Raw genomic sequence first — 57671 nt, 5'->3', positions numbered from 1 at the left:
GCCGACGTCACCGTCGGGTTCAGCGGGGCCGCGACGTCGTACGCGCTCGAGCTGTCCTTCCGCCCCGGCGGGACGCTGACCGGCGCCGAGCCGTCGGCCGACGGCGCCCGGGTGCTCACCGGGCCCGAGCTGCGGTACCGCGTCGCCGGTGACGAGGTGGTCCTCGTCCGCGAGGGCGGGGGTGGCGCGGCCGGTGAGCACCAGCCGGCGCGCTACGACGGCGGGGAGCAGTACGACTACCTGCAGGGCAGCCACGCGGCGGCCGGCGAGCGCGTCTACCTCACGGGCCGGACGCCGGGCGTCGTGCGGCTGCGCCTGCGCGGTGGCAGCCGCTGAGGCGCGCTCGGAGGGATTCGAACCCCCAACCAACCGGGTAGAAGCCGGTCGCTCTGTCCGTTGAGCTACGAGCGCAGGGCACCGGCGGACCGGCGGGTGGAGCAGGTCGCACCGTGGTCGTCAGCCTAGCGACCCGGCGGATGGTGGGCCGCCCGGCGCCTGCGACTAGCCTGGGGACGTGGCGGAATTCATCTACCAGATGCAGAAGGCGCGCAAGGCGCACGGGGACAAGGTCATCCTCGACGACGTCTCGATCTCCTTCTACCCGGGGGCCAAGATCGGGGTCGTCGGACCCAACGGCGCCGGGAAGTCGAGCGTCCTGAAGATCATGGCGGGGCTGGACCAGCCGTCCAACGGCGAGGCCCGCCTCTCGCCCGGCTACAGCGTCGGCATGCTCATGCAGGAGCCGAAGCTGGACGAGAGCAAGACGGTCCTGCAGAACGTCCAGGACGGCCTGGGCGAGCTGAAGCAGAAGATGGACCGCTACAACGAGATCACGGGCCTGTTCGAGGACCCGGACGCCGACTTCGACGCCCTCATGGCCGAGATGGGCACGCTGCAGGAGGAGCTGGACCACGCCAACGCGTGGGACATGGACTCCCAGCTCGAGCAGGCCATGGACGCGCTGCGCTGCCCGCCCGGTGACGCCGACGTGTCGGTCCTGTCCGGTGGGGAGAAGCGCCGCGTGGCGCTGTGCAAGCTCCTGCTCGAGGCGCCCGACCTGCTGCTGCTCGACGAGCCCACCAACCACCTGGACGCCGAGTCCGTGACGTGGCTGGAGCAGCACCTCGCGAAGTACCCCGGTGCCGTCCTGGCCGTCACCCACGACCGGTACTTCCTCGACAACGTCGCGCAGTGGATCCTCGAGCTCGACCGCGGCCGCGCCTACCCCTACGAGGGCAACTACTCCACGTACCTGGAGAAGAAGGCCGCCCGCATGGACGTCCAGGGCAAGAAGGACGCCAAGCTGGCCAAGCGCCTGAAGGACGAGCTGGAGTGGGTCCGCTCGAACGCCAAGGGCCGCCAGACCAAGTCCAAGGCGCGCCTGGCCCGCTACGAGGAGATGGCCGCCGAGGCCGAGCGCACGCGCAAGCTCGACTTCGAGGAGATCCAGATCCCGGCCGGTCCGCGCCTGGGCTCGGTCGTCATCGAGGCCAAGGACCTCAAGAAGTCCTTCGGCGACCGCACGCTCATCGACGGCCTGTCGTTCTCGTTGCCGCGCAACGGCATCGTCGGCGTGATCGGCCCGAACGGCGTCGGCAAGACGACGCTGTTCAAGACGATCGTCGGGCTCGAGGAGCTCGACGGCGGCGACCTGAAGATCGGCGACACCGTCAAGCTGTCCTACGTCGACCAGTCCCGCGGCGGGCTGGACCCGTCCAAGAACCTGTGGGAGACCGTCTCCGACGGCCTGGACTACATCCAGGTCGGCAACCAGGAGATGCCCTCGCGCGCCTACGTCTCGGCGTTCGGGTTCAAGGGCCCGGACCAGCAGAAGCCGACCGGCGTGCTGTCCGGTGGGGAGCGCAACCGCCTCAACCTGGCGCTGACGCTCAAGGAGGGCGGCAACGTCCTGCTGCTGGACGAGCCCACCAACGACCTCGACGTCGAGACCCTCGGGTCGCTGGAGAACGCCCTGCTGGAGTTTCCCGGCTGCGCCGTGGTAGTGAGCCACGACCGGTGGTTCCTCGACCGCGTCGCGACGCACATCCTCGCCTACGAGGGCACCGAGGAGAACCCGGCGAACTGGTACTGGTTCGAGGGCAACTTCGCGGGCTACGAGGAGAACAAGGTCGCGCGCCTCGGCCCCGACGCGGCCCGTCCGCACCGCGTGACGTACCGCAAGCTCACCCGCGACTGAGCGTCACCACTGCGCTCCACGGTTGAGGATCGTTGACGCAGCCGGCTCGACCTGTGAGCCGGCTGCGTCAACGACCCACCTCCGGAGGGCGCCCCGCGGTGACGGTCAGTCGGCCGTCGTGCGCCGGCGGACCGGGCGCGGGTGCAGGGGGGTGCGGGTGGCCAGCCACTCGTCGAACGCGGCCCGCGGCAGCGGCGTCGCGTAGAGGAACCCCTGGGCGTGGTGGGCGCCGGCGGCCGCGAGCAGCTGCGCCTGTGCCACCTCCTCCACGCCCTCGGCCACGACCTCGACGCCGAGGCGTCCGGCCATCTGCACGACGGCCTCGATGATGGCCAGGTCGGCGGGGTTGCTCGTCGCGCCGGCCACGAAGGACCGGTCGACCTTGACCAGCGAGACCGGCAGCCGCCGCAGCGCGGTGAGGCTCGCGTAGCCCGTCCCGAAGTCGTCGACGGCGATGCGCACGCCGGTCGCGGCGAGGTCGTGCACCCGGCGCAGGGCGTCGGGGGCCTCCAGGACCATGCTCTCGGTGATCTCCAGGACGAGCTGCTCGGGCGGCAACCCGCTGCGCCGCAGGCAGGACCGCACCACGGTGAGCAGCCGGTCGTCGGCGAGCTGGGCCACCGAGACGTTGACGTGCACGGTGAGGGGGCGACCCGCGACCGTCCAGGCGGCCGCGTCGCGGCAGGCCTGGTCGAGCACGTGCGCGCCGATCTCGTGGATGGCGCCGGACCGCTCGGCGCGGGCGATGAAGTCCTGCGGGCCCACCAGCCCGCGCTCGGGGTGGTTCCAGCGCACGAGCGCCTCCATCCCGCTGCACGAGACGTCGGCGGCGTCCTCGGCCAGGTCGACGACGGGCTGGTAGTGGACCTCGATCTGGCCCCGGGCCGTGGCGCCGGCCAGTTCGCGCAGCAGCACGGCCTCGGCCTCCGCCGCCGCGGACCGCCGCCCGAAGACCGCCACCCCGCCCCCGCCGGTCTTGGCGGAGTACATGGCCACGTCGGCGCGCTGGACGACCTCGTCGACGCCCCCGGTGGCGCCGGCGCAGCGGGCGACGCCGACGCTGCAGCCGACCTGCACCTCCTCGGCGGCCATCTCCGCGACCCCGGTGACGACGGCGACGGGGACCGTCACCGCGTCGACGACGGCCTGGGCCAGCGCCTCGGCGACGTCCGTGGTCGTCGAGGGCAGCAGGACGGCGAACTCGTCGCCGCCGAGACGGGCGCACAGCCCGGCGGCCCCGACCGTCGCGCGCAGCCGGTCGGCGGTCGCCGTCAGCACGTCGTCGCCGGCGCCGTGCCCGAAGCCGTCGTTGACGTACTTGAAGTCGTCGAGGTCGACGAAGAGGACGAAGGGTCCCGCCTCGCCGTCCGAGCGCTCGTGGTCCAGCAGGGCCAGGTCGACGGCGTCGCGGAAGGCGCCGCGGTTGGCGAGCCCCGTGAGGCTGTCGGTGTCCGCCCGCCGGGTCAGCGCGGCGTGGGCGGCGCACCGGTTGAGCGCCAGCGCGATCCCGTTGTTGAGCAGCGAGGCCGCGTGCAGGCCCTCGGCCGCCAGCTCGTCCCCGCCGGCGACGAGCCAGGTCTGCCCGTCGGGGACCGGGGAGGCGTAGGACGTCCAGCTGCCGGTGGTGCCCGCCGCGGCGTCGAGGGCCGCGTCCGTCGGGAGGGCTGCCGCGCCCGACGCCTCCGCGGGGACGCGGGCGAGGGTGAGGGGGGTCGCCCAGTCGCCGGCGCGCAGGTCGGCGTCGCCGACACCGTCCCGGACCCGCACGAGGGCCAGTCGCAGGCCGGGGGTCGCGGCGGCGATCTCGCGGGCCGCGGCCATCCCCGCCCGCACGACCTCGGCGCGGTCGACGAGCCCGACGACGGCGGCACCCAGGGTGCTGAGGGCGGCCTCGCGGCGCTGGTCCCGGACGATGCGGGCCGCCGCGGAGTGGACGCGACGCGCCACCGCCAGGCCGAGGAAGACGACCGGGAACGCCCCGGCCACCCCCCACACCGTGGAGGTCTCCGTGTTCGCGGGCAGGGCCCACCACACGGCCGCCCCGACGGTCACGGCCGCGACGTGGTGGACGCACCGCAGCAGCGCGGTGCGACCCGAGCCGTACTGCGAGCGGAACCACACGGCCCAGAAGAGGAAGCCGAGGACGGCGGGCGGGTCGGCGACCGCGGCGACGAAGGCCGCGCGCGCGACGGCGTCGGCCGCGTCGAAGAGGTCGGGGCGGGGCCGCGCCGCGGCGCGCAGGTAGCCGTGCGTCCAGGAGGCGATGAGGACGACGACGGCTGCGAGGACGACGAGGCGTCCGGCGCCGGTGTCGACCTCGGCCCCGGCCGCGGTGAGCAGCGTGCTGCCGATCGCGACGAGGAAGAACAACCGCCGGGCGCGGTCCACGACGTCCCCGTGCAGGTACCAGTCCCGCACGGCCGCGACGACAGCCCGGCCGTGGTCTTGACGCACCGCCATCCCCGTTCCCCTTCCAGATGTATCTAGAACTGCCCTGGAGAAGAGGTCGACTCCCGCGCTCGGTCCCTTGACGGGGGCCACTCGTCCGGCGCAGCCGGGGGTGGTCTCAGGGGGCGGACGGGCCGGGCAGCACGAACTCCACGCGCCGGTTCAGCTGCCGTCCCGCGGGGTCGTCGTGGCCGTCGACGGTCTCGGGCGCGATCGGGCGGGTCTCGCCGAACCCCTGCGGCGCCAGCGACGCGGTGACGCCGTGCCCGCCGAGCCAGGACGCGACCGCCGTCGCGCGCCGCACCGACAGGTCCTGGTTGTAGGCGTCGGTGCCGAAGCCGTCGGTGTGCCCGTCGACGCGGACGGGCTGCGCCGGCGGGGAGGCCTGCAGCGCGTCCGCGAGCACCTGCAGGACGGGAGCCGCGTCGGCCCGCACCCGGGCGGAGTCGAAGTCGAACAGCACGTCGCCGGGCAGGCGCACGAGCGTGCCGCACACGTTCCCCAGCGGGGCCAGCGCCTGCACCGGCGGGAACGACCCGGCCCGGCCCACCGGGGGCAGGGGGTCGGCCGCCACCGGCACCCCGTCGACCAGGGCCTGGCCCGTCCCGTCGTTGACGATGGTCAGCGTGCCGTCGGTGTAGGTCCCCGACCCGTCGCCCTCGTTGGTGGTGGTCCGGGTGCCGTCCGTCCACGTGCCGGACCCGTCGGCGTTCACGGTCGTCGTCCTCGACCCGTCGACCGACGTGCCCGCCCCGTCCCCCGAGAGGGTCACGGTGCGGCGGCCGTCGACGTAGCTCCCGGCGCCGCCGCCGTCCAGGCTGATCGAGGTGGTCCCGTCGCTGTAGGACCCCGTGCCGTCGCCGTTGTTGACGATCGTGACGCCGTCGGTCGTGGAGACCCCCGCGCCGTCGCCCTCGACGACGACGGTGCCGCGGCCGTCGCTGACGACGCCGGCGCCCTCGCCGTGGGGCACGAGCGTGCCCGCGCCGTTGACCACGGCGCCCGTGCCGTCGCAGCGGGCCGCCGTCACCTCCAGTCCCGGGGTGGCGCCGGCGATGGCCGACAGGCTCTCGGCGAGCCGGTCGGACGTCGCGCGCTGGGAGGCGGTGAGCGCCGTGACGTCGGGCACGGTGATGAGCGGGACGGGCGGGACCTCCCCGGGGCGCAGGCCCGGCACGACGGGGACCTGCGGTGTCGAGCCGCCGGTCGAGCCGCCGGTCGAGGCGCTGCCGGTCGGGGAGGCGGGGGAGGACGGGGACCCGGTGCCCGACGGCGCCGCCTGGCGCTGCGCGGTGCACGCGCCGAGGCCCGCGGCCAGGGCCAGGGACAGGAGGAGGGCGGGGGTCACGACCGTCGTCGGCAGCGCGCGCACGGTCCGTGATCCTTCCACGCCCGCCGCGCCCGGATCAGCCCTGCGGGACCCGGACCATGCCCTCCTGGGCCACCGTGGCGACGAGCCGCCGCTGGCGGTCGTACATGCGGCCGGTGGACAGCCCCCGGGCGCCGGAGGCGTTGGGGCTCTCGGCCACGTAGAGGATCCAGTCGTCGGCCCGGGCCGGGCGGTGCCACCACATGGCGTGGTCCAGGCTGGCCACGCTGGTGCCCGGGGTCGCCCACGCCATCCCGTTCCGGCGCAGCACGGGTTCGAGGATGCTCAGGTCGCTGGCGTAGGCCAGGGCCCCCCGCTGCACGAGGTCGTCGCCGGGCAGGGGCGCGTCGAGGCGGAACCACACCGACTGCCGGGCCCGGCGCTCGGGGTCGGGGGCCAGGTACAGGGCCGGTTCGACGTGGCGCAGCTCCACGTGCCGCCCGCGACCCATTTGCCGGGCCAGCGGGTGGTCGACGGCGTCCAGGACGGCGTAGTCACTGACGACGTCCTCGGGGTCGGGCACCTCGGGGGCCGGCTCGGCGTGGTCCAGGCCCTCGGCGGGGGCCTGGAAGGAGGCGATGCCCGACAGGATCGGCACGCCGTTCTGCGTGGCCTGCACGCGGCGGGCGGAGAAGGACCGGCCGTCGCGCAGCCGTTCGACGGCGAAGGCCACGGGGACCGCCGGATCGCCGGGACGCAGGAAGTAGGCGTGCAGGGAGTGCAGGCTGCGGTCGGGCGCCACCGTCCGCCCCGCCGCCACCGCCACCTGACCGAGCACCTGCCCACCGAAGAGGCGCTGGCGCCAGTGCGGGAGGTTCGGGCCGGTGAAGACGTCGGCGGCCGCGTCGCCGGGGGAGCCGGCCGGGCGGACGTCGAGGACCTCGAGCAACGGGGACACGTCGTGGTGGTCGGGCACCCGGGCACCGTACCGAGCCGCTGCACCGGGGGTGCGGGGCGGCGGCCGGGGGTAGCGTCGGCGCGTGCTCGCCGCCCGCGCCGTCCGCGCCAGTTCCGACGACCCGCTGTCCGCCCTCGAGGTGGCCGACGCCCCCGCGGCCGAGCCGCCCGCGGGGTGGGTGCGCGTCGACGTCGAGGGCGCCGCGCTCAACCGGCACGACCTGTGGAGCCTGCGCGGAGTCGGACTGCCCGCCGAGCGGCTGCCCATGGTCCTGGGCTGCGACGCGACCGGGACGCTCGAGGACGGTTCGGCGGTCGTCGTGCACGCCGTCGTCTCCGACGAGGACTTCCGCGGGGACGAGACCCTCGACCCGCGGCGGACGCTGCTGTCCGAACTGCACCCGGGGACGATCGCCGAGCACGTCTGGGTGCCCCGGCGCAACGTGCTGCCGCGCCCGGCGGGCTGGACGGCCGAGCGCGCGGCGTCGCTGGGGACGGCGTGGCTGACGGCCTACCGGATGCTCTTCACCCAGGCGCGGGCCGTGCCCGGGCAGACCGTCCTCGTGCAGGGGGCCGCCGGTGGCGTCTCGAACGCGCTCGTCGCGCTCGGGTCGGCGGCGGGCCTGCGGGTGTGGGTGACCGGGCGCTCGCCCGAACGCCTCGAGCGGGCGAGCTCCTGGGGCGCGGCGGCGACGTTCGCGACGGGGGAACGGCTGCCCGGCCGCGTGGACGCGGTGTTCGAGACGGTGGGCAAGGCGACGTGGAAGCACTCGGTGCAGTCGCTGAAACCCGGCGGCTGCGTCGTCGTGGCCGGGGCGACGACGGGTGGGGACGCGCCGGCGATGCTTGAGAACGTGTTCTTCAAGCAGTTGCGCGTCCTCGGCTCGACCATGGGGACGCGCGAGGAGTTCGAGCGGCTGCTGCAGTTCTGCGACACCGCCGGCCTCGCGCCCGAGGTCGACTCGGTGCACGCGCTGACCGACGCCCGCGAGGCGTTCGCCCGGCTGGAGTCCGGCCAGGCCGTCGGCAAGGTCCTCGTCCAGGTCTGAGGACGGAGTTCACCGCCGTCACGTCCTCCCGGCGAGCCCGGTGCCCGGTGGACGTGACGGCGGTGGATCGTGGGGGACGACTCAGTCGGTCGTCCACTCCTCCCAGCGGCGCTGCTCCCAGCGGGCCGCGCGCAGTTCCGCGCGGACGTCCTCGAGGCGGAGTGTCAGGTCGCGGGGCAGCTTGGCGCCGAACTGCGCGAAGTAGCTCTCGAGCTCGTCCAGTTCCGCGGTCCAGGCGGCGGGGTCGACCGCGAACAACTCGGCCAGGTCCTGCGCGGGGACGTCCAGGCCGGCGACGTCGAGGTCACCGGAGGCCGGGACCAGACCCACCGGGGTCGGTACGGCACCGACCCGCCCGGCCAGGCGGGCGCAGATCCACGCGATGACGCGGGAGTTCTCGCCGAACCCCGGCCACAGGAAACGGCCGTCGTCCCCGCGGCGGAACCAGTTCACCCCGAACACCGCCGGCGGCTGCGACAACCGGTCCTCCATGCCCAGCCAGTGCGCGAAGTAGTCGGCCATGTCGTACCCGGCGAAGGGCAGCATCGCGAACGGGTCGTGCCGCAACTGCCCGACCGTCCCCTCGGCCGCCGCGGTCTGCTCGCTGGAGACCGACGCGCCCAGGAACACCCCGGCCTTCCAGTCCGGCGCCTGGGACACCAGCGGCACGTTCGTGCGGCGGCGGCCGCCGAACAGCACCGCGTCCACGACCACGCCCTGCGGGTCGTCCAGCTCCTCGGCGATGGACGGGCACTGCGCCGCCGAGACGGTGAACCGGGCGTTCGGGTGCGCCGCGGGGGTTCCCGACGCCGGGGTCCAGTCCCGGCCCTGCCAGTCGAGGAGGTGCTCGGGGACCTCCTCGGTCATGCCCTCCCACCACACGTCCCCGTCGTCGGTCAGGGCGACGTTGGTGAAGATGACGTCGCGGTCGAGCATCTGCATGGCGGTCGGGTTCGTCGACCAGCCCGTGCCCGGGGCCACGCCGAAGAACCCGGCCTCGGGGTTGATGGCCCGCAACCGGCCCTCGGCGTCGGGGCGCATCCAGGCGATGTCGTCCCCGATCGTCTCGACCGTCCAGCCGGGCAGCGTCGGGCGCAGCATCGCGAGGTTCGTCTTGCCGCACGCCGAGGGGAACGCGGCGGCCAGGTGGAACTGCCGCTGCTGCGGGTCGGTCACCTTGACGAGCAGCATGTGCTCGGCCAGCCAGCCCTCGTCCCGGCCCATGGCCGAGGCGATGCGCAGGGCGAAGCACTTCTTGCCCAGCAACGCGTTCCCGCCGTAGCCGGAACCGAAGGAGAAGATCTCCCGGGTCTCGGGGAAGTGGGCGATGTACTTCAGGTCGTTGCACGGCCAGGCGACGTCCGCGCGGGAACGGCCGACCGCGTCGACGAGCGGGTACCCGACGGAGTGCACGGCGGGCACCCAGGTGGTGTCCGGGCCGATGGCGGCGAGCGCGTCGGCGCCCATCCGGGTCATGGTGCGCATCGAGACGACGGCGTAGGGGGAGTCGGTCACCTGCACGCCGAGCTGGGAGATCGGGCCGCCGACCGGGCCCATCGAGAACGGCACCACGTACATCGTCCGGCCGCGCATCGAGCCGGCGAACACCCCGGCGAGCTCCTCGCGCAGGGCGGTGGGTTCGCGCCAGTTGTTCGTCGGGCCCGCGTCCTCGCGGCGGTGGGAGGCGATGAACGTCCGCGACTCCACGCGCGCCACGTCCGTCGGGGCCGACCGCGCCAGGAACGAACCGGGCCGCAGGTCCTCGTTGAGGCGGACCAGTGTGCCGACCTGCACCATCTGCGTCGTCAGCCGCTCGAACTCCTCCTGGGAGCCGTCGCACCACACCACGGCGTCCGGTTCGGTGAGGGCCGCGACCCGGCGCACCCACGCCACGACGGACGGGTCGGCCGCCGCGTGCTGGACCCGGAGCCGGGAGGGCTGCTGGGGGAGCGGGGCGGGAACGTGTGCCGGGCGCAGGGCCCCCGTCGGCTGGACGGGGACGTCACGCGTCAACTCGATGGTCACGTCGGCGTGCCTCCTTCGGGAGCGGTGGTGGTCTCGTTCGTCGTCTTCCGAGCATGTGGTGCACGCAACCCCCGGACAACGACGGAGAGGGGTGAAGATCCGCCGTTCTTCACCTACCGTGAACCGCATGGCTCCGCTGCGCGTCGCTGCGCTCGAACCGCTGACCGATCCGGCGCTCGCCCCGCCGGTCCCGGAGACGGGTCTGGACGCCCTCACGGTGGGCCGACGGATCCGGCACCACCGGCAGGCCAGGGGGTGGACGCTGGCGCAGCTCGGGGAGGAGGTCGGGGCCGCGCAGAGCCAGCTCTCGCAGGTGGAGAACGGCAAGCGCGAACCCCGGCTGTCCCTCATCACCGCCGTCGCCCGCGCCCTCGGGGTCCCGCCCTCGGACCTGCTCGACCCGGCGCCGCCGCCGAGCCGCCGCGCCGCGCTCGAGATCGAGCTCGACCACGCCCAGCGGTCCCCGCTGGCCCGCACGCTCGGACTGCCGGAGGTCCGGTCGAGCCGGAAGCTGCCGACCGACGCGCTCGAGGCCCTGGTGGAACTGCACCGCGAACTCGCGCGCCGGCACGACGCGTCCAACGCGACACCGGAGGAGGCGCGGCGGGCGAACACCGAGATCCGGCACCTGCTGCGGGCGGTGGACAACCACCTGCCCGAGATCGAGGAACTCGCCGAGGACCTCGTGCGGGCGGCCGGGTACACGGTCGGTGCCCTGACCCACCGGCAGGTCGCGCGGATGGCCGCCGACCTCGGGTTCAGCATCATCCACGTCGAGGACCTGCCGCACTCCACGCGGACCGTCACCGACCTGGCCAACGGTCGCATCTACCTCCCGCCCGCCTCGATCCCGGGCGGGCACGGGCTGCGGTCCCTGGCGCTGCAGGCGATCGCGCACCGCGTGCTGGAGCACGAACGGCCCGCGAGCTACACGCAGTTCCTGCGCCAGCGACTGGAGATCAACTACTTCGCGGCGTGCTGCCTGCTCCCGCGCAGCGCCGCGGTGGAGTTCCTGTCCGCGGCCAAGGCCGACAAGGACCTGGCGGTGGAGGACTTCCGCGACGCGTTCGGTGTGACGCACGAGGCTGCGGCGCACCGGCTCACGAACCTGCTGACGTCGCACCTGGGGATCCCCGTCCACTTCCTGCGCGTCGGCGACGACGGTGCGCTCTACCGCGGGTACGAGAACGACGGGGTCCCGTTCCCCGAGGACTCCTCGGGTGCCATCGAGGGGCAACCCGTGTGCCGGCAGTGGACCGCGCGCACGGTGTTCGACGTGCGGAACCGCACCACGGAGAACTACCAGTACACCGACACGCCCGCGGGGACGTTCTGGTGCTCGAGCCAGACGGGGACGAGCGACGACGGCGGGTTCTCCATCACGGTCGGCGTCCCGTACGCGCACGCGAAGTGGTTCCGCGGCCGGGACACCCGGGTGCGGGCGAAGAGCACGTGCCCGGAGGCGGCGTGCTGCCGCCGTCCGCCGGCGGGGGTGGCCGAACGGTGGGCCGACCACGCCTGGCCGAGCGCCCGGCTGCACGCCCAGACGCTGGCGCCGCTGCCCTCGGGGCGGTTCCCCGGCGTCGACGACCTGGAGGTCTACTCCTTCCTGGACTCCCACGCCCCGCGCACCCCGCCGTCGTGAGCGGCCCGGGGGTGCGACGGCTGGGGCCGCGTGCGAGGGTGACGACGAGGCCAGTAACTGGCCCCACGCCGACCCGCGGTCCCCCAGGACCGGTCCGGACCTGGAAGGGGCTCGCACCACCGTGTCGCTCACCGTCCCCCGCGTCGTCGAGGCGGTCTCGCCGCCCGACGCCCTGCGCGCCCACGTCGCCGCCACCGCCCTGCGCCCCTCGGGGACGGGCACCGTCGGGCTCGAGCTCGAACGGCACGTGGTCGACGTCCGCGCCCCGCGCCGCCGCGTGGACTGGGACCGGCTGACGTCGCTCGTGGCGGGGTTCGTGCCACCCGCGGGCTCGCGCCTCACCCTCGAACCCGGGGGCCAGGTGGAGCTGTCCACCCCGCCGGGCGACCTCGTGGCGACCGTCGCGGGCCTGGAGCAGGACGCGACCGCGGTCGACGCCCTGCTGGCGTCCGACGGGCTCGTCGCGCTCGCCACCGGCCTGGACCCCGTGCGCGCTCCCGTCCGCGTCCACCCGGGGTCGCGGTACCGGGCGATGGAGGCGCACTTCGACGCCGTGGGCCACCACCTCGACGGCGCCACGATGATGGCCTCGACGGCCTCCCTGCAGGTCAACCTCGACGCCGGGCCCACCGCGGGGTGGGCCGACCGGCTGGCGCACGTGCGCCGGCTGACGCCCGTGCTCGTCGCGCTCGCGGCGACGTCGCCGCTGCGCCACGGCGTCCCGACCGGAGCGGTGTGCGGCCGGCAGGAGGTCTGGGGACGGCTGGAACCGGGCCGGTGCCGGGCGTCCGGGGACGGCAGCGACCCGGTCGCGGAGTGGGTGGAGTTCGCGTTCGCGGCGCCCGTCATGTTCGTCCGCGTGCAGGCGAGCGGGGAGTTCGCGCCCGTCCGCGAGCACGTCCCCTTCGCCGACTGGGCCGCGGGCCGGGTCCTGCTCGACGACCGCCGCCCCGGCACCGACGACGTCGACGCGCACCTCACGACGCTCTGGCCGCCCGTGCGGTTGCGGGGCTTCCTCGAGCTGCGGTTCCTCGACGCCGTCCCGGCGGCCCTGCGCCCGGGCCTGGCCGCCGTCGTCACGACCGTCGTCGACGACCCGGTGGCGGCGGGCGCCGCCGCCGAGGCCGCCGAGCCGGTGGCCGACCGCGGGGCCGACGCCGTCCGGTTCGGGCTCGCCGACCCGGCCCTGCGCCGGGCCGCGCTCGGGGTGCTCGCCGCGGCCACGCCCCGGGTCGACCCCTCGCTCGTGGCCGCCGTCCACGCCTGGACGGAGCTGCTCGCGGCGGGACGCAGCCCCGCCGACCTCGTGACCGACCGGTTCCGCGCCGACGGACCGGACGCCTGCCTGACCGCGGAGGACCTCCGGTGACCACGCTCGACGACCACTCGACCGTCCACCCGCTCGAGGGCGCGGTCGCGGCCCTGCAGGCCGGCCGCCGCACGACGGCCCGCCTCACCGAGGCCGCCGACGCCGAGCTGACCGTCCAGCACTCCCCGCTCATGAGTCCGCTCGTCTGGGACCTCGCCCACATCGGGCAGCAGGAGGAGCTGTGGCTCCTGCGGCAGGGGGCGGGTGCCGACCGGACGCCCGTCTTCCACCCCACGATCGCCTGCCTCTACGACGCGGCCGAGCACCCGCGCGCGACGCGGACGCAGCTGCCGCTGCTGGACCCGCGCGCGTCCCGGCGGGCGCTCGCCGACGTGCGCAACCGCGTCCTGGACCGCGTCGCGCGCGTCCGCGCGGACGACCCGCGCGAGGCGGCGTTCGCGGTGGCGATGGTCGCCCAGCACGAGCACCAGCACGACGAGACGATGTTCGCGACGCACAACCTGCGCTCGGGCGACCCGCTGCTCGCGGCCGCGCCGACGCCGCCCGGCCGGGTCGTCCCGGCCGAACCGGTGCTCGTCCCGGCGGGGGAGTTCCTCCTCGGCGTCGACCCGGCGCAGGAGCCGTGGGCCCTGGACAACGAGCACCCGCAGCACCGCGTCCACGTCCCGGCGTTCCGCATCGGCCGCGTCCCGGTGACGAACGGTGAGTGGGCGGCCTTCGTCGAGGACGGCGGGTACGAGGACCCCCGGCACTGGACCCGCGCGGGCTGGGCGCACCGGCGGGCGGAGGGCATCACGACCCCGCTCGGCTGGGCCCGCGACGGTGCGGGCGGGTGGACCCAGCGGCGGTTCGCCGTCGAGGTCGCCCTCGACCCCGCGGCGCCCGTGCAGCACGTCGACTGCCACGAGGCGGAGGCCTTCGCGCGGTGGGCCGGCGCCCGGCTGCCCACCGAGGTCGAGTGGGAGAAGGCGTGCGCCTGGGACCCGGCGCTGGGCCGCCGTCGCCGGTGGCCGTGGGGTGATGAGGCCCCGACCGCGGAGCGGGCCAACCTCGGCGGGCACGCGCTCGGGCCCGCGCAGGTCGGGGCGTACCCGGCCGGGGCCAGTGCGTACGGCGTCGAGCAGCTCATGGGCGACGTGTGGGAGTGGACGTCCTCGGACTTCGCGCCGTGGCCGGGGTTCTCCCCGATGCTCTACGACACCTACTCCGCGCCGTTCTTCGGCGGTGGCTACCGCGTGCTGCGCGGCGGGTCCTGGGCCAGCACGTCCGTGTCGGTGCGACCCTCGTTCCGGAACTGGGACTGGCCCGTGCGACGGCAGATCTTCACGGGTGTCCGCCTGGCCTGGGACGCCTGAGCGTGTGCCGGCACACGGCCTGGCTGGGCGCCGAGCGCAGCCTGGCCGACCTGCTCCTGGAGCGCGAGCACGGGCTGCTGCAGCAGAGCTGGGCTCCGCGGCGGCAGCACCACGGGAGCGTCAACGCCGACGGCTGGGGGGCCGCCTGGTGGACCGCAGCCCGCAGCGCACCGGCCCGGTGGCGCCGGGCCGCGCCGCTGTGGGCGGACGCCTCGCTCGCCTCCGTCGCCCCGCACGTGGCGGCGGGCTGCGTGCTGGGTGCCGTGCGCGACGCCACCGTCGGCATGCCCGCGGACGAGACGGCGTGCGCGCCCTTCGTCCGGGGTGCCTGGGCGCTGTCGCACAACGGCCGGGTCGAGCGGTCCGTGCTGCCCGCGGAGGCCTGGCCCACCGCGGAGTCGGTGTGCGACTCCGCGGTGCTCGCGTCCTGGCTCCTCGCGGCACCCGACGAGATCGGCCCGCGCGTGCGCACCGCGGGGGAGGCCGACCCCACCGCCCGCCTCAACGTCCTGGCCGCCGACGGCGCCCGCCTGGTCGCCACCGCGTGGGGCGACACCCTCAGCGTCCTGCGGACCGACGACGGGGTCGTCGTCGCGAGCGAACCCCACGACGACGACCCGCGCTGGGAGGACGTGCCGGACCGGTCCCTGGTGCAGGTCGACGCGGCGGGGGTCCGCGTCACCCCCTTGTAGGGACCCGTCAGGCGAAGCGGACGACGTCCTCGGCGGCCAGGCGCGGCATGCGCGGCCGGTAGGCGTCCTCGGTGGCGGGGTGCCCGATGTTGACGACGAGCTCGGAGCGCCACGACGTCCCGGCGAAGAACTCCGCGTCGACGCCGGCCTTGTCGAACCCGGCCATCGGCCCGGCGGCCAGGCCCAGCGCGCGGACGGCGAGGATGAGGTACCCGGCCTGGAGTGCAGCGCTGTAGCCGCCCATCTGCGCCCGCATCTCGGCGTTGCCGTCCAGGACCGGCTGCAGACCGGACAGGAACGGCGCCACCTGCGGGATCGCGTCGTGGAAGCGGTCGTCGCGGGCGAGGACGGCCGTCACCGGAGCCGTCGCCGCGCGGTCGCGGTTCTTCTCGTCCAGCAGGGGTAGCAGCCGCTCGCGGCCCTGCGCCGAGCGGACGAACAGCAGGCGGAGGGGCTGCAGGTTCGCCGCGGTGGGCGCCCAGCGCGCCAGGTCCCAGATCTCGGTGAGCTGGGCGTCGGACACGGGGGTGGGGGAGAAGTGCTGCACGGTGTGCGCATCGGTGAACAGCGCGGCGCGGGCGCTCGAGTCCAGACCCAGGGGGCGGTCGTCCAGGGCGGTCATGCTCGTCTCCTCGAACTCACTACTGATGACGGGGCTGCTTCGAAAATGAGAGTAGCACTGGATCGTGAAGCGTCAAGGAGTAGGCTGACGGGTGTGGAGGACGTGCGAGAGGTCGACGGGGAGCACAGCGCGCGGGCGTGCGACGGGGCGCTGGCCCGCGCCTTCGGGTTCCTCGGCAAGCGGTGGAACGGGATCCTGCTCGCCACCCTCGGCAACGGTCCCGCCGGGTTCTCCGACCTGCGCCGGACCGTGGCGGGCATCAGCGACTCCGTGCTGTCCGACCGCCTCACCGAGCTCGCCCGGGCCGGCCTCGTCCAGCGCACCGTGCACGAGGGGCCGCCCGTCGCGGTCGTCTACGACCTCACCGACGCGGGCCGCGCGCTCGCGCCGGCCCTGGCCGAGCTCACGGCCTGGGCGCGCGCGAACCTGCCCGGGGACTGCGCCCGGGGCGCGTGAGGCTCAGTCCTCGAAGGTGTTGAGCATGCTGTGCGCGGCGCGGTCGAGGTAGTCCCAGAGGAGTCCCTCCTGCGCGGGCGGCAGCCCGAGCGCCTCGACGGCGGCGCGCATGTGCGTCAGCCAGCGGTCCCGGGCGTCGGGGTTGACCTTGAAGGGCGCGTGCCGCATCCGCAGCCGCGGGTGACCGCGCTGCTCGGAGTACGTCGACGGACCGCCCCAGTACTGCTCCAGGAACAGCAGCAGGCGCTCCTTGGCCGGGCCGAGGTCGGCCTCGGGGTACATGGGCCGCAGCACGTCGTCCTCGGCGACGCCGTCGTAGAAGACGTCGACGAGGCGGACGAACGTCTCGTGCCCGCCCACCTCGTCGTAGAACGTCTGCGTGCCGCCGTCCGGCCCCGCGGGCTTGCGCCCCAGGAGGTTCTGGGGGCGGACGAAGGGCAGGTCGGGACTCACCGCACCAGTGTCGCCTCCGGGCGGACGTCGACCGTCGCGGGGGCGTCCGCGGCACCCGCGGCGTTCGCGCGGGCCAGGGCTTCCGCGGCCTCCTTGACGTTCTCCTGCATGCCACCGAAGACGACGTCGTGGAACGGGCTGATCGCCGCCCAGTACGCCTGCCCGGCCAGGCCCTTGGGGTGGAACAGGGCGCGCTGCTGGAAGAGCGTGCGGCCCACCGGGTCCCGGCCCACCCGCAGGTCCAGCCACGCCAGCCCGGGGAGCTTCATCTCGGCCCGCAGACGCAGCAGCTCGTCCTCCTGCCGCTCCTCCACGCGCCACCAGTCCACGGCGTCACCGACCATGAGGTGGCGCGGGTCGCGCCGGCCGCGGCGCAGGCCGGGGCCGCCGGAGAACCGGTCCATGACCCCCCGGACCGCCCAGGCCATCGGCCAGGAGTACCAGCCCTGCTCACCACCGATGCCCTCGAGCACCTCCCACAGCTCGTGCGGGGAGGCGTCCACGACCGTCGTGCGCTCGTCCACGTAGAGGTTGCCGCCGGCCCAGTCGGGGTCGGTGGGCAGCGGGTCGCTCGGGGCGCCGGGCACGGAGGCCGAGCTCCAGCGCGTCGTGACGTCCGCCTCCTGGATGCGCTTGAGCGCCAGCTGCACCGCGCGGCGGAACGGGATGAGGCCCTCGGGCGGGTCCGGCACGTACCGCGCGACGTCCTTCTCCTTGCAGACGACCTCGTGCACGAGGCTCTCCACGAGCGGTCGGGCGATCGAGCCGGGGACCGGGGTGATGGTCCCCACCCAGTGGCTCGACAGCCGCGGGGACATGACCTTGACGGGCAGCACGTGCCGCTTGGGCAGCCCGGCCACCTCGGCGTAGCCGCGCATCATGTCCAGGTACGTCATGACGTCCGGGCCACCGACGTCGAAGGTGCGGTTGACGTCGTCGGGCATCGAGGCCGACCCGACGAGGTAGCGCAGGACGTCGCGCACTGCGATCGGCTGGATCCGGTTGTAGACCCACGAGGGGCAGACCATGACCGGCAGGCGCTCGGTGAGGTAGCGCATCATCTCGAAGCTCGCCGACCCCGACCCGAGGATGACCGCGGCCTGCAGCACCGTCGCGGGCACCGGGGCGTCCAGGAGGATCTCCCCGACCTCCCGGCGTGACTCCAGGTGCGTCGACAGCTCCTCGTCCTCGGGGTGCAGCCCGCCGAGGTAGACGATGCGGCGCACGTCCTGGTCGGCGGCGGCGCGGGCGAAGGTGCGGGCCGTGCGGCGGTCCTTCGCCGCGAACGAGGACCCTCCGCTCATGGCGTGGATCAGGTAGTAGGCGACGTCGACGCCCTCCAGCGCCGCGGTCACCTGGTCGCGGTCGGAGGCGTCCGCACCCACGACCTCGACCTCGTCGATCCACGGCCGGTCCCGCAGCTGCTCGGGGCGGCGGGCCAGGGCGCGGACGCGGAACCCGGCCGCCAGCAGCTCCGGCACCAGCCGGCCGCCGATGTACCCCGTCACCCCCGTCACCAGGGCCAGGCGCCCGTTCCCGGCCAGGACGTCGTCGAGGGACCCGGTGGGGGCGTCGGGCGTGGGCTCACTCATGCCGACAGTCTCCGAGCCCGGGCCCCGGCGCGCGACCCGGCGGGCGGGCGGGTCAGAGCCCCCGGTTCGTCCGGGCCGGGTCGGCCGCCGCGGCGTCCTGCGCGGCCACGTCGGCCTCGCTGGGCGGGGGCGGTTGCGGGGCCACCGCGGCGTTCGGGTCCGCCAGCGGCCGGGCCTGCCGCGGCGCGTCGTCGTGGCGCAGGAAGACGCGCTGGGCCAGGGGGAACTCGATGCCCTCGGCGTCGAACGCGGCCTTGATCCGGCGCCGCAGCTCGCGCTGGACGGCCCACTGCTGCAACGGGGCCGTCTTGACGACCAGCCGCAGCACGATGCCGTCGGTCGTCATCTGCTCCACGCCCCAGACCTCGGGCTTGTCCAGGACGAGGGGCTTCCACTCCTCCTCCTCGACGAGGTGGTCGGCCAGGCGCTGCAGCACCTCCTGGGCGCGGGCGAGGTTCTCCCCGTAGGCGACCGAGACGTCGACGACGGCGCGGGCCCAGCCCTGGCTCTGGTTGCCGACCCGCAGGATCTCGCCGTTGCGGACGTACCAGACCGTCCCCTTGACGTCGCGCAGCCGCGTGACGCGCAGGCCCACGGCCTCGACGGTGCCGGCGGCGTCGCCGAGGTCGACCGAGTCGCCGACGCCGTACTGGTCCTCGGCGAGCATGAAGATGCCCGACAGGAAGTCCTTGACGAGGGCCTGGGCGCCGAACCCCAGCGCGACGCCGGCGATCCCCGCCGAGGCCAGGAACGGCGCGATCGCGATGCCGACCGTGTCGAGCACCACGAGGATCGCGAGCATCCCCAGGACGAACGTCACGGTGCTCTTGAGCACCGAGGCCAGGGTCTCGGCGCGCTGCTGGCGGCGTTCGTTGAGCAACGGCGAGGACTCCAGCAAGCCGTTGCGCCGGCCACCGCCGAGCCGGCCGGCGCCGGTGGCGATGCCCGTGGCGACCCGGCCGATGAGCCGCATCGCCAGGTACCGCGCGATCCAGCAGACCAGCAGGACGACGACGACCTTCAGCGGCTTGTCGAGCAGGAACGCCACGACGTCGGAGGCGCCGGCCTGGGCCTCGGCGGAGTCCACGCCACCGAGGGCCTGGGTGATCGAGTCGAGCACGAGGGGGGACAACTCCTTCTCAGACGTGCTGGTCGGTGGACGCGTCGAGGTGGTCGAGCGGCAGGCCCGTCGCCCGGGCGGCGAAGGCCAGGGTGTCGCGGACGAGCCCGGCGCTGCGCGAGACCGACCGCGCGCCGTGCCCGACGTCCTTCTCGCGGCGCAGCAGCACGGGCCGCACGGCCGGGTCCGAGGCGGTCGCGTGCTGCAGGGCGGCGCACAGCTTGCGCGCGTGCAGCGGGTCGACGCGGCTGTCGCCGTCGAAGACGGTGAACAGCACCGCCGGGTACTCCGTCCCGTCGACGACCCGGTGGTAGGGGGAGTAGCCGTGCAACCAGCCGAACTCCTCGGGGTCGGCCGCCGTCCCGTACTCGTCGCTCCACGTCGCACCGAGCCCGTGCAGCTCGTAGCGGACCATGTCCAGCAGCGGCGCCGAGCACACCACCCCGGCGAACAGGGCCGGCTCCTGCGTCGCCGCCGCGCCCACGAGCAGCCCGCCGTTCGACCCGCCGTGCACGCACAGCTGCGCCGGCGTCGTGAACCCGCGGTCGACGAGGAAGCGGGCGGCGGCGTGGAAGTCGTCGAAGACGTTCTGCTTGGACCCGCGCATGCCGGCCCGGTGCCAGTCCTCGCCCTCCTCCCCGCCGCCGCGCAGGTTCGCGACGGCGTAGACGCCGCCGGCCTCGACCCACGCGAGCGCGTCGGGGGCGTAGTGCGGCGAGAGGCTGATCCCGAAGCCGCCGTAGCCGTACAGGACCGTCGGCGCGGGGGTGCGCGGCACCCCGTCCGCGTCGAGCAGGTCGGCGCGTGCCGTCACCTGCAGCCGGACGACCGTGCCGTCGGCGCTGGGGTACTCCAGCAGCCGGCTGACGACGGCGGGCACCTCCACGGCCCCCGGCGGCGCGGCCTCGACCGTCAGGGCCCGGGTGCGGGCGTCGAAGTGCCACACGTGCGAGGGCGTCGTGGTGTCGGTGTACCCGAACCACAGCTCGTGCCCGCCGTCGGGACGACCGACCAGACCACCGATGGAACCCGTCCCGGGCAGGTCCACGCGACCGGCGGCCCCCTCCAGCTGCCGGCCCGTCACCAGGTCGTGCACCGTGACGGAGCTGACCGCGTGCTGAGTCCAGCCGACGACGAGCAACGGCTCCGGCAGCTCGGCGCCGTCGAGGACCGCGACGTCGTCGAGCAGGGCGTCGGCCTGCGGGACGAGGTCCGTCCAGTGCTCGACCCCCGGGGTGCCCGGGTCGGCGACGGCGAGGCGGCCGCGCGGGGCGTCGAGGTCGGTGAACAGGTAGAGGCGGCCGTCGCGGCCGACCCAGGCGCTCGTGCTCGCGTCCCGGCCCTCCACCACCGGCCGCAACTGCGGGCGGGCGGGGTCACCGCCCTCGAGGTCGGCGATCCACACGTCGTTGCGCGGGGCCGTGCCCTCGGCGGCGGTGACGACGAGCCAGCGGCCGTCGCGCGAGGTCCAGACGCCGTAGTAGTTCGTCAGGGCGCGGCCGGCCCCGAACACCTCGACGTCGGTGGCGGGGTCGGTGCCGACGACGTGCAGGTGCACCCGCCGGTGGTACTGCCGCTCGTCCTCCGGGACGGACTCCGGCGGCTGCCGGCGGACGTAGTAGAAGGACCGCACGCCGTCGCGGGCGGGCAGCCAGGCCACGGGGGAGTAGCGCGCACGGTCGATCGGGCCGTCCACGACCTCACCCGTCGTCGCGTCCAGGACCCGCAGGACGCTCTCCTCGCTGCCGCCCTCGGACAGCTGGTAGGCCACGAGGTCGCCCTCGACGTCGGGCCGCCACGCGTCCAGCGTCGTCGTGCCCGACGGGTCCAGCGCGACCGGGTCGACGAGCACGCGCGGCCGTGCTCCCGGGTCGGTGACGGTCAGCACCCCGTGCTCGGCGTCGGGCTCCCGGCGCGTCCGGAACACCCGTCCCCCCCGGTGCACGGGCGCGCCCACCGACCCCGTCGCCATGAGCTCGCGCACCCGGCGCTCCAGGCCCGCCCGGCCGGGCAGCTGCGCGGCCCAGTGCTCCCACGCCTCGTCCTGCCACTGCGACCACGCCCGCGTGCGCGCGTCGGCCGGGTCCTCGAGCCAGCGGTAGGGGTCGGCCACCGGGACGCCGTGCAGCTCCTCGACCAGGTCGAGGCGGGGCGCCACGTCGGGGCCCGGACCCGCGGACGGGCGGGCGGGGGAGGGCTGGGAGTCCATGGTCGACCACCCTAGGTCGGCGCTCCGACACGGCGGGGGCACCCTCCACAGGCCCTCCGCGGCGTGCCCGTGTGACGTCCACGTGAACCCTCGTGCTCGGACGCGCCAGCGCGCAGCGGGTCTGGCAGAGTCGCCGGGTGGCCACAGACTCCTCGACCGCCGAGCTGGGCGCCGAGCTCACCGACCTCGCGACGGCCTGCGGGGTCGCCACCACCTTCACCGACTGGCGGGGGCGGCCGACGACCGTCCCGGCCTCCACCGTGACGGCCGTCCTGACCGCGATGGGCCTGGACGTCTCCTCGCGCGAGGCGGTCCGCGAGGCCCTGCAGGAAGTCAAGCTGCGCCCCTGGCGCCGCGTCCTGCCGCCCGTCGTCGTGGCCCGTGAGGGCCGTCCGCACCCCGTGCCCGTCCACGTGGCCCACGGCGACCCCGTCGACGTCACGGTCGAGCTCGAGGACGACCAGGGCTGGGCCCCGCTGCGGCAGCTCGACCGCTGGATCGACCCCGTCCTCGTCGACGGCCGCCTCACCGGCCGGGCCACCTTCGAGCTTCCCGACGACCTCCCGCTCGGCTGGCACGTGCTGACGGCGCGCACCCCCGACGGCGTCTCGCAGTGCCCGGTGGTCGTCACCCCCGACGTCCTGGAGCTGCCGCTCGCGCTGCGCACCGGACGCAGCTGGGGCTACCAGACGCAGCTGTACTCGGTGCGCTCGTCGCGCTCGTGGGGCGTGGGGGACCTGGCCGACCTCGCCGAGCTGTCCGCCGTGGCCGCCGACCAGGGCGCCGGCTGGATCCTGGTCAACCCCCTGGCCGCCGCGCAGCCCGTGCCGCCCATGGAGCCCTCGCCGTACCTGCCGACGACGCGGCGCTTCGTCAACCCGCTGTACCTGCGCGTCGAGGACGTCCGCGAGGTCGCCTACCTGTCCCCGGGCGACCGGGCCCACGTCGAGCGGCTCGCCGAGCGCGTCCGACCGGCCGTCCACGACAGCTCCGAGATCGACCGCGACGCGTCCTGGGCCGCCAAGCGGGAGGCGCTCGAGGTCGTCTTCGCCCACGGCCGGACCGCGGCGCGCGAGGCCGCCTTCCGCCGGTACGTCGCCGCGGAGGACCCGGGACTGACCGGCTTCGCGACGTGGTGCGCCCTCGCCGAGCGGTTCGGGCTGCCCGCCGCCGACTGGCCCGCCGAGGCGGCCTCGCCGCAGGCCGCGCACGACAGCGGCCTCGCCGTCGAGCTCGCCGAGCGCGTCGACTTCCACCGCTGGCTGCAGTGGCAGTGCGACGAGCAGCTGCGCACCGCCCAGGACGCCGCGACGGCGCCGGGCACGGGGCCGGGCATCGTCCACGACCTCGCCGTCGGCGTGCACCCCGACGGCGCCGACGTGTGGACCTTGGGCGACGCGCTGGCCCGCGGGGTCACCGTCGGGGCGCCACCGGACGCTTTCAACCAGCAGGGCCAGGACTGGAGCCAGCCCCCGTGGCGGCCCGACCGGCTCGCGGACGTCGCCTACGCGCCCTTCCGCGACATGGTGCGCACGATCCTGCGGCACGCCGGTGGGCTGCGGATCGACCACATCATCGGGCTGTTCCGGCTCTGGTGGATCCCGCAGGACGCCGAGCCGTCGGCCGGGACGTACGTCCGCTACGACCACGACGCGCTCATCGGGATCCTCGCGCTGGAGGCGCAGCGGGCCGGCGCCGTCCTCGTCGGGGAGGACCTCGGCACCGTCGAACCGTGGGTGCGCGACTACCTCGCCGATCGCGGGATCCTCGGCAGCGCCGTCCTGTGGTTCGAGTACGAGGGGGAGAGCCCCAAGGCGCCGGAGGCCTACCGCGAACTGGCTCTGGCCAGCGTCACCGTCCACGACCTGCCGCCGACGGCCGGCTACCTCGCCCAGGAGCACGTCAGCCTGCGCGACCGCCTCGGGCTGCTGACCCGGCCCGTGGCCGAGGAGCGCGCCCAGGACGCCGCCGAGCAGGAACGCATCCTCGGCCTCGTCCGCGACCGCGGCCTCCTGGCGGAGGGCGCCGACGAACAGGCCACGGTCGAGGCCCTGCACCGCTACCTGGCGCTCTCGCCCTCGCTCATGGTCGGCGTCTCCCTCGTCGACGCCGTCGGGGACCGGCGCACCCAGAACCAGCCCGGCACGTCGCAGGAGTACCCGAACTGGCGGATGCCGCTGACGGGGTCGGACGGGAAGGTCGTGCTGCTCGACGACCTCGCGGACGACGTCCGCGCGCAGTCGCTGGCCCGCGCGGTCGACGAGGCCCTGCGCCGCTGACCGACGCCACGGCGTTCCCGGGGTGGTGACCGGCACCACCCCGGGACGTCGGGATCACCGCTGCGCGTCGCGCTCCTGGGCCCGCAGCGCACGGGCCACCCCGTCGCGGTTCTCCAGGACGAGGCGGCGCAGCGCGGGCGGCGCGTCCGGCTCGGCCTCCAGCCACGCGTCGGTGCGTTCGATGAGGGCGTGGTCGGCGAGCTCCAGCGGGTAGAGGCCCGTGACGATCTGCTGGGCCATCTCGTTGGTCCGCTCGGCCCACACCGTGCGCAGCACGGCGAAGTAGGGCTCGACGAAGGGCCGGAGCAGCTCCTCGTCGTGGACCCGCGAGAACCCGGCGATGACCGAGGCCTGGACCGCGTTGGGCAGGTCGCCGCGCTCGACGACGTCGGCCCACGCGCGCTGCTTGGCCTCGGCCGTGGGCACCGCCGCGCGGGCCGCGGCGGCCGAGCGCTGGCCCGTCGCGGTGGCGTCCCGCTCCAGCTCGGCGTCGACGGCCTCCGGGCCCAGGACGCCGCCGGCGACGAGGGCCGTGAGCAGCGCCCAGCGCATGTCGGCGTCGACCTCCAGGCCCTCGATGACCTGCGAGCCGTCGTAGAGGCCCGCGACGACCGCGAGGTGCTCGGGGCTGTGGGCCGAGGAGGCGAAGGCCCGGGCGAACTGCAGCTGGGTGTCGCTGCCGGGGGCGGCGGCGCGCAGCAGCTCCAGGAGCGTGCTCGCCGTGCGGGCGCGCACCTCCTCCCGGTGGGCCGGCGCGGTGTAGAGCTCGACCGTCGTCGTGAGCTGGCGCAGCAGCACGAGCGCGACGGTCGAGTCGGCCCGGGCCGCGTCGCCGGGCAGCAACGTCGTCAGCAGCAGGTCGACGTAGTCGCGGGCGGGGGACTCCCCGTCGCGCGTCATGTCCCACAGCGCCGCCGCGACCAGCGAGCGGGGCAGGGAGTCGCGGAACGCGTCGAGGTGCTGCAGCGCCGTGGCCAGCGAGGCCTCGTCGAGGCGGATCTTGGCGTAGGCGAGGTCGTCGTCGTTGACCAGCAGCAGGTCCGGGCGGCGGCGGCCGACGAGCTGCGGCAGCTCGGTGCTGGCCCCCGCGGCGTCGAGCTCGACGCGGTGGGTGCGCTCGAAGCTGCCGTCGACGAGGTCGTAGCAACCGAGCGCGATGCGGTGCGCGCGCAGGTGCGGGTGCGCCGCGGGCGCCTCCTGCAGCAGGCGGGCCGCCGTGATCGTGCCGTCGGCGTCCGTCTCCACGACCGGGCGCAGGGTCGCCACACCGGCCGTCTCCAGCCACTCGCGCGACCAGGCCGACAGGTCCCGGCCCGACGTGGCCTCCAGCTCGCGCAGCAGGTCGACGAGCTCGGTGTTGCCGAACGCGTGCCGGGCGAAGTACGCCCGCACACCGGCCAGGAACTCCTCCCGGCCCACGTAGGCGACGAGCTGCTTGAGGACGCTCGCGCCCTTGGCGTAGGTGATGCCGTCGAAGTTGACGGCGACGTCCTCGAGGTCGTTGATCTCGGCGACGATCGGGTGCGTCGTCGGCAGCTGGTCCTGCCGGTAGGCCCAGGACTTCTCGAGGGAGTTGAAGGTCGTCCACGACCCCTTCCACTCCGTCGCCTCGGCGGCGGCCAGCGTGGAGGCGAACTCGGCGAAGGACTCGTTGAGCCACAGGTCGTTCCACCAGCGCATGGTCACGAGGTCGCCGAACCACATGTGCGCCAGCTCGTGCAGCACGGTGACGACGCGGCGCTCGACCGTGGCCTGCGGCACCTTGGAGCGGAAGACGTAGCTCTCGACGAACGTCACCGCGCCCGCGTTCTCCATCGCGCCCGCGTTGAACTCCGGCACGAAGACCTGGTCGTACTTCGCGAACGGGTAGGCGCGGTCGAACTCGCGCTCGAAGAACTCGAAACCCTGCTTCGTGGCGCGCACGACGTTGTCGGCGTCGAGGTGCTGCACGAGCGACTTGCGGCAGTAGACCCCCAGCGGGACCGTCCGGCCGTCGGCCGACACGAGGGAGTCCTCCGAGCCCTCGTAGGGGCCGGCGATGACCGCCGTGACGTAGGACGACAGCCGCGGCGTCCGCTCGAACGTCCAGCGCGTGCCCGCCTCGACGGGGTGGCGGTGCTCGACGGGGGAGTTCGAGATGACGCGCCAGTGCGCCGGCGCGGTGACGGTGAAGGTGAACTCGGCCTTGAGGTCGGGCTGCTCGAAGACCGCGTAGACGCGGCGGGAGTCGGCCACCTCGAACTGGGAGTAGAGGTAGACCTCGTCGTCGACCGGGTCGACGAAGCGGTGCAGGCCCTCGCCCGTGTTCATGTAGCGGCAGTCGGCCACGACGAGGAGCTCGTTCTCGGCCGCAAGGTCGTCCAGCTGGATGCGCACGCCGTCGTTCACGGCCGCGACGTCCAGCGCCGTCCCGTTGAGCACGACCTCGTGGACGGCGGCGCTGATGAGGTCGATGAACGTCGACGCGCCCGGCGTGGCCGTGAACCGCGCCGTGGTGGTCGAGCGGAACGTCTCCGGACCCGTCGTCAGGTCCAGGTCCACCTCGTAGTGCTCGACCTGCACCAGGCCGGCCCGCGTCCGGGCCTCCTCGCGCGTCAGGTTCTCGCCAGGCACTGCACGTCCTCTCCTCGAGCCCACCCGGGGCACCGGTCCGGCCCGCCCGCTGCGGCGGCCGGTGTTCGCGGACGACTCTGCCACGGCGCTGCGACACCGACCCCCGCAGCCGGGTGTCGGAGCCGCGGAGCAGGATGGGGCGCATGACCTCGCCGACCACCGACCAGAGCCCCGAGCAGGGCAGCCCGCGCAACGGGGCCCAGGCCGACTTCTGGTTCGACCCGCTGTGCCCCTGGGCCTGGATGACCTCGCGCTGGATGCTCGAGGTCGAGAAGGTCCGCGACATCACCGTCCGCTGGCACGTCATGAGCCTGTCGGTCCTCAACGAGGGCCGGGACCTGCCCGAGGAGTACCGCGAGCTCATGGACAAGGGCTGGGGGCCCGTCCGCGTCGTCACGGCCGCCCGCGTCCTGCACGGCGAGGACGTCGTGCTGCCCCTCTACACGGCGATGGGCACGCGCATCCACCCCGGCGGGAACAAGGACTTCGACGTGGTCGTCCGCGAGGCGCTCGAGGAGGTCGGCCTGCCCGCCGACCTCGCTGCGGCCGCGCACTCCTCCACCTACGACGCCGAGCTGCGCGCCTCGCACACCGAGGGCATCACCAAGGTCGGCGAGGACGTCGGGACGCCCGTCGTGGCCTTCGACGACGTCGCGTTCTTCGGCCCGGTGGTGACGCCCGCTCCCAAGGGCGAGGCCGCGGGCCGGCTGTGGGACGGCTGCCTGCTCGTCGCGGGCGTGCCCGGGTTCTTCGAGCTCAAGCGCACCCGGACCCAGGGGCCCGTCTTCGACTGAGGTCCCCGGGCCGCGCGGTCACACGACGATCCGCTGGGGCAGTCCGCGCTCGTCCTCGTCCCCGCCGAGGACGCGCGCGGTGCCCCCGGGCGCCCACCCCGCCCACCGCAGCGCCGACCAGGCGCACGCGGCCGCGTCGAGGTGGTCGTCGCCCGGTGGGGCGGCGGGTCCGTCCAGCCAGCCGGCGAGCGCCTGCTCCCGTGCGGCGCGGCCTTCGACGGTCTTCTTCGAGGGCAGGACGGTGCCCGTCATCTGCGCGAACGACAGCTCCGGGTGGGTCTCCACGACGAGCCCGCGGGCCGCTGTGTCCTGCGCGAGGGCGTCGTCGACGGCCAGGACCGGGCCGCGCAGACCCCACGTCTGCGCCGACAGACCCTTGCCGCCCAGCAGGTCGCGGCAGCGGGCCCGGGCCGCGGCGTAGTCGGGCCGGCGCAGGACCTCGCGCGGCGGGACGAGGAAGACGCGCGCGTGCGCTCGGCCCAGGGCCTTCTTGGCCAGCAGGTCCACGGGGCGCCAGTCGTCCGCGGGCAGCCCCACCGGGACGTCGAACCCGACGGCGGCGGCGTCGTGGCGCCGCGCGAGGTCGAGGACGGGTCGGGCGTCCTGGCCGACCAGGCTGACCCAGTCGCGCACCTCCGCCCGCTGCGGTCCGCCCTCGACGACGGCGACGGCCCACCCGCCGCGACGCCCGTCCACCCCCAGCACCACGACGCCCACCGCCGCACCCGACCCCACGGCGCGATCGTCGCACCGGGCTGCCAAGCTGGCCCCATGCGCGTCCACATCGGCACCGACCACGCCGGGTTCGAGCTCAAGGAGCACCTCGTCGCCCACCTGCGCGAGCAGGGCCACGACGTCGTCGACCACGGTGCCCCCGTCTACGACGGGCAGGACGACTACCCGCCGTTCGTCCTGCGGGCCGCGCACGCCGTGGCGCAGGAGCCGGGCAGCCTCGGCATCGTCATCGGCGGGTCCGGCAACGGTGAGCAGATCGCCGCGAACGTCGTCCCGGGCGTCCGGTGCGCGCTGGCCTGGTCGGTGGACACGGCGCGGCTGGCGCGCGAGCACAACGACGCGCAGTGCGTGGGCATCGGGGCCCGCATGCACACCCTGGAGGAGGCGACCCTCCTCGCGGACACCTTCCTGTCCACCCCGTTCTCGCAGGACCCCCGCCACGTCCGCCGCATCGCGATGCTCGACGAGTACGCGCGCACGGGCGAGCTCCCGCCCCTGCCCGGCGCCTGACCCGGGGCGGTGCCCGAGGGTCACACCGTCCGGCGCGACGCCCGGCGGCTGGGGGAGCGCTTCGCGGGCTCGCCCGTCGTCGTGAGCAGTCCGCAGGGACGCTTCGAGGACGGCGCGGCCCTGCTCGACGGCCGGACGCTGGTGGCGACGGACGCCCACGGCAAGCACCTGCTCGCCGACTTCGACGACGGGCGCACCCTGCACGTCCACCTCGGCCTCTACGGGAAGTGGACGACCGGCGACGGCGTGCCCGAGGCCCCCCGGGGACAGGTCCGCGTCCGGCTCGAGGGGGAGCGCGGCTGGGCCGACCTGCGCGGTCCGACGGCCTGCGAGGTCCTCGACCCGGCCGGCGTCGACGCGCTGCACGCCCGGCTCGGGGAGGACCCGTTGCGCCCGGACGCCGACCCGACGGTCGCGTGGGCGCGGATCCACCGCAGCCGGTCGAGCACGGCGGGGCTGCTCATGCAGCAGGAGGTCGTCGCCGGCGTGGGGGTCGTCTACCGCGCCGAGGTCCTCTTCCGGGCCGGCGTCAACCCCTACCGGCCCGGCCGCGAGCTCGAGGAGAGCGAGTGGACCGCGCTCTGGGAGGACCTCTCGACCCTGATGGCGGCCGGGGTCCGGGCCGGTCGCATCGTCACCACCCGGCCCGAGCACCGCTCGCGCCGCACAGGGCGGGCGACGCGGGCGGACTCGTTCTACGTCTACCGCCGTCAGGGGCAGCCGTGCCGGGTGTGCGGGACGGAGATCGCCTACGCGCAGCTCGCCCAGCGGAACCTCACGTGGTGTCCCTCCTGCCAACCCTAGAGATCACCTCTTGTGATTGGAGTCATACGCTGAGTCACTCCTAGGATGCGGGCATGCAGCGGCCCGTCCCGCGCCGGGCCCCGTGGTTCGGCCTGAGCCCCGGCCGGCGGGCGGCGGTCCGGCGGCTGCTGGCGCGCCCTCCCCAGCGCTCCACGGCGGGCGTGCTCGTGCTGCTGGTCCTCGTCGTCGGGATCGCCTCCGCCAGGACCGGCGCCGTCCCGCTCACCTCGGTCGTCCCGCTGGTGCTCGTCGGCGCGCTGCTCCTGCGCCTCACACCGATGCTGGTGCTGGCCGCCGCGACCGTCCTGGCGCTCGTCGCCTCGATCCTCCTGCGCGCCGAGCACCGCGGACCAGTGACCCCCAGCCTCGTCGTGGTCATCGTGCTCACGACCCTCATGGCCGTGCAGTTCGCCCGCGGCCGCGAGCAGCTCGGCCTGACGGGCTACCTCGGGGAGGCGATGCTCGTCGACCTGCGCGACCGGCTCCTCGCCCAGGGCCGGCTCCCGCAGCTGCCGCCGGGCTGGCACGCCGAGGGACTGGTCCGTCCCGCCCACGGCGACGCGTTCTCCGGGGACGTGCTGCTGTCGTGCCTGGTGGGGGAGCGGCTCGAGGTCGCGCTCGTCGACGTCTCGGGCAAGGGCCAGGACGCCGGCAGCCGCGGGTTGCTGCTGTCCGGTGCCCTCGGCGGGCTGCTGGGGGCCGTGCCCCCGCACGAGTTCCTGCCCGCGGCCAACCGCTACGTCCTGCGCCAGGGCTGGTTCGAGGGCTTCGCCACCGCTGTGCACGTCGCCGTCGACCTGACCTCGGGGGCGGTCTCGGTGGCCTCGGCCGGCCACCCGCCGGCCGTGCACGCCCACGGCGCCGGCGAGGCCGAGCTGCTCGAGACGACGCCCGGACCACCCCTCGGGCTCGTCCCGTCCGCGGCGTTCCCGGCCGTCGAGGCCACGCTCGCCCCCGGCGATGCGCTGCTCGTCTACTCCGACGGCGTCGTGGAGCAGCGGGACGTCGACCTCGGCGAGGGGATCGGCGCGCTGGTCACCCGGCTGCTGTCCCTGGCGCCGGGCGCCCGGGCCGGTGCCCTGGCCGGTCTCGTCGACGACGTCGCGCCGGGGGAGGCCGACGACCGGACCGCGCTGCTGCTGTGGCGGGACGACGCCTGAGTCAGGCGCCGGGACCGTCGGTCGTCCACGCCTGCGCGACGCGGGCCCCGTGCTCGGCCCCGAGCTGCCCGGCCAGCTCGGCGAGGAGTCGCCGCGCGTCGCGCACGCACACTGCGGGGTCGGGTTCGAGGTCGGTCAGGGCCCGGGCGTCGGCGAAGCCGGCGGCACGCCACCGCTCCTCGGACAGGGTCCGCCGGCCGCTCACCACGACCACGGGAGCCGGGATCCGCGCCGCCGCGACCGCGACCCCGACGGGTGTCTTGCCGCCGAGGGACTGCTCGTCGAAGCTGCCCTCGCCGGTGACGACGAGCGAGGCGCCGGCGGTCCGGTGCTCCCAGCCCGCGAGCTCCAGCACGACCTCCACGCCCGGCCGGCGCCGGGCCCCGAGCAGTCCCAGCGCGAGGAACCCGACGCCACCGGCCGCGCCCGCACCGGGCTGCTCGCGCGCGTCGGTGCCCGTGGCGTCGCCGAGCGCGTCGGCGAAGCGCGTCAGTGCCCGGTCCAGCAGCTCGACGTCCGCCGTGCTCGCCCCCTTCTGGGGTCCGAAGACGGCCGCGGCGCCCCGCGCCCCGAGGAGCGGGTTGTCGACGTCGGCCGCGAGCGTCCACCACGTCCGGCGCACCAGCGGGTCCAGCCCGGACAGGTCGACGCGGTCCAGGTCGAGCAGCGCCGCCCCGCCGTCGGGCAGGTCGCGGCCGTCGGCGTCGAGCAGGCGCCCGCCGAGCGCGGACAGGATCCCGGCGCCGCCGTCGGTGCTCGCGCTGCCGCCCACGGCGAGCACGACGTGCCGGGCCCCGGCGTCCAGCGCGTGGCGCACGAGCTCGCCCGTGCCGCGGGTCGAGGCGGTCAGGGGGGCGCGGACGCCGCCGGGCAGCCGGTCCAGCCCGGAGGCCTGAGCCATCTCAACGATCACCGTGTCCCCGTCGCGGGCGTAGGTCGCCTCCACGGGTTCGCCGGTGGGGCCGGCCACGCGGACGGTCACGGTCCCGAAGCCCGCGGAGCGGACGGCGGCCTCCACGGTGCCTTCCCCGCCGTCGGCGACGGGCAGTTCGGTGGACACCACGCCCCAGCCGGTCGTGTCGAACCCGCGGTCCCGCGCTCCCGCCGACAGGGCGCTGAGGAAGCTCTCGCGGAAGTGCTCGGCGATCGTGTGCGCGACCTCGGTCGCCGTCAGCGACCCCTTGAACTTGTCGGGCGCCACGACCACGTGGAAGGCCGTCTTCTCGGGCAGCGGCATGGCGGCGACCCTACCGACGGGCCCGGAGACGACGCAGCGGCCGCCTCCGGGGGACACGGCCGCTGCGGTGTGGAGCGGGCGACGGGAATCGAACCCGCGTAGCTAGTTTGGAAGACTAGGGCTCTACCATTGAGCTACGCCCGCATGTGAACACGTGCTCGAGACGCCCTGCGGGGCGCCTCGGGGAACAGCGTAGCGGGTCGTGAGCGGTAGCCTGCTGCCTGTGCCGCCCGTGCGGTGGTGCGCGGGGTGTGGCGCAGCTTGGTAGCGCGTCCGCTTTGGGAGCGGAAGGCCCCCGGTTCGAATCCGGGTACCCCGACGGACACGCGTCCGTCCGCAGTGCGGACGGTCGCGCAGTGATGGGCCCCGTCGCGGACGGCTACGCTTTCGCGGTGCGTCGGGGCTGCCCCGGCGTGCCGCACGCCTGACCACGACCTCCGCCGTGCGCGGAGAGACCCCAGGAGACCCCTGCTGTGAAGAGCGACGTCGAGACCCTCAACGCGACCCGGGTGAAGTTCACCGTCGAGGTCGGCTACGACGAGCTGAAGCCCAGTCTCGACAAGGCGTACAAGTCGATCGCGGGTCAGGTGCAGGTGCCGGGCTTCCGCAAGGGCAAGGTCCCCGCGCGCGTCATCGACCAGCGCTTCGGTCGGGCCGTCGTGCTCGAGGAGGCCGTCAACGACGCGCTGCCGAAGTTCTACCAGCAGGCCGTCGAGGCCTCGGACTTCCTGCCCCTGGGCCAGCCCACCGTCGACGTCTCCCAGGCGCCCGACCCCGCCACGGGCGGCGACCTGAAGTTCTCCGTCGAGGTGGACGTCCGCCCGACCCTGGAGCTGCCCGACCTGTCGACCATCGAGGTCACGGTCGACGACCTGCAGGTCCCCGAGGAGGAGGTCGAGACCCGTCTGACCGCCCTGCGCGAGCGCTTCGGCACCCTCACCGGCGTCGACCGCGCCGCCGCGGACGGCGACTTCGTCTCCATCGACCTCCTCGCCGAGATCGACGGCGAGGAGATCGAGAGCGCCAAGGGAATCAGCTACCGCATCGGCCAGGGCAACATGATCGACGGCCTCGACGAGGCGCTCACGGGCGTCGCCGCCGAGGGCACCACGACCTTCACGGCCCCGCTGGCCGGCGGCGACCGCAAGGGCGAGGACGCCAGCATCACCGTCACCGTGCAGTCGGTGAAGGAGCGCGTGCTGCCCGAGGCCGACGACGACTTCGCCCAGCTGGCGAGCGAGTTCGACACCCTTGAGGAGCTCAAGGCCGACCTGCTCCAGCAGGTCGAGCAGTCCAAGAAGTTCGAGCAGGGCCTGCAGGCGCGCGACAAGGTCCTCGAGAAGCTCCTCGAGATCGTCGACGTGCCGGTCCCGGCCTCCCTCGTCGAGGCCGAGATCCACGCCCACCTCGAGCGCGAGAGCCGTCTCGAGGACGCCGAGCACCGCGCCGAGATCACCGAGTCCACCGAGCAGGCCATCCGCAGCCAGCTCCTGCTCGACGCGCTCGCCGAGCGCGAGGAGATCGGTGTCGAGCAGGGCGAGCTGATCGAGTACCTCGTCGGTCAGGCCCAGCAGTACGGGATGGACCCCAACCAGTTCGTGCAGATGGTCGACGGTGCCGGCCAGGTGCCGTCCATGGTCTCCGAGGTCCGCCGCCGCAAGGCGCTCGCGGTCGCCATGGAGAAGGCCACCGTGACGGACGCCTCGGGCAACACCGTCGACCTCGAGGAGCTCGTCGGCGGCGAGGACGAGGACGAGGCGACCGGGGCGTCGGGGGACGAGGCCGTCGAGAGCCCCGCCACCGAGGCCGGCGAGACCGTCGACCCGACCGGTGAGGACGAGCAGGCCGCGGCCGAGCAGGTCGCGTCCTCCGACGCCGCGCAGGAGTCGGACAAGAGCTGATCCCCGTCGCTGTGGGCGCACCGGTGACGGTGCGCCCACAGCGAAAAGGCCCCGGTCCCGACATGGTCGTCGGGACCTGCGCGTTAGGGTCGATCGAGATCGGCGGAGCATCCGCCGGACCCTCCCGGACACGTCCGGGGTGGGTGGTCGACGCCAGGAGAGGGCCAGGGAACAGCGTGAGCGAGATCTTGAGCGCACCGGGACTGGTGACGCCGCAGGCCCGCACGGGTCAGCCGGGCATGGGCCTGGACGACAACGTCTACCAGCGGCTGCTGCAGCAGCGGATCATCTGGCTCGGGACCGAGGTCCGGGACGACATGGCCAACGCCATCTGCGCGCAGCTGCTGCTGCTGGCCGCGGAGGACCCGGACGCGGACATCTTCATGTACATCAACTCGCCCGGCGGCTCGGTGTCCGCGGGCATGTCGATCTACGACACCATGCAGTACATCAAGCCCGACGTGGCGACCATCGCCACCGGCATGGCGGCCTCGATGGGGCAGTTCCTGCTCTGCGCGGGGGCCGCGGGCAAGCGCTCGGCGCTGCCGCACGCGAAGATCATGATGCACCAGCCGCTGGGCGGCCTGGGCGGTTCGGCCTCGGACATCAAGATCCTGGCCGAGCAGATCATCGCCACCAAGAAGCAGATGGCCGAGCTCATCGCGCAGCACTCGGGCCAGACGTTCGAGACCATCACCCGCGACTCCGACCGCGACCGCTGGTTCTCGGCGCAGGAGGCCAAGGAGTACGGCCTCATCGACCACGTCGTGGGCCACACCAGCGAGGTCGAGGGCGGGGGCGGCACCGGTGCCTGAGCTGTTCCGCCCGCCGTTCACCGCCTCGAGGGGAGACCGCCCGATGAACCCGCACAACCCGCAGGCCCGGCTCAACCCGGCCTACGACCAGTCCGCGCGCTACGTGCTCCCGCAGTTCGAGGAGCGCACGTCCTACGGCATGAAGCGGTCGGACCCGTACACCAAGCTCTTCGAGGACCGCATCATCTTCCTCGGCGTGCAGGTGGACGACGCCTCGGCCGACGACATCATCGCCCAGCTCATCGTCCTGGAGTCCCAGGACACCGAGCGCGACATCATCATGTACATCAACTCCCCGGGCGGGTCCTTCACGGCCCTCACGGCGATCTACGACACGATGATGTACATCCGCCCGGACATCCAGACGTACTGCATGGGCCAGGCGGCCTCGGCCGCCGCCGTCCTGCTGGCCGCCGGGGCCCCGGGCAAGCGCTTCGCCCTCCCCAACTCCCGCATCCTCATCCACCAGCCGGCCATGGCCGGCGGCGACTACGGGCAGGCCTCCGACCTGGAGATCCAGGCCAACGAGATCCTGCGGATGCGCTCCTGGCTGGAGAGCACGCTCGCCTTCCACTCGAACCGGACGGCCGACCAGGTCCGCGAGGACATCGAGCGCGACAAGTTCCTCACCGCCAAGGAGGCCGTCGAGTACGGCCTCATCGACGAGGTCCTGGAGAGCCGGAAGGCGTCCGCTCCCTCGCTGTGAGCACGAAGCGTCACTCACCTGCAGCAGCGAGTGACGAGATGGCGAGCTTCCGGGGGGCCGGTCTGGCACCGTGTCCCCCGGGGGCGTCTAATGAGTCGGGCGAGTCGGACCCGGCAGGTAGCGTGGGTCCAACCGGCGGGACGCACGGTCCCGGACGACCGGACCTGAGTGCCGGTCGTCGGGACACCCCGCACGTCGAGGAGAGGATTCGTCGGTGGCACGCATCGGTGACGGTGGCGATCTGCTGAAGTGCTCGTTCTGCGGCAAGAGCCAGAAGCAGGTCAAGAAGCTCATCGCGGGCCCAGGTGTCTACATCTGCGACGAGTGCATCGACCTCTGCAACGAGATCATCGAGGAGGAGCTCGCCGAGGCCAACGACCTGGGCCTGGTGGAGCTGCCGAAGCCGAAGGAGATCTTCGACTTCCTCGACCAGTACGTGATCGGCCAGTCCTCGGCGAAGAAGTCGCTCGCGGTGGCCGTCTACAACCACTACAAGCGCATCCAGGTCGGCGAGGCCGCCGGCAGCGGGAAGGCGCGCGGCGAGGACGCCGTCGAGATCTCCAAGTCCAACATCCTGCTCATCGGCCCGACCGGCTGCGGGAAGACGTACCTGGCCCAGACGCTGGCCAAGATGCTCAACGTGCCCTTCGCGATCGCGGACGCGACGGCCCTGACCGAGGCCGGCTACGTCGGCGAGGACGTCGAGAACATCCTCCTCAAGCTCATCCAGGCCGCCGACTACGACGTCAAGAAGGCCGAGACGGGCATCATCTACATCGACGAGGTCGACAAGATCGCCCGCAAGTCCGAGAACCCGTCGATCACGCGGGACGTCTCGGGCGAGGGCGTCCAGCAGGCCCTGCTGAAGATCCTCGAGGGCACGACGGCGTCGGTGCCCCCGCAGGGCGGGCGCAAGCACCCGCACCAGGAGTTCATCCAGATCGACACGACGAACGTCCTGTTCATCGTGGGCGGGGCCTTCGCGGGCCTGGACCGCATCATCGAGTCCCGCTCCGGCAAGCAGGGCCTGGGCTTCGGCGCCCAGCTGCGTTCCACGACGGAGAAGAAGACCGAGCCGTCCTTCGCGGACGTCATGCCCGAGGACCTCATGAAGTTCGGGCTCATCCCCGAGTTCATCGGCCGTCTCCCGGTCATCACGAGCGTCGAGAACCTCGACCGCGACGCGCTGGTCCAGATCCTCACCCAGCCCCGCAACGCCCTGGCCAAGCAGTACCAGCGGATGTTCGAGCTGGACGGCGTGGAGCTGGAGTTCACCGATGACGCGCTCGAAGCCGTGGCCGACCAGGCCATCCTGCGCGGCACGGGCGCCCGCGGTCTACGCGCGATCATCGAGGAGGTCCTCCTCCCGGTGATGTTCGACGTGCCCAGCCGTGACGACATCGCCCGCGTCGTGGTGACGCGCGAGGTCGTCCTGAAGAACGTCAACCCGACGCTGGTGCCGCGGGAGGCCACCGCCCGCAAGCCGCCGCGCGAGCGCCGCGACAAGTCGGCCTGACCCACCCCGCACGACGAGGAGCCCCGCACCGACCCGGTGCGGGGCTCCTCCGCGTTCCGCCCCTACCCCGCAGCCCGGACGCACGAGAGCCCCGCACCGGAGGGTGCGGGGCTCTCGCGTATCGGGGTGGGAGTCCTACTGCTGCAGGACGGCCTCGACGTCGATCTGGACCTTCAGCGTCGTGCCGAAGACGGCCACGCCGATCCCGACGGCCTGGTTCCAGTTCATCTTGAAGTCGTCGCGGTGCAGCTCGGCCGTCGCGGAGAACGCGGCGCGGGTGCCGCCCCACGGATCCGGGCCGGAGCCTGCGTAGGACAGCTGCAGCTGGACGGGCCGGGTCGTGGCCAGCAGCGTGAGGTCGCCGGACAGGACCCACCCGTCGGCACCGCGCTGCACCCCCGTGGCCGAGAAGGTCAGGGTGGGGTAGCGGTCGGTGTCGAGGAAGTCCGCCGACCGCAGGTGCTCGTCGCGCACGGCGTTGCCGGTGTCGATCGTCGTCGCGTCGATCTCGACCTGCACGCTGGCCCGCGTCACGTCCTCGGGGACCGTGATGACTCCCGTGAAGCCCGTGAACCGGCCGTTCACCGCGGCCAGGCCGAGGTGGTGGGCCCGGGCGGAGATCGAGGAGTGCGTGACGTCGATGGCCCACACGCCGGGCGGCGGCACGTCGCTGCCGCCCTGGCGCCGCAGCCGGACCTCGCCGATGCGCCAGGCGCCCCCGCCGGGGACGACGACGCTCGTGGCCCGTGGTTCGTGGGCCGCGGCGGCGACGAGCATGGTCGCCGCCCCCGCGGGCACCCCGAGGAGGGCGAAGCCGCCGTCGCGGCCGGTGACGGCGCGGGCGACCTGGGAGCCGTCGGCCCCCAGGAGCGTCACCGACGCCCCCGTGACGGGCCAGCCCTCGCGGTCGAGGACCCGCCCCTCCCCGGTCACCCCGGAGGTGGTGCCGGCCGGGCCGCCGGCGAGGTGCGAGGGCGCCGCCGGGTCCGGGCTCACCGCTGCTCCGAGCGGGACTCGAACCGGGTCAGGTCCAGCGTGGCGCCGGCGTCGCGGGCGCCGAGCGTGATCTGGGCGGCGGACACGGTGTCCTCCTCGACGTCGACGGACGTGGCGACGGGGGCGTACCCGGCGGCGGTCAGCGTGTAGTGGCCGCCGGCGAGGTCCTCGAAGGAGTAGCTGCCGTCGGCGCTCGTGACGACCGACCCGACGACCTCGCCGTCGGCGTCCACGAGCGTGACGGTCGCCTCGCGCAGGACGCGGCCGTCGCTGGCGGCGACGACGGTGCCGGTGAGGCGGCCCCCGCCGGTGAGGACGAGGTCGCAGGCCAGGGCCCCGGAGTCGGGGACCTCGATGCTGCGGGCCAGCGGCCGGTGCGACTCGCTCTGCGCGGTCAGCACGTAGGTGCCGCCCATGAGCTGGTCGAAGGAGTAGCCGCCGCCGTCGTCGCTGCGGGTGGAGCCGACGACCTCGCCGGTGACGTCCGTCAGGGTCACCAGGGCCCCGTGGACGCCCGTCGTGCGGCCGTCGTGGCCCGCGCCGAAGTCGTCGGGCAGCGCGTGGGTCAGGACGCGGCCGGTGATGGCCGAGCGGCCGGACAGGACGACGTCGCGGGTGACCGAGCTGTCCCCGACGCCGACGAGCGTGGCGGAGGGGGCCACGTGGGCCGCGGCGACGATGAGCAGGTACGTGCCGCCGGTGGGCAGCTCGAGCGTGTACCCGCCGTCCTCGCGGGTGCTGGTGCGGGCGACCTGCTGACCGGACTGGTCGGCGAGGGTCACGACGGCACCCGGCAGCGGCCGGCGGTCGTGGTGGCGGACCGTGCCGGACACGGTGAGACCGGCGTCGGTGCGCGAGGGCTGGGCGGGCACGCTGGGGATCTCCTCCCGGTCGGGGTGCGGGTGGCCGTTCACCGTCGCGGTGCCGATCCTCGCACTGCCGACGCCCTCCTGGCCCGTCGTGGCCGTGACGGCCGTGGCCGCGGTGCGGGTCGTGGCGTCCGGCGTCTGCGTGGCCTCGGGGGTCTGCGAGGTCTCGTCGCCGGTGCGCAGCGCGCGCTCCTTGAAGAACAGCGTGATGAGGAACGCGACGAGCGCGAACGGGGCGGCGATGAGGAAGACGTCCGCGATGGAGGAGCCGTACGCCGACTGCACGATGGAGCGCACGGGCTCGGGGATGGCGCCCAGGTCCGGCACGCCGGTCGAGGAGCCCATCGAGGACAGGGCCTGGCCCGGGTCGATGCGGGCGGCGCGCAGGCCGCTCTCGAGGTGGTCGGTGACCCGGTGGCCGAGGACGGCACCGAGCGCGGAGACCCCGATGGCCCCACCGAGGCTGCGGGCGAAGGCGACGAAGGAGCTGGCCGAGCCGAGGTCGCGCGGGTCCGCGACGTTCTGCACGGCCAGGACGAGGTTCTGCATCATCATGCCGACGCCCAGGCCGATGAGGGCCATGAACGGGGCGACGACCCAGTAGTTCGTGTCGTACTCGATGGTGCCCATGAGGCCGAGGCCCGCGGTCAGCAGCACACCGCCGGTGACGAGCCAGCCCTTCCAGCGGCCGGTGCGGGTGATGAACTGCCCGGCGACGGTGGAGGCGAGGAACAGCCCGACGATCATCGGGATGGTCATGACGCCGGCCATGGTCGGGGACTCGCCGCGGGCGAGCTGGAAGTACTGGCTGAGGAAGATGGTGGCGCCGAACATGGCGACACCGACGAAGAGGCTGGCCGCGGCCGACAGCGCGATCGTCGGGTTGCGGAAGAACTTCAGCGGGACGATCGGCTCCTTGGCGCGGTGCTCGGCGAGCACGGCCAGGCCCAGCAGGACGACACCGGCCGCGACGAGGCCGACGGTCCACCACGAGGCCCAGTCGAACTGCGTGCCGGCCAGGGAGACCCAGATCAGCAGGGCGGAGATGCCGGCGGCCAGCAGGGTCGCGCCGAGGTAGTCGATGGAGACCGCGCGCTTGGGCTGCTCGGGCAGCTTCAGGCGGGTCTGCAGGACGATGAACGCGATGACCGCGAACGGGATCCCGACGTAGAAGCACCAGTGCCACGACAGGTGCTCGGTGAGCACCCCGCCGATGAGCGGGCCGCCGACGGTCGCCAGGGCGAAGGTGGCGCCGAGGTAGCCGGAGTACCGGCCGCGCTCCCGGGGGCTCACCATCGAGGCCAGGATGACCTGCGCCAGCGCGAGCAGACCGCCGCCGCCGAGGCCCTGGAACACGCGCAGCGTGATGAGCATGCCCATGCTCGTCGACAGCCCGGCGATGGCCGAGGCGACGACGAAGATGACGAGGGCGATCTGGACGAGCAGCTTCTTGGAGAAGAGGTCGGACAGCTTGCCCCAGATCGGGGTCGAGATCGTGGTGGCGAGCAGCGCCGCCGTGACGACCCAGGTGTAGCCGGACTCGGTGCCCTTGAGGTCGCTCACGATGCGCGGCAGCGCGTTCGAGACGACGGTCGAGGACAGGATGGCGACGAACATGCCCAGCAGCAGCCCCGAGAGCGCCTCGAGGATCTGCGCGTGGGTCATCTTCGGGGTGCCACCGGGTCCGGTGGCCGTGCTGGACGTCGCGTGGACGTCGGTCGTGGTGCTCATGCGTTCCCCTGCAACTGCATCTCGTGGCGGGTCGGGCTGGACTGGTGGTCGGTGAGGTCGACGGTCTCCGGTGGTGGCTCGGTCCCGGTGAGCCGGCCGAGGAGGCGGGTCAGGTGCTCGACCTCGTCGTCCCCCCAGCCGTCGAGGTGGTCGACGAGCCGGTCGACGACGGCACGGCGCACCGTCCGCAGCTCCTCGAGGCCGGCCGGGGTGACGCTCAGCCGCTGGGAGCGACCGTCGGCCGGGTCGGGGGAGGAGGTCAGCAGACCGCGCTGCTTGAGGTGGCTGATCTGGCGGCTGACCGTCGACAGGTCCAGCGCCAGGTGGTCGGCGACCTCGCTGATGCGCAGCGGTCCGTGCTGGAGGACGACCGTCAGGGCGACGATCGCCGGCGTGTTCTGCGTGCCGACCAGCGCGCGACGGGTCCGGAGCAGGTCCGGGAACACGTCGACGAGCGCGGCGCACGCGTGGGGTGTGGCCATGACGACCTCGGGTGACGACTCGGTTGGTGTGTGCAAGCAACCATACGAGGATTGGTTGCTCCATGCAACCCGAGGGTGGCCCACGTCGAGCGAGCCCGCACCCGGAGCGGGGTGCGGGCTCGCAGAGGGAGGCGCCGGGCGGTCCCGGCGGGGCTCAGATGGCCGAGTTGAGGCGGTGCAGGAGGTCGGCGAGCGCCGTCATGTCGCCCTCGGGCCAGCCCTCGAGGCGGGTGTGCAGCCGCTGCCGGCGCGCGGCGCGGGCGGCGTGGACCTTCTCCAGGCCGTCGGGGGAGAGGGTCAGCTTGACGGCCCGCCCGTCGGTCGGGTCGGCCTCGCGGCTGACGAGGCCGAGGCGCTCCAGCAGTTGGACCTGCCGGGACAGCGTGGGCTTGCCGATGCCGAAGAAGGTCGCCAGGTCCGAGGGGCGGGACTCCCCGACGTCGTCGAGGCGCACCAGCAGGCTGTAGGCCTCCGGTTCCAGGTCGGGGTGCACGCTGCGCGCGGTCTCCCGGTTGATGGCGCGTGAGCGCCGCAAGAGCACGGCGAGTTCGCGTTCCAGCGCTTCAGCAGGGCCACTGACCATCCCCGGAACCTACCGGCCCGCAGGCCCGGCGCAGGACGGACCCGCGGCGCGCCGGGGCGTCCGGGGTTGTCGGACGGCGCGAGCACCCCCTAATGTCCCGGGCAGATGCATCGAACCGATGCATCGAGTCGTGTCTGAAGGAGCTGGTCCGTGGTCCGCAAGCGTGGTGACGTGGTCCTGCTGGCCGTCCTGGCGTTGCTGGCCGACGGTCCGATGCACGGGTACGAGGTGCGCAAGCGCCTCGACCAGCGGCTGGGCGTCTTCCGCGCCCTCAGCTACGGGACGCTCTACCCCGCGCTGCGCGCCCTGCAGGCCGGCGGCTGCATCACCGAGACCACCGAGCAGCGGCTCCCGGGCACCATCAGCCCCAAGCGGGCCCGCGTCGTCTACGAGATCACCGCGCACGGCCGCGACCGGCTCGCCGACATGCTCGAGGAGTCGGGCCCGGAGGCGTGGGAGGACGACGCGTTCGGCGTCCACTTCGCGCTCTTCGGCCGGGTGGCACCCCGCACCCGGCTGCGCATCCTCGAGGGCCGTCGCGCCCGCCTGCTCGAACGACTGGAGCAGATGAACCGCTCCATCGAGCGCACCCAGACCCAGCTCGACGTCTACGCCCTGGAGGCCCAGCGGCACGGCGTGGAGACCGTGCGCAGCGAGGTCGACTGGCTCGAACGACTCATCACCGCCGAACACCACCCGAGTCCCACCCCGATCCCCACCCCGAAGGAGACCCCCTGATGGCCGGTCCCATCCGCGTCGCGATCGTCGGCGTCGGCAACTGCGCCGCCTCGCTCGTCCAGGGCGTGCACTACTACCGCGACGCCGACCCTTCGCAGTCCGTCCCCGGGCTCATGCACGTGCAGTTCGGCGAGTACCACGTGCGCGACGTGGAGTTCGTCGCCGCGTTCGACGTCGACGACAAGAAGGTCGGTCTGGACCTGGCCGACGCGATCGGCGCGTCGGAGAACAACACGGTGAAGATCTGCGACGTCCCCACCACCGGTGTGACGGTGCAGCGCGGGCACACCCTCGACGGCCTGGGGAAGTACTACCGCGAGACGATCAGCGAATCGGCGGCCGAACCGGTCGACGTCGTCGCCGCCCTGCGCGAGGCGCGCGCGGACGTCCTCGTCTGCTACCTGCCCGTGGGGTCCCAGGACGCCGCGGAGTTCTACGCCCAGTGCGCGATCGACGCGAAGGTCGCCTTCGTCAACGCGCTCCCCGTCTTCATCGCCGGCACCCCCGAGTGGGCGCAGAAGTTCACCGACGCCGGGGTCCCGATCGTCGGCGACGACATCAAGTCCCAGGTCGGCGCGACCATCACCCACCGCGTCCTGGCCAAGCTGCTCGAGGACCGCGGCATCAAGCTGGAGCGGACCTACCAGCTGAACGTCGGCGGCAACATGGACTTCAAGAACATGCTGGAGCGGGACCGCCTGGAGTCCAAGAAGATCTCCAAGACGCAGGCCGTCACCTCCAACGTCGAGGCCGACTTCGGCACCCGCAACGTCCACATCGGCCCCAGCGACTACGTCCAGTGGCTCGACGACCGCAAGTGGGCCTACGTCCGCCTGGAGGGCAAGGCGTTCGGGGACGTGCCGCTGAACCTGGAGTACAAGCTCGAGGTCTGGGACTCCCCGAACTCCGCGGGCGTCATCATCGACGCCGTCCGCGCCGCCAAGATCGGCCTGGACCGGGGGATCGGCGGCCCGCTGCTGTCCCCGTCGGCCTACTTCATGAAGTCCCCGCCGCAGCAGCGCGACGACGAGTCCGGCCGCGCCGGCGTCGAGGCGTTCATCGCGGGCACCGTCGAGCGCTGACCCCACCGGCCCCACGCTGACCACGGCCCCGCCCTCCTCCCGGGAGAGCGGGGCCGCGGTGCGTCAGCCCTCGGTCGGCGCGATCTCCGCGACGGCGGTGAGGCCCTCGGCCCCCTCGACGACGGCCCACTCGATCGACGCCGCCCGCGAGGCCGCGAGGACGTCGGCCTCCGCCCGGCGGCCCGCCTCGACGAGGTGCGCCGGGCCGGAGATCGTCGCCGCCGTGAGCGGCGTCTTCTGCGAGACCTTCGCCTCGCTCTTGACCTTCCGCAGCGCCGAGAGCGCCTGCCCCGCAGCGGGGAGCACGAGGCTGGTGCCCGCGTCCCCATCGGAGGCACGGGCCCCGAGCTCGGAGGTCGTCGGCCACGGTGCGGTGTGGACGGAACCGTCCTGCCACCACGACCAGACCTCCTCGGCCGCGTAGGGCAGGAACGGCGCGAACAGCCGCAGCAGCGTCCGCAGGGTCAGTGCCGCCGTCGCCCGCGCGGAGGCCGCCGGTCCCTCACCGCGGGAGCCGTAGGCGCGGTCCTTGACCAGTTCCACCCAGTCGTCGCAGAAGTTCCAGAAGAACTTCTCGGTGACGTCGAGGGCGGTGGCGTGGTCGTAGCGCTCGAACGCGTCGGTCGCCTGCGCGACCACGGTCGCCAGCCCCGCGAGGACACCGGCGTCGATCGGTTCGGTCACGGCCTCCGGGTCCGCGGCGGTGCCGCGTTCGACGCCGAGGCCGAGCACGAACTTCGAGGCGTTGAGCAGCTTCATGGCCAGCCGGCGGCCGATCTTCATCTGCCCGGTGTCGAACGTCGCGTCCGTGCCGAGCCGCGAGGACGCGGCCCAGTAGCGCACCGCGTCGGAGCCGAACTCCTCCAGCAGCGCCAGCGGCGTCACGACGTTGCCCTTGGACTTCGACATCTTCTTGCGGTCCGGGTCGAGGATCCACCCCGACAGCGCGGTCCGCGCCCACGGCAGCCCGTCGAACTCCAGGTGCGAGCGCACGACGGTGGAGAACAGCCAGGTGCGGATGATGTCCTGGCCCTGCGGGCGCAGGTCCATCGGGTACACGCGGGAGAACAGGTCCTCGTCGCGTTCCCACCCACCGGCCAGCAGCGGGGTCAGCGACGACGTCGCCCACGTGTCCATGACGTCGGGGTCGGCCGCGAAACCGCCCGGCACGCCGCGCTGGTCCTCGGTGTAGCCCGGCGCCGGTTCGGCCGCCGGGTCGACCGGCAGCGCGGCCTCGTCGGGCACGACGGGGGAGTCGTAGACGGGTTCGCCGTCGGCGTCCAGGGGGTACCAGACGGGGAACGGCACGCCGAAGAACCGCTGCCGGGAGATCAGCCAGTCGCCGTTGAGCCCGGACACCCAGTGGTCGTACCGGTGCTTCATGTGCTCGGGGTGCCAGGCGAGTTCCCCGCCGCGCGCGAGCAGGTCCGAGCGCAGACCCGTGTCGCGGCCGCCGTTGCGCAGGTACCACTGGCGGGTCGAGACGATCTCGAGCGGGCGGTCGCCCTTCTCGTAGAACTTCACCGGGTGGGTGATCCGCTTCGGCTCCCCGACCATGTCGCCGGAGGCCTGCAGGGCCTCGACGATCGCCTTCTGCGCCGAGAACACCGTCTGGCCGGCCAGCGTGGCGTAGAACTCCGCGCCCGCCCCGGACAGCCACGCCGGCGTCTCGCGCAGCAGCCGGCCGTCGCGGCCGATCACGGCGCGGTTGGGCAGCTGCAGCTCGCGCCACCACGTGATGTCGGTCGTGTCGCCGAAGGTGCAGATCATCGCGATGCCGGACCCCTTCTCGGGGTCGGCGAGCTTGTGGGCCACGACGGGCACCTCGACGCCGAACAGCGGCGTGCGCACCGTCGTGCCGAACAGTGGCTGGTAGCGCTCGTCGTCGGGGTGGGCCACGAGGGCGACGCACGCGGGCAGCAGCACGGGGCGCGTCGTCTCGATGAAGACGGGGTCGCCGCCGGCGGTGGGCTGGAAGCCGAGCCGGTGGTAGGCGCCCTCGGTGTCCTTGTCCTCCAGCTCGGCCTGCGCGACCGCCGTGCGGAACGTCGTGTCCCACAGCGTCGGCGCCTCGGCCGTGTACGCCTCGCCGCGGGCCAGGTTGCGCAGGAACGCGCGCTGGGCCGTCGCCCGTGAGGTCGCCGAGATCGTCGAGTAGGTGTGCGACCAGTCGACCGACAGACCCAGGCGCCGCCACAGCGACTCGAAGACCTGCTCGTCCTCGGCCGTCAGCCGGTCGCACAGCTCGACGAAGTTGCGCCGGGAGACCTGGACGAAGTCGCGGTCGTTCTTCGGCGCCTTCTCCGGCGGCACGAACGAGGCGTCGTACGGCAGCGTCGGGTCGCAGCGGACGCCGTAGTAGTTCTGCACGCGCCGCTCGGTGGGCAGGCCGTTGTCGTCCCAGCCCATCGGGTAGAAGACGGACTTGCCGCGCATGCGCTGGAAGCGGGCGACGACGTCGGTGTGCGTGTAGCTGAAGACGTGCCCCACGTGCAGCGACCCGGACACGGTCGGCGGCGGGGTGTCGATGGAGTACACGTCGGCGCGCTGCGCGGAACGGTCGAAGGCGTAGGTGCCCTGGTCCTGCCACGCGGGGGCCCAGCGCTCCTCCAGCCCGTCGACCGTCGGACGGTCGGGTACCTCGACGCCGGGAGCGGTGGTCGCGCGGAAGGGAGCCGGCGCGGCGGCGGCGCCGTCGGGGGAGGGGGTGGTGGCGTCGGACATGCCTCCATCATCCCGCACCGACGCAGCCGGTCCGCAGGCCGTCCGGAGACCCCCGGACGGCCCAGTCAGGCACACCCCCGTGACAGCCGATGTTCACCCGGTGAGCCACGTCCCGCGCCGTCCGCCCCTGTGGGCGGGATACCTCCTGCTCGGCGGGGCGGTGGCGGTGGCCTGCCTGCTGACGAGCGGCACCCTGCACGACGCCCTGCTGGCCGCCGTGTCCTGCAGCTGCGCCGTCGCCATCGCCGTCGGCGTCCGCGTCCACCGGCCCGTCCAGCCAGGCGCCTGGTGGGCCATGGCGGCGGGCATGGCCTGCTGGGGCGTCGGCGACGTGTCGTACGTCCTCGTCTACGACGTCGGCGGCTCGCAGGCGTACCCGGCCCCGCCGGACGTCGCCTACCTGCTCGCCTACCCCCTGCTGGGCCTGTCGCTGCTGGCGCTGGCCCGCAAGGCCCGCCCCGGACGTGACGTCGAGGGCGTCATCGACGCCACGATCCTCGCCGTCGGGGCCGGGTTGCTGAGCTGGGTGTTCCTGCTCGCCCCGGCGCTGCAGACCCTGTCCGACGACCTCCTGGGCGGCGCGGTCTCGGCCGCGTACCCGGTGGCCGACGTCTTCGTCCTCGCGATGCTCGTGCGCCTCACCTCGGCCGCCGGGGCCCGGTCGCCGAGCTTCGTCATGCTGTGCGCCGCCGCGGTGAGCATGCTCGTCGCCGACGCCTCCTACCAGCTCGCCTACGCGGCCGTCGGCTACGACGGTTCGGCCCTGGACCCGGCCTGGCTGGTCGGGTACCTGTTGTGGGGGGCCTGCGCGCTGCACCCCTCGATGCGCCGGCTCTCGGACCCCGGCCCCGGCACGGGCCGCGGCGAGCTCGGCGGCGGCCGCCTGCTGCTCCTGGCCGGTGCGAGCCTCCTGGCGCCGGCGACCCTCACGCTGCAGCTCCTGCTGCAGCGGCACCCCTCCTCGTGGGCGGTGGCCATCACGTCCGCGGTCCTGTTCCTCCTGGTCGTGGCCAGGATGTGGACCCTGCTGCGCCGGCTGCGCGTGCAGGCCGAGCAGCTCAGCGCGCTCGCCCGCACCGACCCGCTGACGGGTCTGCTCAACCGCCGCAGCGGCGACGCCGTGCTCCAGCGGATGCTGAGCCGGTGCGCCCAGGAGGGCTCCGACCTCGTCGTCGTCCTCCTCGACCTCGACCACTTCAAGGCGTTCAACGACACGCACGGCCACCCCGCGGGGGACCGGCTGCTCGTCGGCGCCGCCCGCGCCTGGGGTGAGGTCCTCGCCGGCACGGGCGCCCAGCTGGCCCGCTGGGGCGGGGAGGAGTTCCTCGTCGTCCTCGCCGGTGTGGACCGGCCCGCGGTCGAGGCCCTCCTGGACCGGATGCGCGACGTCGTCCCCGAGGGCCGCACGTTCTCGGCCGGCGCCGCCCGCCGGGACCCCGGCGCCGGTGGGGACGTCGCGACCCTCGTCGCCACCGCCGACGAGGCCCTCTACGCCGCCAAGGCGGCGGGGCGGGACCGCACCTGCTGGGCCCCGGACCCGGTGGCGACGGCCGTGGCGCCGGACGCCGCGCCCGCGGTCCCCCTCGTCCCCGCGGTCCCCGCCCGGCAGGTGCGCCGTTCGGCGGAACCTGCGCAGCGGAGCTGAAGCCACGGCCCGCCCGCGCCGATCGCTGACCGTGGAGTGGTGGCGGCGGAGCGTGCGGGGACTGCGGTCCCCGTGGCGCGCCTACGCGCTCCTCGGCGGCCTGGTCGCCCTCACCGTGCAGGTCGTGCCGCAGGGACCCGTCCACGACGGCCTCTTCGTCGTCACGAGCTGCGGGGCGGGCATCGCCACGGCCGTCGGGGCCCGGCTGCACCGCCCGCAGCGGGCGTCCGCGTGGTGGCTGCTCGCCGCGGGCCTGGGCGCGTGGGCGCTCGGCGACGTCGCGTACTGGCTCTGCTGGTGGGTGCTGGACCTGCGCGGCTTCCCCGGGCCCTCCGACGTCTTCTACGTCGCCGCCTACCCCCTGCTCGCCGCCGCCCTGCTGCGGTTGGCGAAGCAGGCCCGTCCCGGCCGCGACGTCGAGGGCGGCATCGACGCGGCCATCCTCGTGGTCGGCTGCGGGTTGCTGTCGTGGACCTTCCTCATCGCGCCCACGCTGAGCGGGTTCGGCGCCGACCCCCTCGGCGCCGCCGTCTCCGTGGCCTACCCGCTGGGCGACGTCGTCGTGCTCGGCGCCCTCGTGCGCGTCTTCGCCGCCGCCGGGCACCGGTCGCTCGCCTTCCGCCTGCTCGCCTCGGCCGCCGTCGTCATGCTCGTGGCCGACTCCGTCTACCAGTACGCGACGTCGTTCGGCTCCTACGACGGGTCCGGGTTCGACTGGCTGTGGCAGGCGTCGTACGTGCTGTGGGGGACCGCCGCGCTGCACCCCTCGATGCGCCGCCTGTCCGACCCGGCCCCCACCCAGGGGGCCACCGAGTTCTCCACCGGCCGGCTGCTCGTGCTGACGGGGGCCAGCCTGCTCGCGCCCGCCACGCTCGCCCTGCAGCTGCTGCTGGGGCTGCCGCCGCAGGTCTGGGCCGTCGTCGCCGGCTCGACCGTCCTGTTCCTGCTCGTCGTCCTGCGCATGCACGCCCTGCTCGGTCGCGTCCGCGAGCAGGCCGCCCAGCTCGCCGACCTCGCCCGCACCGACCCCCTGACGGGTCTGCTCAACCGCCGCAGCGCCGGCGCCGAGCTGCAGCGCCTGGGCGACCGGGCCCAGCTCGACGACACCCACCTCGTCGTCGGACTCCTCGACCTCGACCGCTTCAAGGTCTTCAACGACACCCACGGCCACCCCGCGGGCGACCGCCTGCTCGTGGGCGCCGCGACGGCGTGGCGGACGGCGCTCGCGGGCACCGGGGTCGCCCTGGCCCGCTGGGGCGGGGAGGAGTTCGCCGTCCTCGCGGCCGGCATCACCCCGGCGCGGATGGAACGGCTGCTGGCCGACCTGCGCGCCGTCGTCCCGCAGGGGCAGTCGTTCTCGGCGGGGCTGGCGGTCTGGGACGGCGCCGAACCGCTGGACGCCCTCGTCGCCCGCGCCGACACCGCGCTGTACGCGGCCAAGCACGCGGGGCGGGCCTGCACCCGGACGGCCGACCGCGGCGCGGGGTCGGTGCACTCCGCGGCCTGACGTGTGCGAAGCTGCACGCAACCAGCGACGACGACGTCCGCAGGAGAACGCCATGCAGAGCTTCGCCAGCATCCTCACCGAGCACGCCCGCGCCCGTCCCGACGGCGTCGCGGTCCGGCTCGACGACCACGCCCTCACGTGGCGCGCCCTCGACGACGCCACCGCGCGCGTCGCCGCGCTGCTGCGCGCGCAGGGCGTCCGGCGGGGGGACCGGGTCGCCCTCATCGCCCCCAACGTCCCGCACTTCCCGGTGCTCTACCACGGGATCCTGCGCGCCGGAGGGGTCGTCGTGCCGATGAACCCGCTGCTGCGCGGCCGGGAGGTGAACCACCACTTCACCGACTCCGGGGCCGTCCTCGCCCTCGTCTGGCACGCCGTGGCCGAGGCGGCGCACGCCGGTGCCGTCGGGACGCCCACCCGCGTCGTGGAGGTCGAACCGTCCGCGACCGCGGCCCTGCTCGCCTCCGTCGAGCCCGACCCCGCCGCCGACCTGCTGGACCCCGACCCGCAGGACACCGCCGTCATCCTCTACACCTCCGGGACGACGGGGGCACCCAAGGGCGCCGAACTCACCCACCACAACCTCGTCAGCAACGCGGTGACGTCGCAGGAGTCCCTCGTCCAGATGGACGAGGGCGACGTGATCCTCGGCGCGCTGCCGCTGTTCCACGCGTTCGGCCAGACCTGCGCCATGAACACCGCCCTCGTGGCGGGCCGGACCATGACGCTGCTGCCCCGGTTCACCGCCGAGGCGGCGCTCGCGGTCGTCGAACGCGACCGCGTCACCCACTTCGCCGGGGTCCCCACGATGTACGTGGCGATGCTCAACGAACCCACCGCGGACCAGCGGGACCTGTCCTCCTGGCGGTCCTGCGTCTCGGGCGGGGCGTCGCTGCCCGTCGAGGTGCTGCGGGGTTTCGAGGAGAAGTACGGCGTGATGATCCTCGAGGGCTACGGCCTGTCCGAGACCTCGCCCGTCGCCTCCTTCAACCTGCCCGACGTCCCGCGCAAACCCGGCACGATCGGCGTCCCCGTCCGCGGGTGCGAGATGGACCTGCGCTCCGCCGACGGTTCCGCGGTCGCACCCGGGGAGGTCGGCGAGATCGTCATCAAGGGCGAGAACGTCATGAAGGGCTACTGGCGCAACGAGAGCGCCACGGCCCAGGCGATCACCGACGGCTGGTTCCGCAGCGGTGACCTCGCCACCCGGGACGCCGACGGGTACTACACGATCGTCGACCGGGCCAAGGACATGATCGACCGCGGCGGCTACAACGTGTACCCGCGCGAGGTCGAGGAGGTCCTCTACGAGCACCCGGCCGTCGAGCAGGCGGCCGTCGTGGGTTTCCCCGACCCCCTGGTGGGCGAGGAGATCGGGGCGGCGGTGGTCCTGAAGCAGGGCGCGTCCGCCACCCCGGAGGAACTGCAGCAGCACGTCAAGGCCCAGCTCGCCGCCTACAAGTACCCGCGGCGGGTCTGGATCGTGTCCGAGCTCCCCAAGGGCCCCACGGGCAAGATCCTCAAGCGCGAGATCACACCCCCTGCACGGACGGAGGACTCCCCGGCATGAGCACCCCCCAGCACGCGAGCACCAGCACCTCCAGCGACACGGTCCCCACGGGCGTCGACTACTACGAGATCGCCGCGGACCTCACCGACGCCGAACGCGAGGTGTGGGCGACCGTCCGCTCCTTCGTCGACGAGAAGGTCATCCCGGTCGCCGGTGGGTACTGGGAACGGGCCGAGATGCCCATGGAGCTGCTCAAGGAGTACGGGCAGCTGAACCTCGTCGGCGACGGGCTCGAGGGACCGGGCGTCCCGCGGCTCAGCCACACCGCCGCCGGCCTGGTGACCATGGAACTGTCCCGCGGTGACGGCAGCTTCGCCACCATGCTCGGGGTGCAGGCGGGGCTGGCCATGCGCTCCATCGAGTTCCTCGGTTCGGAGGAGCAGAAGGAGCGCTGGCTGCCGCCCATGGCGCGGCTGGAGGTGCTCGGTGCGTTCGGCCTCACCGAACCCGACCACGGTTCCGACGCCGTCGCCCTGGGGACCACGGCGCGCAGGGACGGCGACGAGTACGTCCTCGACGGCGCCAAGCGCTGGATCGGGTTCGGGACCGTCTGCGACGTCTGCGTCGTGTGGGCCCGCGGGGAGGACGGTCAGGTCCAGGGGTTCCTCGTCGAGCGCGGGACGCCCGGGTACGAGGCGACCGTCATCGAGGGCAAGGCGTCGCTGCGCGCGATCCACAACGCGGCCATCACGCTCGAAGGGGTCCGGGTGCCGGCGGCGAACAAGCTGCCCGGCGCGCGCAGCTTCCGCGACACCGGCCGCGTCCTGTCCGCGACCCGCGCCGGCATCGCCTGGGGCGCGCTCGGGCACGCGACCGCGGCCTACGAGACGGCGCTGGCCTACTCCCTGGAGCGCAAGCAGTTCGGGCAGCCGCTGGCGAGCTTCCAGCTCGTGCAGGACAAGCTCGTGCAGATGCTCGCCGAGGTCACGGCCATGCAGTTGTTCTGCCTGCGGGTGGGCAAGCTCGCCGACGCCGGGCGCCTCACGGACACCCAGGCCTCGCTGGCCAAGGTCAACGCGACCCGCAAGGCGCGTGCCGTGACGGCGATGGCGCGCGACCTGCTCGGCGGCAACGGGATCCTCCTGGAGCACCGCGTCGCCCGCCACATGGCCGACGTCGAGGCGCTGCACACCTACGAGGGCACGGAGTCGATCCAGACCCTCATCGTCGGGCGTCACCTCACGGGCGTGTCCAGCTTCACCTGACGGCGCGCGCTCCTCCGTCCCCGGGCGCACCGCCCGGGGCGGGGGAGTCAGACCTTGAAGCGCCCCATGAGCGCGCGCACGTGGTCGGCGGTGTCGGCGACCTGACGCGCGCACGCGTCCGTCTCCGTCGCGCTCGCGGTGGTCCGCTCGGCGACCTGCGCGACCTCCCCGATCGTGCCGGCGATGGTCCGGGTCGCCGAGGCGGCCCGCGAGACGCCGCCGGCGAGTTCCCCGGTGACGGCCGACTGCTCCTCGACGGCGGCCGCGACCGTCGCCTGGATCTCGTCGAGGCGGTCCACGACGGTCCCGATGTGCGCGACCGACGACGCGGCCTGCTGCACGTCCTGCTGCAGCGCAGCGATCTTGCGTTCGATGTCCTCGGTGGCCCGTGCCGTCTGGGTGCTGAGCTCCTTGACCTCCCCGGCGACGACGGCGAACCCCTTGCCGGCGTCCCCGGCGCGGGCGGCCTCGATGGTCGCGTTGAGGGCCAGCAGGTTCGTCTGCTGGGCGATCGAGGTGATGGCCGCGACGATCTCGCTGATCTCGGCGGAGCTGGAGGACAACGTCGAGACGGCCTGCTCGGTCGACCGGGCCACGTCCACGGCCTCGGCGGCGATGCGGGCGGCCTCGTGCGTGCCGCGGGCGATCTCGGAGATGCTGGCGCCCATCTCCTCGGCGGCCGCGGCGATGCCGGTGACCTCGCCGCTGGCCGCGTCGGCCTGCTCGGCCACGAGCCCGGAGCGCTGCGCGGTCTCGGCCACGTCCGAACCCAGCGCGCGGCTGGTCCGGTCGAGCCGGCCGGCCGCGGAGTTCAGGACGTCGGCCTCGGCGCCCACCTCGCGGACGGTCCCGGCGATCGACTCGGCGAACCGGTTGAAGGCGGCGCCGAGCTCCCCGAGCTCGTCGCGGCGGGAGGCGTCGACCCGCTTGGTGAGGTCACCGTCCCCGTCGGCGATCTCGGCGAGGCTGTCGCGCAGGCGGCGCACCGGCCGGCCGATGCCGGTCCCGATGAACCAGCTGACGACTCCGGCGAGCAGCACCGCGAGCAGACCGAGGACCACGGTCGTGGTGCGCAGCGAGTGGCTGGCGGCCAGCGCGGAGGACACCGGCGCGCTGACGAGCAGCGTCCACGTCTGGGTGTCGTCCACGCGCACCGGCGCGACGGCGACGAGGGCCTCGCGCCCCAGGACGTCGTCGGTGCGGGTGGCGGTGCGCGGCTGCCCCGACGTCGTCGCGGACAGCGCAAGGGTCTTCGTCGCCTCCGCGGCGGCCTTGCCGAGGCGCTCGGCGTCGGGGTGGGTGACGACGGTGCCCGCGTCGGTCAGCAGCGACGCGTACCCCGTGCCGTAGGGCTTCACCTCGGCCATCGAGGCCGTCAGGCTCGTCAGCGCCAGGTCGGCCGTCACGACGCCGAGGACGGTGGTCCCGTCCAGGACGGGCGCCGCCGCCGTCGACATGAGGACCGTCTTGCCGTCGACCTCGTACTCGTACGGCTCGGTGAAGTAGACCTTCCCGGTCTGCTTCGGCGTCCAGTACCAGGCGCTCTTGGCCGGGTCGTCGAGGTCGGTGAGCGGGGTCACGGCCAGCGTGCTGCCGCTGCGGAACCAGTAGGGGATGAGGCGGCCGCTGGCGTCGCTCTCGGGGGTGCCGGCGAAGCGTGCGTCCTGGCCGTCGAGGGCGTTCGGTTCCCAGCCGGTGCCCATGCCCACGAACTCCGGGTGCGCGGCGAGCCCGGCGCGCACGAGGTCGGTGGCGGCGGGGCGGGTCAGGACGCCCTGCTGGTGCAGGGAGGCCATCGAGTCCGCGACGTCCGACACCGTGCGGACGGCGCCGGCGAGCTCCTGCTGCACCTGCGCGGCCGTGGTCTGGGCCAGCTGCGAGGTGTAGCGGGTGGCCTGCTCCTGCCCGAACGCGTCGCTCCTGGCCGTCACGACGACGACGAGGAGCGTCAGCGTGGTGACGACCATCGCCGAGGTGCTCGCGACGAGTCGCGTCCTGATGCTGCGCACGGTCCTGCCCTCCGGGGTCGGCCCCCGCTGCTCGAGGGTCTCCTCAGACGTCGACGTGCGCGGGGCCGGTCTTGACCCGTCCGGGTGCAGGACGTGCTGACCGGCTGCGCGGGAGGGGTGTCACCGCGCAGCCGGCCGTCGGGGGTCGGGCTCCTCAGCCCTGGTGGAAGCGGCGTCCGGTGACCCGCTCGCTCGCGCCGACCCGGTCGAGGTACGGCGTGATCCCACCCGTGAACAGCGGGTGACCCGTGCCCAGGACGAGGCACACGTCGACGTCCTCGGGACCCGCGACGACGCCCTCGTCGAGGACGCGGCGGATCTCGTCGGCCAGGGCGTCCTGCACGGTGCGCAGGACCTCCTCGCGCGTCAGCGGGGAGTCCCCGGTCCGGAACAGGCCCTCGTGGGCGCCGGTCAGCGCGACCGGGCCCTTCGGGGTGACCAGTTCCGGCCCGCCCGCCTCGACCCAGCGCCGCAGGTTGTCCGAGACCGTGTAGCGGTCGGGGAACGCGGCGGCCAGCGTCTCGTGGACGTGCAGCATGACCGCCGGGCCGACGAAGTGCCCCAGCCGGAACGGGGTCATCGGGAGTCCCAGCTCGTCCAGGCTGTGCTCGACGTCCAGCAGCGGCGTGCCCGCGTCGACGGCCTTGACGACCTCGTCGAACATGCGCGTGGAGATGCGGTTCACGACGAACGCCGGGGCGTCCCGGACGAGCACGCACGTCTTCTTCAGCTTGCGTCCCACCGCGAACGCCGTGGCCAGCGCGACGTCGTCGGTCGTCTCCGTCCGCACGACCTCGACGAGCGGCAGGACGGCGACGGGGTTGAAGAAGTGGAACCCGACGAACCGCTCGGGGTTCTTCAGCACCGACGCCATCTCGGTGACCGACAGGGAACTGGTGTTCGTGGCGACGACGGCGTCCTCGCGCAGCAGGGGTTCGAGTTCGCGCAGGACGTCCTGCTTGACGGACATCTCCTCGAAGACGGCCTCGATGACGAAGTCGCAGTCGGCGAGGGCCGACTTCTCGACCGAGCCCGACACCGACGCCGACAGCCGGTTGGCCGTGTCGGAGGAGATCCGGCCCTTGGCCAGCAGGTCCTGCACACCCTGGCGCACGAACCCGACGCCCTTCTCTACGCGCTCGGCCGAGACGTCGGTGAGGACGACGGGGACCTGCAGCCGGTGCAGGAACAGCAGCGCGAGCTGGGAGGCCATGAGCCCGGCGCCGACGACGCCGACCGAGGTCACCTTGCGGGGATCCACCTGCGGCGCACCGGTCGGCTTGCGGCCGTAGCGCTGCACGAGGTCGAACGCGTACAGCCCCGCCTTGAGCTCGGGGGAGATCCCGAGGTCGGCGAGCGCCTGGTCCTCGGCGGTGAAGTGGGTGTCCCGGTCGTTCGTGCGCGCGGCCTCGAGGAGGTCCAGCGTCCGGTACGGCGCGGGCGCAGCCCCGTGCACGCGGGCGTCGGCGACGGCCCGGCCGCGGGCGACGGCCGCCGCCCAGGTGGCCTCGTCGGCGGGTTCGGCACGGTCCACCGTCGTCTCGCCGAGCAGGACCGTCCCGGCCCAGCGCAGCGACTGCACGAGGAAGTCGGCCGGCTCGAACAGGGCGTCCGCGACGCCGGCCTGGAAGGCCTGCGGCCCGGACAGCGTCTTGTTGTTCGCCAGCGCGTTCTCGATGGCGACCTTGACCGCGACGTCCGGCCCCGCGAGGCGGGGGAGCAGGTACGTCCCGCCCCAGCCGGGCACGAGACCCAGGTACGCCTCGGGCAGCCCGATGCCGCGCACGGCGCCGGAGATCGTCCGGTACGTGCAGTGCAGCGCCGTCTCCAGCCCGCCGCCGAGGGCGAGGCCGTTGACGAACGCGAACGTCGGGACGCCGGCGTCGGCGAAGCGGCGCAGGACGCGGTGGCCGAGGGCCCCGACGGCGCGGCTGTCCTCGAGGTCGCCGATGGAGGCGACCGCCTTGAGGTCGGCCCCGGCGCAGAACACGTGGTTCACCCCGGTCACACCGAGCGCGACGACGCCTTCGTCGCGCACGAGCGCCTCGGCGCGGTCCAGGGCCGCCTCCAGGTCGGCCAGGCCCGGCTGGCCGAGGACGAACGGCCGGCGCGGGTCGCCGGAGTCGAGCGTGAGCAGCGCCATCTTCCCGGGGCGCACCCCGGCGGGGGTGCGGGGCAGGTCGAGCGTGCGGACGTGGACGGTCATCAGGCGGCCGTCCCCTCGTGCGCGAAACCTTCCCAGGCCGGGTTCTCCCAGACGACCGAACCGCCCTGGCCGAGGCCGACGCACATCGCGGTCAGCCCGTAGCGGACCTCGGGGTGCTCGGAGAACTGCCGGGCGAGCTGCGTCATGAGGCGCACGCCGGACGCCGCCAGCGGGTGGCCGATGGCGATGGCGCCGCCGTACAGGTTCACGCGCGGGTCGTCGTCGGCGATGCCGAAGTGGTCGAGGAAGCTGAGCACCTGCACGGCGAAGGCCTCGTTCAGCTCGAACAGGCCGATGTCGTCGATGCTCAAACCGGTGCGCTGCAGCACCTTCTCCGTGGAGGGGACCGGGCCCAGGCCCATGACCTCCGGTTCGACGCCGGCGAACCCGAACCCGACGAGGCGCATCTTCGGGGTCAGCCCGAGCTCGGTGGCGACGTCCTCGGCGGCCAGGACGCACGCGGTGGCGCCGTCGGTCAGCGGGGAGGCGTTCCCGGCGGTGACGCGACCGTGCGGGCGGAACGGCGTGCGCAGGTTGGCCAGCCCCTCGACCGTCGTCCCCGGCCGGGCCAGCTCGTCGGCGGTGGCCAGGCCCCAGCCCAGCTCGGCGCTCGCGGAGGCGACGGGGACGAGGTCGGCCTCGACCTGCCCGTTCGCGACGGCCTTGGCGAACTTCTCCTGGCTCGCGACGGCGAAGGCGTCGGCGCGTTCCTTCGTCAGCTGCGGGAACCGGTCGTGCAGCGCCTCGGCCGTCTTGCCCATGTCGAGGGCGTCGGGGGAGACGATGCGCTCGGTCAGGAAGCGCGGGTTCGGGTCCATGCCCGCGCCCAGCGGGTGGTGGCCCATGTGCTCGACGCCGCCGGCCAGCGCCACGTCGAGGGCGCCGACGGCGATGGAGGCCGCGCTCGTCGTCACGGCCGTCATGGCGCCGGCGCACCAGCGGTCGATGGCGTACCCGGGCGTCGTGACCGGCAGGCCCGCGAGCAGGGCGGCGCTGCGGCCGAGCACGAGGCCCTGGTCGCCGGACTGGGTGGCTGCCGCGACGGCGACCTCCTCGATCCGCTCGGGCGGCAGGGACGGGTTGCGGCGCAGCAGTTCGCGCAGGCAGGCGACGACGAGGTCGTCCGCGCGCGTCTGGGCGTGGATGCCGTCGGGGCGGGCCTTGCCGAACGGGGTGCGGACGCCGTCGGCGAAGACGACGCTCCGTCCGGGGGCGGGCGTGTGGACCACAGGACCTCCTCGTCGCGGGTGTGTACGACGACACCGTACGCGCCGGGCGAGGTAAGCGGTACCGGCGGTCCCTGGTAATCACCTGCCAGGACCACGGCACCCCTCCGCCCCGCGGCTCAGGCAGCAGTGCGCTCGGGTGGGTCGTCGCTTCGGAGGGCGAGGGCGAGTTCCCGGGCTCGGGCCAGGAGGCCGGGGTGGTCGTTGCGGGTCCACGGTCCGGGGTCGGCGAGCCGTCCGAGGTGGCGGTGCAGGGTGCGGGTCTCCGGGAGCCCGTTCTCGGCGAACCTTGCTTCGAGTCGTCCGGCGTGCAGGGCCCGGTGGTGCCGGCCGCAGAGCAGGATCAGGTTCTCGATGCTGGTGGGTCCGCCGTCGGACCAGTGGACGACGTGGTGGTAGTGGCAGGCCCACGCCGGTGCGCCGCAGCCGGGGGCGGTGCAGTCGCGGTCGCGTTCGGCGACCAGGAGGCGCTGGGCGGGGGTGGCGTGCCGGTCCTGGGAGTGCAGGGAGCGGGGCCGGCCGAGGCGGTCCAGGACCGCGACGGACAGGTCGGCGTCGCAGGTGGCGGC

Annotated in this window: 44 protein-coding genes and 3 tRNA genes (1 of these 47 running past the window's edge); 24 read left to right on the top strand and 23 right to left on the bottom strand. The window is 74.0% G+C overall.

Annotated elements, in window-relative coordinates; translation table 11 throughout:
- Positions 1-336, top strand: partial view of a hypothetical protein gene (locus AB1207_RS22760; RefSeq protein WP_367640963.1) — the 3' end only. Its footprint begins 1362 nt before the window's first position; the window shows 336 of its 1698 coding nt (coding positions 1363-1698); the start codon falls outside the window, past its left edge; it ends in the stop codon at positions 334-336.
- A 2-nt stretch (positions 337-338) separates the two neighbouring features.
- Here AB1207_RS22760 and AB1207_RS22755 read toward each other — a convergent pair.
- Positions 339-411: transfer RNA gene (locus AB1207_RS22755), tRNA-Arg, on the bottom strand.
- 103 nt (positions 412-514) lie between these two features.
- Between AB1207_RS22755 and ettA the strand changes: the two genes are divergently transcribed.
- Positions 515-2197, top strand: coding sequence for an energy-dependent translational throttle protein EttA (gene ettA / locus AB1207_RS22750; RefSeq protein ID WP_367640962.1), 1683 nt, complete (start codon positions 515-517; stop codon positions 2195-2197).
- 105 nt (positions 2198-2302) lie between these two features.
- Here the strand turns inward: ettA and AB1207_RS22745 are convergent, their stop codons facing one another.
- The 3 genes from AB1207_RS22745 to AB1207_RS22735 form a co-directional block, all read right to left on the bottom strand.
- Entirely contained in the window at positions 2303-4657 is a 2355-nt protein-coding gene (locus AB1207_RS22745; protein WP_367640960.1) for a putative bifunctional diguanylate cyclase/phosphodiesterase, read from the bottom strand.
- Positions 4658-4763: 106 nt separating this feature from the next.
- Complete coding sequence (locus AB1207_RS22740) at positions 4764-6017, bottom strand: OmpA family protein (RefSeq protein ID WP_367640959.1); 1254 nt, start codon at positions 6015-6017, stop codon at positions 4764-4766.
- Positions 6018-6051: 34 nt separating this feature from the next.
- Positions 6052-6930, bottom strand: coding sequence for an acyl-CoA thioesterase (locus AB1207_RS22735; RefSeq protein WP_367640958.1), 879 nt, complete (start codon positions 6928-6930; stop codon positions 6052-6054).
- A gap of 64 nt (positions 6931-6994) precedes the next feature.
- Between AB1207_RS22735 and AB1207_RS22730 the strand changes: the two genes are divergently transcribed.
- Positions 6995-7960, top strand: a complete 966-nt coding sequence (locus AB1207_RS22730; protein WP_367640956.1) for a zinc-binding dehydrogenase — start codon at positions 6995-6997, stop codon at positions 7958-7960.
- 81 nt (positions 7961-8041) lie between these two features.
- On the opposite strand, the gene AB1207_RS22725 is transcribed toward AB1207_RS22730, so the two are convergent.
- Positions 8042-9985, bottom strand: a complete 1944-nt coding sequence (locus AB1207_RS22725; RefSeq protein WP_367640954.1) for a phosphoenolpyruvate carboxykinase (GTP) — start codon at positions 9983-9985, stop codon at positions 8042-8044.
- Between the two features lie 127 nt (positions 9986-10112).
- Here AB1207_RS22725 and AB1207_RS22720 point away from each other — a divergent pair, with 127 nt between their 5' ends.
- The 4 genes from AB1207_RS22720 to egtC all read left to right on the top strand — a co-directional run bounded on the left by AB1207_RS22720 (position 10113) and on the right by egtC (position 15007).
- Positions 10113-11630 carry a helix-turn-helix domain-containing protein gene (locus tag AB1207_RS22720; protein ID WP_367640953.1) on the top strand — a complete coding sequence of 506 codons (1518 nt, stop codon included), beginning with the start codon at positions 10113-10115 and terminating at the stop codon, positions 11628-11630.
- 121 nt (positions 11631-11751) lie between these two features.
- The gene (locus AB1207_RS22715; protein ID WP_367640952.1) at positions 11752-12999 is read left to right on the top strand and encodes a glutamate-cysteine ligase family protein; all 1248 of its coding nucleotides are present in this window, start codon (positions 11752-11754) and stop codon (positions 12997-12999) included.
- Positions 12996-14315 carry an ergothioneine biosynthesis protein EgtB gene (gene egtB, locus AB1207_RS22710; RefSeq protein WP_437179007.1) on the top strand — a complete coding sequence of 440 codons (1320 nt, stop codon included), beginning with the start codon at positions 12996-12998 and terminating at the stop codon, positions 14313-14315. The genes AB1207_RS22715 and egtB overlap by 4 nt, the downstream gene beginning before the upstream one ends.
- Positions 14316-14317: 2 nt before the next feature.
- Positions 14318-15007 (top strand): ergothioneine biosynthesis protein EgtC, encoded by a 690-nt coding sequence (gene egtC / locus AB1207_RS22705; protein WP_367640951.1) that lies wholly within the window; start codon positions 14318-14320, stop codon positions 15005-15007.
- 7 nt (positions 15008-15014) lie between these two features.
- On the opposite strand, the gene AB1207_RS22700 is transcribed toward egtC, so the two are convergent.
- The gene (locus tag AB1207_RS22700; RefSeq protein WP_367640950.1) at positions 15015-15629 is read right to left on the bottom strand and encodes a malonic semialdehyde reductase; all 615 of its coding nucleotides are present in this window, start codon (positions 15627-15629) and stop codon (positions 15015-15017) included.
- Between the two features lie 93 nt (positions 15630-15722).
- Between AB1207_RS22700 and AB1207_RS22695 the strand changes: the two genes are divergently transcribed.
- Positions 15723-16085, top strand: coding sequence for a winged helix-turn-helix transcriptional regulator (locus tag AB1207_RS22695; protein ID WP_367640949.1), 363 nt, complete (start codon positions 15723-15725; stop codon positions 16083-16085).
- 3 nt (positions 16086-16088) lie between these two features.
- On the opposite strand, the gene AB1207_RS22690 is transcribed toward AB1207_RS22695, so the two are convergent.
- From AB1207_RS22690 to AB1207_RS22675, 4 genes are read right to left on the bottom strand one after another with little or no spacing between them, the layout of a single operon-like run.
- Positions 16089-16499 carry a globin gene (locus AB1207_RS22690; protein ID WP_367640986.1) on the bottom strand — a complete coding sequence of 137 codons (411 nt, stop codon included), beginning with the start codon at positions 16497-16499 and terminating at the stop codon, positions 16089-16091.
- A 35-nt stretch (positions 16500-16534) separates the two neighbouring features.
- Positions 16535-18130, bottom strand: coding sequence for an SDR family oxidoreductase (locus AB1207_RS22685; protein ID WP_367640948.1), 1596 nt, complete (start codon positions 18128-18130; stop codon positions 16535-16537).
- 52 nt (positions 18131-18182) lie between these two features.
- Positions 18183-19250 carry a mechanosensitive ion channel family protein gene (locus tag AB1207_RS22680; protein WP_367640947.1) on the bottom strand — a complete coding sequence of 356 codons (1068 nt, stop codon included), beginning with the start codon at positions 19248-19250 and terminating at the stop codon, positions 18183-18185.
- A gap of 19 nt (positions 19251-19269) precedes the next feature.
- Positions 19270-21459: a prolyl oligopeptidase family serine peptidase gene (locus tag AB1207_RS22675; protein ID WP_367640946.1), complete on the bottom strand. Its 2190-nt coding sequence runs from the start codon at positions 21457-21459 to the stop codon at positions 19270-19272.
- Positions 21460-21596: 137 nt separating this feature from the next.
- Between AB1207_RS22675 and malQ the strand changes: the two genes are divergently transcribed.
- Complete coding sequence (malQ, locus tag AB1207_RS22670; protein WP_367640945.1) at positions 21597-23738, top strand: 4-alpha-glucanotransferase; 2142 nt, start codon at positions 21597-21599, stop codon at positions 23736-23738.
- Between the two features lie 54 nt (positions 23739-23792).
- Here the strand turns inward: malQ and pepN are convergent, their stop codons facing one another.
- Complete coding sequence (gene pepN / locus AB1207_RS22665; RefSeq protein WP_367640944.1) at positions 23793-26351, bottom strand: aminopeptidase N; 2559 nt, start codon at positions 26349-26351, stop codon at positions 23793-23795.
- A gap of 143 nt (positions 26352-26494) precedes the next feature.
- Between pepN and AB1207_RS22660 the strand changes: the two genes are divergently transcribed.
- Entirely contained in the window at positions 26495-27145 is a 651-nt protein-coding gene (locus AB1207_RS22660) for a mycothiol-dependent nitroreductase Rv2466c family protein (RefSeq protein ID WP_367640943.1), read from the top strand.
- 18 nt (positions 27146-27163) lie between these two features.
- Here AB1207_RS22660 and AB1207_RS22655 read toward each other — a convergent pair whose 3' ends face one another.
- The gene (locus AB1207_RS22655) at positions 27164-27880 is read right to left on the bottom strand and encodes a DUF429 domain-containing protein (RefSeq protein ID WP_367640941.1); all 717 of its coding nucleotides are present in this window, start codon (positions 27878-27880) and stop codon (positions 27164-27166) included.
- A 36-nt stretch (positions 27881-27916) separates the two neighbouring features.
- Between AB1207_RS22655 and AB1207_RS22650 the strand changes: the two genes are divergently transcribed.
- Genes AB1207_RS22650 through AB1207_RS22640 form a run of 3 tightly spaced genes read left to right on the top strand, consistent with a single transcriptional unit; the run spans position 27917 to position 30354 of the window.
- Positions 27917-28390 (top strand): ribose-5-phosphate isomerase, encoded by a 474-nt coding sequence (locus AB1207_RS22650; RefSeq protein ID WP_367640940.1) that lies wholly within the window; start codon positions 27917-27919, stop codon positions 28388-28390.
- Between the two features lie 9 nt (positions 28391-28399).
- Positions 28400-29194, top strand: a complete 795-nt coding sequence (locus tag AB1207_RS22645) for an Fpg/Nei family DNA glycosylase (protein WP_367640939.1) — start codon at positions 28400-28402, stop codon at positions 29192-29194.
- Positions 29195-29247: 53 nt separating this feature from the next.
- Entirely contained in the window at positions 29248-30354 is a 1107-nt protein-coding gene (locus AB1207_RS22640; RefSeq protein WP_367640938.1) for a PP2C family protein-serine/threonine phosphatase, read from the top strand.
- 1 nt (position 30355) lies between these two features.
- Here AB1207_RS22640 and AB1207_RS22635 read toward each other — a convergent pair whose 3' ends face one another.
- Both AB1207_RS22635 and AB1207_RS22630 read right to left on the bottom strand, forming a co-directional pair.
- The gene (locus AB1207_RS22635; RefSeq protein ID WP_367640937.1) at positions 30356-31591 is read right to left on the bottom strand and encodes a glycerate kinase; all 1236 of its coding nucleotides are present in this window, start codon (positions 31589-31591) and stop codon (positions 30356-30358) included.
- Positions 31592-31661: 70 nt separating this feature from the next.
- Positions 31662-31735 (bottom strand) — tRNA-Gly (locus tag AB1207_RS22630).
- Positions 31736-31836: 101 nt separating this feature from the next.
- Between AB1207_RS22630 and AB1207_RS22625 the strand changes: the two genes are divergently transcribed.
- The 5 genes from AB1207_RS22625 to clpX all read left to right on the top strand — a co-directional run bounded on the left by AB1207_RS22625 (position 31837) and on the right by clpX (position 36529).
- Positions 31837-31910 (top strand) — tRNA-Pro (locus AB1207_RS22625).
- 154 nt (positions 31911-32064) lie between these two features.
- Positions 32065-33492 (top strand): trigger factor, encoded by a 1428-nt coding sequence (gene tig, locus AB1207_RS22620; protein WP_367640936.1) that lies wholly within the window; start codon positions 32065-32067, stop codon positions 33490-33492.
- Positions 33493-33668: 176 nt separating this feature from the next.
- A complete protein-coding gene (locus tag AB1207_RS22615) occupies positions 33669-34307 on the top strand; it encodes a ClpP family protease (protein ID WP_380174518.1) in 639 nt (212 codons plus the stop codon).
- Positions 34308-34350: 43 nt separating this feature from the next.
- Positions 34351-35013: an ATP-dependent Clp protease proteolytic subunit gene (locus AB1207_RS22610; protein WP_367640984.1), complete on the top strand. Its 663-nt coding sequence runs from the start codon at positions 34351-34353 to the stop codon at positions 35011-35013.
- A gap of 214 nt (positions 35014-35227) precedes the next feature.
- Entirely contained in the window at positions 35228-36529 is a 1302-nt protein-coding gene (gene clpX, locus AB1207_RS22605; protein ID WP_367640934.1) for an ATP-dependent Clp protease ATP-binding subunit ClpX, read from the top strand.
- A 135-nt stretch (positions 36530-36664) separates the two neighbouring features.
- On the opposite strand, the gene AB1207_RS22600 is transcribed toward clpX, so the two are convergent.
- The 4 genes from AB1207_RS22600 to AB1207_RS22585 all read right to left on the bottom strand — a co-directional run bounded on the left by AB1207_RS22600 (position 36665) and on the right by AB1207_RS22585 (position 41190).
- Entirely contained in the window at positions 36665-37462 is a 798-nt protein-coding gene (locus AB1207_RS22600; RefSeq protein ID WP_367640981.1) for a YceI family protein, read from the bottom strand.
- 59 nt (positions 37463-37521) lie between these two features.
- Positions 37522-40059, bottom strand: a complete 2538-nt coding sequence (locus AB1207_RS22595; protein ID WP_460624282.1) for an MFS transporter — start codon at positions 40057-40059, stop codon at positions 37522-37524.
- A 62-nt stretch (positions 40060-40121) separates the two neighbouring features.
- The gene (locus AB1207_RS22590) at positions 40122-40607 is read right to left on the bottom strand and encodes a MarR family winged helix-turn-helix transcriptional regulator (protein WP_367640931.1); all 486 of its coding nucleotides are present in this window, start codon (positions 40605-40607) and stop codon (positions 40122-40124) included.
- A 154-nt stretch (positions 40608-40761) separates the two neighbouring features.
- Positions 40762-41190, bottom strand: a complete 429-nt coding sequence (locus tag AB1207_RS22585) for a MarR family winged helix-turn-helix transcriptional regulator (RefSeq protein WP_367640929.1) — start codon at positions 41188-41190, stop codon at positions 40762-40764.
- 150 nt (positions 41191-41340) lie between these two features.
- On the opposite strand from AB1207_RS22585, the gene AB1207_RS22580 reads away from it, so the two are divergent.
- Both AB1207_RS22580 and AB1207_RS22575 read left to right on the top strand, forming a co-directional pair.
- Positions 41341-41928 (top strand): PadR family transcriptional regulator, encoded by a 588-nt coding sequence (locus AB1207_RS22580; protein WP_367640928.1) that lies wholly within the window; start codon positions 41341-41343, stop codon positions 41926-41928.
- Entirely contained in the window at positions 41928-43010 is a 1083-nt protein-coding gene (locus AB1207_RS22575) for an inositol-3-phosphate synthase (protein ID WP_367640927.1), read from the top strand. Before AB1207_RS22580 ends, AB1207_RS22575 begins: the two co-directional genes overlap by 1 nt.
- Before the next feature lie 63 nt (positions 43011-43073).
- On the opposite strand, the gene valS is transcribed toward AB1207_RS22575, so the two are convergent.
- Positions 43074-45734, bottom strand: a complete 2661-nt coding sequence (gene valS, locus AB1207_RS22570; RefSeq protein ID WP_367640926.1) for a valine--tRNA ligase — start codon at positions 45732-45734, stop codon at positions 43074-43076.
- A gap of 100 nt (positions 45735-45834) precedes the next feature.
- Between valS and AB1207_RS22565 the strand changes: the two genes are divergently transcribed.
- From AB1207_RS22565 to AB1207_RS22550, 4 genes are read left to right on the top strand one after another with little or no spacing between them, the layout of a single operon-like run.
- Positions 45835-47379 carry a GGDEF domain-containing protein gene (locus AB1207_RS22565; protein ID WP_367640925.1) on the top strand — a complete coding sequence of 515 codons (1545 nt, stop codon included), beginning with the start codon at positions 45835-45837 and terminating at the stop codon, positions 47377-47379.
- A gap of 52 nt (positions 47380-47431) precedes the next feature.
- On the top strand, positions 47432-48886 hold the full coding sequence (locus tag AB1207_RS22560) for a GGDEF domain-containing protein (protein ID WP_367640924.1): 1455 nt from the start codon (positions 47432-47434) through the stop codon (positions 48884-48886).
- Between the two features lie 52 nt (positions 48887-48938).
- Complete coding sequence (locus tag AB1207_RS22555) at positions 48939-50456, top strand: long-chain-fatty-acid--CoA ligase (protein ID WP_367640923.1); 1518 nt, start codon at positions 48939-48941, stop codon at positions 50454-50456.
- Complete coding sequence (locus tag AB1207_RS22550) at positions 50453-51661, top strand: acyl-CoA dehydrogenase family protein (RefSeq protein ID WP_367640922.1); 1209 nt, start codon at positions 50453-50455, stop codon at positions 51659-51661. The genes AB1207_RS22555 and AB1207_RS22550 overlap by 4 nt, the downstream gene beginning before the upstream one ends.
- A 47-nt stretch (positions 51662-51708) precedes the next feature.
- On the opposite strand, the gene AB1207_RS22545 is transcribed toward AB1207_RS22550, so the two are convergent.
- From AB1207_RS22545 to AB1207_RS22530, 4 genes are all read right to left on the bottom strand, one after another.
- Positions 51709-53670, bottom strand: coding sequence for a methyl-accepting chemotaxis protein (locus AB1207_RS22545; protein WP_367640920.1), 1962 nt, complete (start codon positions 53668-53670; stop codon positions 51709-51711).
- Positions 53671-53824: 154 nt separating this feature from the next.
- The gene (locus AB1207_RS22540; protein ID WP_367640919.1) at positions 53825-55876 is read right to left on the bottom strand and encodes a 3-hydroxyacyl-CoA dehydrogenase NAD-binding domain-containing protein; all 2052 of its coding nucleotides are present in this window, start codon (positions 55874-55876) and stop codon (positions 53825-53827) included.
- Positions 55876-57105 (bottom strand): thiolase family protein, encoded by a 1230-nt coding sequence (locus AB1207_RS22535; RefSeq protein ID WP_367640917.1) that lies wholly within the window; start codon positions 57103-57105, stop codon positions 55876-55878. The genes AB1207_RS22540 and AB1207_RS22535 overlap by 1 nt, the downstream gene beginning before the upstream one ends.
- Positions 57106-57221: 116 nt before the next feature.
- On the bottom strand, positions 57222-57671 hold a 450-nt coding region (locus AB1207_RS22530), incomplete at its 5' end, for an HNH endonuclease signature motif containing protein (RefSeq protein WP_367640916.1).

This window comes from Kineococcus endophyticus, assembly GCF_040796495.1.
Classification (GTDB): Bacteria; Actinomycetota; Actinomycetes; order Actinomycetales; family Kineococcaceae; genus Kineococcus; species Kineococcus endophyticus.
This window is presented reverse-complemented; position numbering and strand designations above follow the sequence as displayed.

Excerpts from the sequence above, each read along its gene's own strand:
- AB1207_RS22745 (WP_367640960.1), bottom strand. The coding sequence starts at position 4,657 with ATGGCGGTGCGTCAAGACCACGGCCGGGCTGTCGTCGCGGCCGTGCGG.
- AB1207_RS22720 (WP_367640953.1), top strand. The coding sequence starts at position 10,113 with ATGGCTCCGCTGCGCGTCGCTGCGCTCGAACCGCTGACCGATCCGGCG.
- AB1207_RS22700 (WP_367640950.1), bottom strand. The coding sequence starts at position 15,629 with ATGACCGCCCTGGACGACCGCCCCCTGGGTCTGGACTCGAGCGCCCGC.
- AB1207_RS22685 (WP_367640948.1), bottom strand. The coding sequence starts at position 18,130 with ATGAGTGAGCCCACGCCCGACGCCCCCACCGGGTCCCTCGACGACGTC.
- AB1207_RS22675 (WP_367640946.1), bottom strand. The coding sequence starts at position 21,459 with ATGGACTCCCAGCCCTCCCCCGCCCGCCCGTCCGCGGGTCCGGGCCCC.
- AB1207_RS22660 (WP_367640943.1), top strand. The coding sequence starts at position 26,495 with ATGACCTCGCCGACCACCGACCAGAGCCCCGAGCAGGGCAGCCCGCGC.
- AB1207_RS22650 (WP_367640940.1), top strand. The coding sequence starts at position 27,917 with ATGCGCGTCCACATCGGCACCGACCACGCCGGGTTCGAGCTCAAGGAG.
- AB1207_RS22640 (WP_367640938.1), top strand. The coding sequence starts at position 29,248 with ATGCAGCGGCCCGTCCCGCGCCGGGCCCCGTGGTTCGGCCTGAGCCCC.
- AB1207_RS22635 (WP_367640937.1), bottom strand. The coding sequence starts at position 31,591 with ATGCCGCTGCCCGAGAAGACGGCCTTCCACGTGGTCGTGGCGCCCGAC.
- AB1207_RS22610 (WP_367640984.1), top strand. The coding sequence starts at position 34,351 with ATGAACCCGCACAACCCGCAGGCCCGGCTCAACCCGGCCTACGACCAG.
- AB1207_RS22595 (WP_460624282.1), bottom strand. The coding sequence starts at position 40,059 with ATGACCCACGCGCAGATCCTCGAGGCGCTCTCGGGGCTGCTGCTGGGC.
- AB1207_RS22590 (WP_367640931.1), bottom strand. The coding sequence starts at position 40,607 with ATGGCCACACCCCACGCGTGCGCCGCGCTCGTCGACGTGTTCCCGGAC.
- AB1207_RS22585 (WP_367640929.1), bottom strand. The coding sequence starts at position 41,190 with ATGGTCAGTGGCCCTGCTGAAGCGCTGGAACGCGAACTCGCCGTGCTC.
- AB1207_RS22575 (WP_367640927.1), top strand. The coding sequence starts at position 41,928 with ATGGCCGGTCCCATCCGCGTCGCGATCGTCGGCGTCGGCAACTGCGCC.
- valS (WP_367640926.1), bottom strand. The coding sequence starts at position 45,734 with ATGTCCGACGCCACCACCCCCTCCCCCGACGGCGCCGCCGCCGCGCCG.
- AB1207_RS22555 (WP_367640923.1), top strand. The coding sequence starts at position 48,939 with ATGCAGAGCTTCGCCAGCATCCTCACCGAGCACGCCCGCGCCCGTCCC.
- AB1207_RS22550 (WP_367640922.1), top strand. The coding sequence starts at position 50,453 with ATGAGCACCCCCCAGCACGCGAGCACCAGCACCTCCAGCGACACGGTC.
- AB1207_RS22540 (WP_367640919.1), bottom strand. The coding sequence starts at position 55,876 with ATGACCGTCCACGTCCGCACGCTCGACCTGCCCCGCACCCCCGCCGGG.